The organism is Clostridium sp. AM25-23AC, from assembly GCF_003435125.1.
Lineage (GTDB): Bacteria > Bacillota > Clostridia > Lachnospirales > Lachnospiraceae > Pilosibacter > Pilosibacter fragilis.
In genome coordinates this window covers 1-57,671 of sequence record NZ_QWGI01000011.1, presented here as the reverse complement: position 1 = coordinate 57,671, position 57,671 = coordinate 1, and the positions used below count along the sequence as shown (strand labels likewise).

At 49.2% G+C, this 57,671-nt stretch carries 51 protein-coding genes (1 of these 51 running past the window's edge); 12 read left to right on the top strand and 39 right to left on the bottom strand.

The genetic code is table 11. The annotated features are described in order from the left end of the window. The 6 genes from DW677_RS08445 to DW677_RS08420 form a co-directional block, all read right to left on the bottom strand. Positions 1–50 carry the start of a TRAP transporter permease gene (locus tag DW677_RS08445; RefSeq protein ID WP_117566898.1) on the bottom strand. The gene continues 1,924 nt to the left of window position 1, outside the view, so the window shows 50 of its 1,974 coding nt (coding positions 1–50); its start codon is at positions 48–50; the stop codon falls past the left edge of the window. A 92-nt stretch (positions 51–142) separates the two neighbouring features. Then, a complete protein-coding gene (locus tag DW677_RS08440) occupies positions 143–604 on the bottom strand; it encodes a DUF1850 domain-containing protein (protein WP_158553043.1) in 462 nt (153 codons plus the stop codon). A gap of 35 nt (positions 605–639) precedes the next feature. Beyond that, positions 640–1,683, bottom strand: coding sequence for a TAXI family TRAP transporter solute-binding subunit (locus DW677_RS08435; protein ID WP_117470541.1), 1,044 nt, complete (start codon positions 1,681–1,683; stop codon positions 640–642). A gap of 219 nt (positions 1,684–1,902) precedes the next feature. After that, on the bottom strand, positions 1,903–3,000 hold the full coding sequence (locus tag DW677_RS08430; protein WP_347473095.1) for an NAD(P)H-dependent oxidoreductase: 1,098 nt from the start codon (positions 2,998–3,000) through the stop codon (positions 1,903–1,905). A gap of 193 nt (positions 3,001–3,193) precedes the next feature. Next, a complete protein-coding gene (locus DW677_RS08425; RefSeq protein ID WP_117566895.1) occupies positions 3,194–4,456 on the bottom strand; it encodes a lactate dehydrogenase in 1,263 nt (420 codons plus the stop codon). Positions 4,457–4,608: 152 nt separating this feature from the next. Then, a complete protein-coding gene (locus tag DW677_RS08420) occupies positions 4,609–9,462 on the bottom strand; it encodes a cytidyltransferase-related domain protein (protein ID WP_117566893.1) in 4,854 nt (1,617 codons plus the stop codon). Positions 9,463–9,847: 385 nt separating this feature from the next. Here DW677_RS08420 and DW677_RS08415 point away from each other — a divergent pair, with 385 nt between their 5' ends. Together DW677_RS08415 and DW677_RS08410 are read left to right on the top strand one after the other, a co-directional pair. Continuing rightward, a complete protein-coding gene (locus DW677_RS08415) occupies positions 9,848–10,240 on the top strand; it encodes a transcriptional repressor (protein WP_117515722.1) in 393 nt (130 codons plus the stop codon). A 111-nt stretch (positions 10,241–10,351) separates the two neighbouring features. Beyond that, positions 10,352–10,894, top strand: coding sequence for an NADH peroxidase (locus DW677_RS08410; protein ID WP_021904452.1), 543 nt, complete (start codon positions 10,352–10,354; stop codon positions 10,892–10,894). Between the two features lie 369 nt (positions 10,895–11,263). Here DW677_RS08410 and DW677_RS08405 read toward each other — a convergent pair whose 3' ends face one another. After that, positions 11,264–12,151 carry a LysR family transcriptional regulator gene (locus tag DW677_RS08405; RefSeq protein ID WP_158553042.1) on the bottom strand — a complete coding sequence of 296 codons (888 nt, stop codon included), beginning with the start codon at positions 12,149–12,151 and terminating at the stop codon, positions 11,264–11,266. Between the two features lie 149 nt (positions 12,152–12,300). Here DW677_RS08405 and DW677_RS08400 point away from each other — a divergent pair, with 149 nt between their 5' ends. From DW677_RS08400 to DW677_RS08390, 3 genes are read left to right on the top strand one after another with little or no spacing between them, the layout of a single operon-like run. Next, positions 12,301–13,029, top strand: a complete 729-nt coding sequence (locus tag DW677_RS08400; protein WP_015552267.1) for a creatininase family protein — start codon at positions 12,301–12,303, stop codon at positions 13,027–13,029. Between the two features lie 45 nt (positions 13,030–13,074). Then, a complete protein-coding gene (locus DW677_RS08395) occupies positions 13,075–14,421 on the top strand; it encodes a sodium/glutamate symporter (RefSeq protein ID WP_117483812.1) in 1,347 nt (448 codons plus the stop codon). Positions 14,422–14,424: 3 nt separating this feature from the next. Continuing rightward, entirely contained in the window at positions 14,425–15,600 is a 1,176-nt protein-coding gene (locus DW677_RS08390) for a M20 family metallopeptidase (protein WP_117483811.1), read from the top strand. A gap of 137 nt (positions 15,601–15,737) precedes the next feature. On the opposite strand, the gene larC is transcribed toward DW677_RS08390, so the two are convergent. From larC to DW677_RS08375, 3 genes are all read right to left on the bottom strand, one after another. After that, positions 15,738–17,156 (bottom strand): nickel pincer cofactor biosynthesis protein LarC, encoded by a 1,419-nt coding sequence (gene larC, locus DW677_RS08385; RefSeq protein ID WP_117566891.1) that lies wholly within the window; start codon positions 17,154–17,156, stop codon positions 15,738–15,740. 106 nt (positions 17,157–17,262) lie between these two features. Beyond that, a complete protein-coding gene (gene larB, locus DW677_RS08380) occupies positions 17,263–18,048 on the bottom strand; it encodes a nickel pincer cofactor biosynthesis protein LarB (protein ID WP_117566889.1) in 786 nt (261 codons plus the stop codon). A 265-nt stretch (positions 18,049–18,313) separates the two neighbouring features. Further along, positions 18,314–19,207 (bottom strand): fumarylacetoacetate hydrolase family protein, encoded by an 894-nt coding sequence (locus DW677_RS08375; RefSeq protein ID WP_117483808.1) that lies wholly within the window; start codon positions 19,205–19,207, stop codon positions 18,314–18,316. A 288-nt stretch (positions 19,208–19,495) separates the two neighbouring features. Here DW677_RS08375 and DW677_RS08370 point away from each other — a divergent pair, with 288 nt between their 5' ends. Then, positions 19,496–19,975, top strand: coding sequence for an S-ribosylhomocysteine lyase (locus DW677_RS08370; RefSeq protein ID WP_015552261.1), 480 nt, complete (start codon positions 19,496–19,498; stop codon positions 19,973–19,975). 156 nt (positions 19,976–20,131) lie between these two features. On the opposite strand, the gene DW677_RS08365 is transcribed toward DW677_RS08370, so the two are convergent. The 16 genes from DW677_RS08365 to DW677_RS08290 all read right to left on the bottom strand — a co-directional run bounded on the left by DW677_RS08365 (position 20,132) and on the right by DW677_RS08290 (position 39,627). After that, positions 20,132–22,024: an alpha-amylase family glycosyl hydrolase gene (locus tag DW677_RS08365; RefSeq protein WP_117566887.1), complete on the bottom strand. Its 1,893-nt coding sequence runs from the start codon at positions 22,022–22,024 to the stop codon at positions 20,132–20,134. A gap of 191 nt (positions 22,025–22,215) precedes the next feature. Further along, positions 22,216–24,069, bottom strand: a complete 1,854-nt coding sequence (locus DW677_RS08360) for an ABC-F family ATP-binding cassette domain-containing protein (RefSeq protein WP_117566886.1) — start codon at positions 24,067–24,069, stop codon at positions 22,216–22,218. Between the two features lie 177 nt (positions 24,070–24,246). Then, on the bottom strand, positions 24,247–25,002 hold the full coding sequence (locus tag DW677_RS08355) for an exodeoxyribonuclease III (protein ID WP_117566972.1): 756 nt from the start codon (positions 25,000–25,002) through the stop codon (positions 24,247–24,249). A gap of 218 nt (positions 25,003–25,220) precedes the next feature. Beyond that, the gene (locus DW677_RS08350) at positions 25,221–26,000 is read right to left on the bottom strand and encodes an ABC transporter permease (protein WP_117470513.1); all 780 of its coding nucleotides are present in this window, start codon (positions 25,998–26,000) and stop codon (positions 25,221–25,223) included. Between the two features lie 43 nt (positions 26,001–26,043). Next, the gene (locus DW677_RS08345) at positions 26,044–27,141 is read right to left on the bottom strand and encodes an ABC transporter substrate-binding protein (protein ID WP_117470512.1); all 1,098 of its coding nucleotides are present in this window, start codon (positions 27,139–27,141) and stop codon (positions 26,044–26,046) included. Between the two features lie 157 nt (positions 27,142–27,298). Beyond that, positions 27,299–28,090, bottom strand: a complete 792-nt coding sequence (locus DW677_RS08340; RefSeq protein WP_242992135.1) for a nucleoside phosphorylase — start codon at positions 28,088–28,090, stop codon at positions 27,299–27,301. A gap of 70 nt (positions 28,091–28,160) precedes the next feature. Then, complete coding sequence (locus DW677_RS08335) at positions 28,161–28,943, bottom strand: ABC transporter permease (protein ID WP_015552254.1); 783 nt, start codon at positions 28,941–28,943, stop codon at positions 28,161–28,163. Beyond that, entirely contained in the window at positions 28,940–29,686 is a 747-nt protein-coding gene (locus tag DW677_RS08330; RefSeq protein WP_015552253.1) for an ABC transporter ATP-binding protein, read from the bottom strand. Before DW677_RS08330 ends, DW677_RS08335 begins: the two co-directional genes overlap by 4 nt. 17 nt (positions 29,687–29,703) lie before the next feature. Then, a complete protein-coding gene (locus DW677_RS08325) occupies positions 29,704–30,441 on the bottom strand; it encodes an IclR family transcriptional regulator (RefSeq protein ID WP_117566882.1) in 738 nt (245 codons plus the stop codon). 377 nt (positions 30,442–30,818) lie between these two features. Continuing rightward, positions 30,819–31,769, bottom strand: coding sequence for an adenosine deaminase (gene add / locus DW677_RS08320; RefSeq protein WP_117503707.1), 951 nt, complete (start codon positions 31,767–31,769; stop codon positions 30,819–30,821). Between the two features lie 226 nt (positions 31,770–31,995). Continuing rightward, a complete protein-coding gene (locus DW677_RS08315; protein ID WP_117566881.1) occupies positions 31,996–32,946 on the bottom strand; it encodes an ABC transporter permease in 951 nt (316 codons plus the stop codon). Positions 32,947–32,949: 3 nt separating this feature from the next. After that, positions 32,950–33,996 (bottom strand): ABC transporter permease, encoded by a 1,047-nt coding sequence (locus tag DW677_RS08310; protein WP_117503706.1) that lies wholly within the window; start codon positions 33,994–33,996, stop codon positions 32,950–32,952. Then, positions 33,989–35,545, bottom strand: coding sequence for an ABC transporter ATP-binding protein (locus tag DW677_RS08305; protein WP_117566970.1), 1,557 nt, complete (start codon positions 35,543–35,545; stop codon positions 33,989–33,991). Before DW677_RS08305 ends, DW677_RS08310 begins: the two co-directional genes overlap by 8 nt. 396 nt (positions 35,546–35,941) lie before the next feature. After that, the gene (locus DW677_RS08300) at positions 35,942–37,117 is read right to left on the bottom strand and encodes a BMP family ABC transporter substrate-binding protein (RefSeq protein WP_021904439.1); all 1,176 of its coding nucleotides are present in this window, start codon (positions 37,115–37,117) and stop codon (positions 35,942–35,944) included. A gap of 2 nt (positions 37,118–37,119) precedes the next feature. After that, positions 37,120–38,436, bottom strand: coding sequence for an amidohydrolase (locus DW677_RS08295; protein ID WP_117470504.1), 1,317 nt, complete (start codon positions 38,434–38,436; stop codon positions 37,120–37,122). A gap of 636 nt (positions 38,437–39,072) precedes the next feature. After that, positions 39,073–39,627, bottom strand: a complete 555-nt coding sequence (locus DW677_RS08290; RefSeq protein WP_021905875.1) for a biotin transporter BioY — start codon at positions 39,625–39,627, stop codon at positions 39,073–39,075. 374 nt (positions 39,628–40,001) lie between these two features. On the opposite strand from DW677_RS08290, the gene DW677_RS08285 reads away from it, so the two are divergent. Next, positions 40,002–40,559 carry a DUF1003 domain-containing protein gene (locus DW677_RS08285; protein ID WP_117485622.1) on the top strand — a complete coding sequence of 186 codons (558 nt, stop codon included), beginning with the start codon at positions 40,002–40,004 and terminating at the stop codon, positions 40,557–40,559. A 129-nt stretch (positions 40,560–40,688) separates the two neighbouring features. Next, positions 40,689–42,047, top strand: coding sequence for an MATE family efflux transporter (locus tag DW677_RS08280; RefSeq protein ID WP_117566879.1), 1,359 nt, complete (start codon positions 40,689–40,691; stop codon positions 42,045–42,047). A 155-nt stretch (positions 42,048–42,202) separates the two neighbouring features. Here DW677_RS08280 and DW677_RS08275 read toward each other — a convergent pair whose 3' ends face one another. The 11 genes from DW677_RS08275 to DW677_RS08225 form a co-directional block, all read right to left on the bottom strand. Then, positions 42,203–43,840: an ATP-binding cassette domain-containing protein gene (locus tag DW677_RS08275; protein ID WP_117470501.1), complete on the bottom strand. Its 1,638-nt coding sequence runs from the start codon at positions 43,838–43,840 to the stop codon at positions 42,203–42,205. 309 nt (positions 43,841–44,149) lie between these two features. Then, positions 44,150–44,362, bottom strand: a complete 213-nt coding sequence (locus DW677_RS08270) for a cold-shock protein (protein ID WP_015552243.1) — start codon at positions 44,360–44,362, stop codon at positions 44,150–44,152. Positions 44,363–44,720: 358 nt separating this feature from the next. Next, the gene (malQ, locus tag DW677_RS08265; RefSeq protein ID WP_117485618.1) at positions 44,721–46,220 is read right to left on the bottom strand and encodes a 4-alpha-glucanotransferase; all 1,500 of its coding nucleotides are present in this window, start codon (positions 46,218–46,220) and stop codon (positions 44,721–44,723) included. A gap of 191 nt (positions 46,221–46,411) precedes the next feature. After that, positions 46,412–47,236: a hypothetical protein gene (locus DW677_RS08260; protein ID WP_117470500.1), complete on the bottom strand. Its 825-nt coding sequence runs from the start codon at positions 47,234–47,236 to the stop codon at positions 46,412–46,414. Positions 47,237–47,525: 289 nt separating this feature from the next. Further along, positions 47,526–48,212, bottom strand: coding sequence for a YjjG family noncanonical pyrimidine nucleotidase (locus DW677_RS08255; RefSeq protein WP_117485614.1), 687 nt, complete (start codon positions 48,210–48,212; stop codon positions 47,526–47,528). Positions 48,213–48,360: 148 nt separating this feature from the next. Further along, on the bottom strand, positions 48,361–49,635 hold the full coding sequence (locus tag DW677_RS08250) for a dihydroorotase (RefSeq protein WP_181968326.1): 1,275 nt from the start codon (positions 49,633–49,635) through the stop codon (positions 48,361–48,363). 133 nt (positions 49,636–49,768) lie between these two features. Beyond that, complete coding sequence (locus DW677_RS08245) at positions 49,769–50,143, bottom strand: VOC family protein (protein WP_117470498.1); 375 nt, start codon at positions 50,141–50,143, stop codon at positions 49,769–49,771. Between the two features lie 33 nt (positions 50,144–50,176). Then, positions 50,177–51,400 (bottom strand): hypothetical protein, encoded by a 1,224-nt coding sequence (locus tag DW677_RS08240; protein WP_117470497.1) that lies wholly within the window; start codon positions 51,398–51,400, stop codon positions 50,177–50,179. Between the two features lie 13 nt (positions 51,401–51,413). Next, positions 51,414–52,109 (bottom strand): MBL fold metallo-hydrolase, encoded by a 696-nt coding sequence (locus tag DW677_RS08235; RefSeq protein WP_117470496.1) that lies wholly within the window; start codon positions 52,107–52,109, stop codon positions 51,414–51,416. Positions 52,110–52,112: 3 nt separating this feature from the next. After that, the gene (locus DW677_RS08230) at positions 52,113–52,502 is read right to left on the bottom strand and encodes a zinc ribbon domain-containing protein (protein WP_117485612.1); all 390 of its coding nucleotides are present in this window, start codon (positions 52,500–52,502) and stop codon (positions 52,113–52,115) included. A 23-nt stretch (positions 52,503–52,525) separates the two neighbouring features. Beyond that, the gene (locus DW677_RS08225; protein ID WP_117470494.1) at positions 52,526–53,155 is read right to left on the bottom strand and encodes a lactate utilization protein; all 630 of its coding nucleotides are present in this window, start codon (positions 53,153–53,155) and stop codon (positions 52,526–52,528) included. A 305-nt stretch (positions 53,156–53,460) separates the two neighbouring features. Here DW677_RS08225 and DW677_RS08220 point away from each other — a divergent pair, with 305 nt between their 5' ends. The 4 genes from DW677_RS08220 (at position 53,461) to DW677_RS08205 (ending at position 55,884) form a co-directional block, all read left to right on the top strand. After that, positions 53,461–53,700, top strand: a complete 240-nt coding sequence (locus DW677_RS08220) for a hypothetical protein (RefSeq protein WP_242992134.1) — start codon at positions 53,461–53,463, stop codon at positions 53,698–53,700. A gap of 314 nt (positions 53,701–54,014) precedes the next feature. Next, complete coding sequence (locus DW677_RS08215) at positions 54,015–54,407, top strand: thioesterase family protein (RefSeq protein WP_117470492.1); 393 nt, start codon at positions 54,015–54,017, stop codon at positions 54,405–54,407. Between the two features lie 277 nt (positions 54,408–54,684). Next, positions 54,685–54,969, top strand: a complete 285-nt coding sequence (locus tag DW677_RS08210) for a helix-turn-helix transcriptional regulator (protein WP_015552232.1) — start codon at positions 54,685–54,687, stop codon at positions 54,967–54,969. 18 nt (positions 54,970–54,987) lie between these two features. Continuing rightward, positions 54,988–55,884: a DNA glycosylase gene (locus tag DW677_RS08205; RefSeq protein WP_117566877.1), complete on the top strand. Its 897-nt coding sequence runs from the start codon at positions 54,988–54,990 to the stop codon at positions 55,882–55,884. Between the two features lie 148 nt (positions 55,885–56,032). Here the strand turns inward: DW677_RS08205 and DW677_RS08200 are convergent, their stop codons facing one another. Beyond that, positions 56,033–57,064 (bottom strand): 3-deoxy-7-phosphoheptulonate synthase, encoded by a 1,032-nt coding sequence (locus DW677_RS08200; protein WP_015552230.1) that lies wholly within the window; start codon positions 57,062–57,064, stop codon positions 56,033–56,035. Positions 57,065–57,343: 279 nt separating this feature from the next. After that, positions 57,344–57,671, bottom strand: a 328-nt coding sequence (locus DW677_RS18525) for a hypothetical protein (RefSeq protein WP_207658982.1), incomplete at its 5' end; no start/stop codon positions are given.

Genomic DNA, 57,671 nt, shown 5'->3' with positions numbered 1-57,671 from the left:
ACATCAGCCACCGGAGATGTGTTGACTTTCATGTTGTCTTTCTCTGCCATACCAATCCCTCCTTTATATTTCGTTTCCGGCGCTGCCCCTGTATACCCCCTATACAAACAGGCGCCGGATATGTCCGAAACTCTTTTAACGCTTAGAATCCTTTATGTTCACAGGAGAACTCTACTTTGCTGTTTCGTCCGCAGAGATCCCTCAAACTGATTTCTTTTCCGTGAAGTGTGAGTGTGTGGTCGGAGACCGTACCCACAATATATGAGAGATACGGCATTTCCTTGTCAAACCCGGAAACAACCATCTCCCCGTTTTCATCATACGTAAGCGTCTGCCCATCCTCGATCTCTGTCTGCACGCCCGCGCCGAAATTATTGTAGATCGTGCGGATCACGTAGATCTTGTGGTCGCGGATCTCGTAAACGTCCGTCAACGGATACTTATTTACCGAGTGGATGAACGTTACAGAAAACTCATCCCCCTCTTTTACCCGGAAGCGGGCATATTCTGCGTTTGTGTCTCCGTTCCTCAGGACCAGATAGTCTCCGCTTCGTAAGGTATAGGCAAGAGTGGCAGCAATAATTGCCGTGATTATTGCTGCCACTGTAAAGAATCTTACTTTCCTGTTTTTCAAGGTAATTACTTGATTGCTCCTACTTCCTTGAAGTACTTCTCAGCACCCGGATGGAACGGAACAGAAATACCGGAAACCGCATATTCGAGATCAAGCTCTTCGCCCTTTGCATGTGTGGAAGCGATCTCATCTTTGTTATCGAAAATAGCCTTTGTGAGGTTATAAACTGTTTCTTCGGAAAGCTTCGGGGATGCGATCAGAGTAGCTTTGATAGCAACTGTCTGAACATCATCGTCAACGCCCTTATAGGAGCCGCCCGGGATTGCGTATGTTGTGTAGAACGGATGTGCATCCGCAAGCTTCTTCGCATGCTCGTCATCGATCTCAAGAAGGTTGATCGCGTTTGTTGTAGCGAGCTCTACGATCGCTGTTGTCGGTGCGCCTGCTGTACAGAAGAAAGCATCGATCTTGCCGTCTTTTAACGCATCTGCGGAATCACCGAATCCGAGGTTGTTGACCTGGATATCATCGAAGGAGATGTCATAAGCCTCGAGGATCTGACGTGCGTTGAACTCAACACCGGAGCCTGCGTCACCAACGGATACTCTCTTGCCCTTTAAGTCAGCGACAGATTTGATATCGCCGGAGGATACGATCTGGCAAACCTCAGCGTAGAGGGCTGCAACTGTTGTGAAATCTTTTGCTGCGCCTTCTTCTGCGAAGAGGTCAGTTCCGTTGTAAGCATAGTCCATAACGTCGTTCTGTACGATCGCGAGGTCTGCTTCACCGTCGTTTACAAGGTAGATATTTGCTTTGGAAGCACCGGTAGACTGAACGTTAATGTTCACTCCGATGTCTTTGCTGTTTAATACATTCGCGATTACACCACCGAATGCGTAATATGTACCGGTGGTTCCGCCAGTACCCATTGTTAACTTCTGGGCATCACCACTCGGGGCTGCTGCGGCTGCTGTTGTTTCAGCTGCTGCTGCAGTAGTGTCAGCTGCGGCTGCTGTTGTCTCTGCCGGTTTGCTGCCGCCGGAACAAGCGGTCAGTACCATTGCACAGGATAATGCGAGTGCCATTGCTGCGGAAAATCTCTTTCTCATATCTTTCTACCTCCTTTTTCTGTTCCTTTGCACAATGTTTCAGCAAAGGAAGCTTACGAACATATTATACATCTCTATTGTTACTTTTGCAACAAATATTAGTAATTTTTGTAAACGTCTGAAATCTTTCAGCTATTCGTTGCTTTTCTCATAATTGCAGTTGTTCACTTCCGTGATGTAAAGTTTTGACGCACAATTGCTTGAAATTCAAAAATTGTATCAGCTATTTTGTGTCTCTTTTATCAGTATATGCGTCATTTTTTCGCTAAATTCCTTGATCCTGTCTTCGATACCCGGAAGCTTCATGGCAGCACCGGCGTTGTTGGCTGTCTCCATCATGCAGAAATTGCCCGGGAGGTAGAAGGTCTTGTTCATATTGAGGGCTGTTACGAGCTGCCCAGCGAGAAGGTCACTGCCGGAATAGCCGGATACGATAATTCCGAACAGGGCTTTGTCGTAGAACCGTGTGGTCCGGAACAGGGCTGTCAGGCGGTTGATAAACGCCGTCATATTCGCGGACAGGGCATCGTTGTAGTTTGGACAGAGGAGCAGGATCGCGTCAGCCCACTTGACCGCCGGGTAGATATTTTCCACCATGGCTCCGCCGTAGAAGCATTTTCCCTGCTCACCAAAGTGCAGGCACATCTGGTATGGACATCCCGAACAGTCCACGAGAGTGCCGTTTCGCAGGTTGATCTCCTGGATCCTGATCCGTTCATCCAGGCACTCCTTTACTTTCTGCCAGATCGCCAGGGTATTGGAGGTCCTGTGGTTTGAGGCGTGAAGGACCAGAAGGTGCGATTCTTCTTTCGGCTGCCATGTTTCTTCCAGAATTTGATGCGCCAGGATCGCAGCGCTCTTTTTATAAGCGCCGAACCGATCGGTGTTCATATTGGCAGCCTGGATCAGGTAGTTATCGAGGGAGGCGGTTCCTTCCACCAGCGGGCGGCCGACAAAGGCACATCCGGCGCGGTTTGCCGCCACCGCAAGCTCTCTTGCCGTCGCTTTCGTGTAGAATTCGCTCTCCGCGTCGATGATCATCCCAGCAGTCGCCCCCGCGAGGACCTGGTCACCGCCCCGCAGCCAGGCGAGAACTTCGTAGTAACCGCGGTTGATGCCATTTCTCCCAAGTGGAACTGCAAACAGGAGTCTGCGTCCACGATATTTGAAGGGATCCTGCTCCAAAATTTCCATATCTTCCACGATCTCGGCATCGATCCCGTCAAGCGCCGCCCTCAAAACCTCGTCCATACGCGACCGTTCTTTCTCCGGGCCTCGTTTTTGCGGATATAGAACTAACAATCTGTCACTCTCCATGATGTATCACTCTCCCTGATAAATCTGCTTCACTCAATATACATGATCACTGATATTTTTATAACAACGGCTTTCCATCCTCAACACGGCACATATAAAAATCCCGGCAGTTCTCCCCGACATACGGGAAACCTGCCGGGACAAATCAGATCAGCATTTTTCTATATTCTAGCCTTCGCCGCAGAAACAACCTCTACACGATCTTCGCAAGATTTTCAGCCGCGAACACGATCCTCTCATACAAAGCGTCCGGCAGCGCCAGTGCCTCCGTCTCGAGGCCATGTTCTGTATAGCGGTTCTTCACGCCCATGTAAACGCCGCCGAGAAACACGGAACCGCAGTGCCACTGCTTTCTGAGCGTCATCAGGATCGAGATCGCGCCGGATGAGAACGCCGGGGCAACGAACGGTTTGTAGCCGATGGCGCGCATGTGGAGGTTTGCGGTGACGGTGAGGTTTGTCAGTTCTTTTGAGAGCTCATCGTTGTAGTTTTCGATGGAATCCGCGATAACGAGATCCTGTCCGTGCGGTCCGAAGGAACGGCCTTCCGTCAAAAACTGCTTAAACCTCGGATCACGTTTTGCATAATATGCAGCTCTCGCATTCATAACACCGAGGCCGAATCCCTGTATCTGCTCCGGGAGAAGTCCCATCCAGTCGTACTCTCCTGCCTCATTCTTGTTGCTCTCAAGGAACGCGGTCTTCGCAAGCGGGTCCACCGGATCGGAGACGGCGCAGAATAAGCCCTTAAAGTTCTTTTCTCTCGCCATCTTCGCGTAATGTCCGATGATCTTTGAGTTGTTCTCGAACTGGTACATGCGGACATCCTTGACACCGGAACCGACCGGCGGGATTCCCTTTGAGGCCACGAATACGAACACATCACAGTCAAAGAGGTGATCCTGGTCCACAACGTCCACCTCCGGCATCGCGTCATAGTCCCACGGATAGGCGATCTGGTTCTCCTCAAACTCCCAGCGGGCAGTCACCTTGTCGGAGATATCACAGATTCCGATGGAGGAGATCACATCTCCGCCGAGAAGATGGAGACCTGTTAAGAGCATGCTGCCCACATCGCCGATCGCCAGAACATGGACACGCTTTTTGCCCTCTTTCGGCTTATATGCCAGGATCTCCTCAAATTTCGGGTGGGACGCGTTTACCGCGCGGAGTGTTCCGGCATCGAGCTGCGCGAGGAGATCCGCCGGGAGTTCCCTGGTCTGTCCGTCGTATGCGGACGCATTTAATCTGTTTGTGTTTAACCAGCTGACATCCTCACACTCTGCGAAGAGCTCTGCCGGATGGTTTACGAGAAATGATGCGCGGCGGCTGCCCGGTTCTCCGGTAAAGAGCCAGGTGAGCGTTGTCCCTGCTGCCGGTTTCTCCGTTTTTTCATATGGCAGATCGCCGTGCGCGGACGCGCAAAACATGTCTCCGATTTTATAATAGGTTACCATAATTTCATTCCCCCTGATTTCCATATTTTACTGCCATGCACCAAAGCCATTCAGGTCTGCCGACCTTACGGCTTTGATACACAGCCCACGATTATCGCAGATCTTCCTTTTAAGCCCTCAGCCTCTCGAAATTCCAGACGGCGTTCAGCATTTTATCCCTTGATCAGAAACTCTTTCATCCTCCACAGCGTCTCCAGATCATTCTCCAGATATACTGACGCCGCCAGGTTCTCATCATACTCCATACAGCTTCCCTTATCCGGGCAGAGCGGCAGGATGACGGCCTCGGAGAGGCGTGAAAGGGTAAGGTTTTTCGCGTACATTTTCCGGTATTCCGCTTCAAGGACCTGGAAAAGATCCCTGGAATTCTCGATACAGCAGGCCGAGAACTCCACAAGCGCCTCCCGGCTGCAGCCGGAAAGTCTCGGCGTCGCGTAGGGCAGAATCATGTTGATGGACGGCTGAAGTCCCGCAACCTTCATCTCCTCACGGCGCACGGTATCGCCACCGATAAACGGATACAGTGTAGACTCCACGAACCACTGGCGCAGGTTCGGCATCGAGTAGATGCTCTCCACCGGCACCTTCAGGCACTGCATCAGGTCGCGGCCGTAGCCGGACAGGACGCCCACGACGACCTTCTTGATCGGGATCCCGTCTTCCCTGAGCTGCGGAACGAGCACCTGGAGCCGGTTCGCCGTGTGGACGAGGTCATCCACCAGGATCACCGGCCGATCGAAGGACTTGATGGTCTCGATCTGGCTTTTTAACGGTGAGTAGTACGGGAACGGCTCGATCGTAAAGCTGTTCAGATCCGGCTCATAGACCTTATCGGTATGCAGCGTCTTCGTCACCGTATTCGGCACAACCTTTCCACGCAGGATCTTACCGAACGGAACGCACATGTTCTTTCCGAGTCTTCTCGGCACCAGCGGCTCTCTCGGAACATCGTTGAGCGCCGTGATCCGGTCCACAAGACGATGATACATGATGCCGGATGACAAGGACAGTACAAGATTTCCCGGATACAGCTTCGTCATAGCGATCTGAAGCTTTTTGTGGTTTTTCTCCACAGCATCCAGAACCGCCGGATTGCTGGCAAACGGCTCCTTGATCGTAGTATCCAGGTTATGCAGGAACATTAACGGCTCATGCATGTCGACCATGTAGATCGTCCGCTTGTCGTTCTCGTCCGCCATATGCGGACGGATAAAGCCCTGTCTCTCCAGCACGTACACGACCTCTTTCGTCGCTGTGCCGCGCTCCGCGACAAACAATGCGAAACTGTAGTTTTTCTCCAACTCTTTCGCCAGCACTTCAACGAGAAGCTGCTGCGGGGCATCGCGGATCACCCCGCTGTCCCCGGTGCCATCCTCTCTCGCATAGATGCCTGTGATCAGAAGGATCTCCCGGCTGCTCTTTCCGCGGACCAGGTTTGCCAGCTCCATGTCCTTTAAGACGCCGAACAGATCCTCGTTTCCGATCTCCCGGTAGCTCACAAAGCCCGCCGGGCGCTCACCTTCCACGGTATTTCTTAAGATCAGCAGGCGGTCATTCTCCACCTGGATCTTTGTCAGGATCGCCTGGGCGTCCGGATGTCCGTAGAGAACAGTGTTTCCAAGCTCGTCCAGTACCTCACGGTCCCTGCCCGCCGCGTTCTCGAAGGCGATAGCTTTCGCCCGTAAGATCGGCTTGAATTCCGGCTCGCGCAGGTACATGCCCTTGTGGTAAATGTATTCCTGGACTACCGGGTCGATGAGGCTGGAAATATCGCGGTGGTTATCAATATTTTCACGGATCTTCGTGGAGCTGATATCCTCCAGCTCCTGCGGGAGCTCCAGCTGCACGACTTTTCCGGTGATCTGCTCGTAAACCTCCGTCGGGTGTGCCTCACCAGGGCGCCGGAAGACGATGTGGTTGAAGGAATGGATGGAATTCTCCTCCGGATCCTTCTTGTAGGAGCTCGCGTTGTGGATCACGTCGGATCCCACAACGATATAGAGTTCTTCCGTCGGGAACATCTCCTTCAGCCTCCGCAGGTCCGCCGGATTCGCGATATTTACCGGCGTGTTGTCCGGGAATAAATGGACATAAAACTCGTCCGCGATGGACATGTTTACGATCTGTCGGCGCACCAGATGCGGCTGGGTCTTCTTCGACCAGGAAAACTCATCAATGGCAAGAAATACGGTAAATCCGAGCTCCTGGATCTTCTTTGCGATCTCCTTGTGGGATAAGGTAAACGGGTCGAAGGTTCCCGGGAAAAATGCGATCTTCTCCCGCGTCCTGGTCTCCACCAGACCGCCGAACAACTGGTAGTGGGCGATAAAACGGTCGATATGGGACAGGGTCGCAGCACGGTAGTAGAGACTCAGCTCGCCGCCCTTATTCTCATTTAACAGGAACAGGAGTTTCTTTGCGCAAAGGGAGAACATCCTGCTCTTGTCCCGCTCCGCAAGGATCTGTGAACCGAAAATATGCTGTCCGATGACAAGCAGTGCCTCCTGGCGGACCTGCTCCCGGTAGTTTGCAAGACAGCTTAAAATCAGGCCGAGAAGCTTCATGCGGCGTTCTTCCGATACTTCCTCGGACTCATGGAAACGGACGGTATACCGCGAATAGCACTCCAAAAGGACTCCTAACGTATCGAGGGCAACGGACACGATCCTTTCGTTTCCGTTCGCCAGCAGGATGTGCAGTCGCTCGATCATGTCATCAAGCTGTTCCGGCGGCAGCCATAAGGCGAACTCGCCGAGGTATTCCGGAATGTATTTGGAGAACTCGTACTCTCCCACTTCCAGTCCCTTTAAGAGTTCCACCGCGATCTCGTTTCTCTGGTCTGTTGCCAGCAAATGGGCAAGACGCAGGAGCGCGCGGCCCGCGTCATGGCGGACACCAACCTGCTCGCTGACTTTGATCAGGTTGGAAAAATGGGCACAGATATGGAGAAGGTGATCCCGCTTTCCGTGATCTACCTGATCTGCCAGAAGCTTGATGTTTACGGATTTCAAGATCCACGGAGTAGCGGATTTTAAATTTTCAAGGAAGATATCGCTGACCACATCATGTCCGTATAAGACTTCCCGCTGGGCGGTGGTGTCCAGACGCAGGTTCGTATAGATCCGGTACTGTAAGAATAACAGCGTGATCGTCCTCGGATTGATCCGGTGTGCCGCGTCGCAGGCGATCTCGTAGCAGGCGCTTTCCGGCGGTACTGCCTGAGTCAGGATCTTTAAGACACGGACGGCTGCGATCTGTACCTTCTCATCCGGGTCATCCATATGGCTGATGGCAAAGCGGATCAGCCGTTCCAGACGGCTGCCCTTGCTGCAAAGATCCAGGGGCAGGGAGAAGATACAGTCTAATAAGTAGAATACCGGATCGCCCACAAGGCGGTGATGTCCGTCAAACCACTTCATGAAGACCTCGAACAGCTCTTCCCGGACCTTCTCCGAGCTCCGGTCCATGGCGGATACCATGACAAATTTCAGAGAATTCTGAATTCGGTTCTTCTGCTGCAGGGTCAGGCGGTAATCCGGGCATACGAGCTGTCCAAGACACTCCTCCCAGAGCGTCAGTGCCGTCTTAGCGTCCGGATCCGGCATATTTTTCGGCAGCTCTTTCCGGTATCCGGCGTTGAAATCTGCGAACATTTTTCCGATGAGCGCCGCCGCCTGTCTCCGGATATCGCCCTCACGGTTTAAGAGGAGCTCGTACAGGAAGCTGATGGTCTGCTCTTTCTGGCGGTGGTTCAGGTGGATCGAATATTCGTTGAACATGTTTAAGTAGGCGCGGACATTCTTCCAGTCTTTTTCGCTCCGGGCCGCCTCCAGGATGTTTCCGAACTGGCGCTCGGTGCCGAGACGATGCATCACGTCGATGTTATGCTCGATTCCCCAGAATACGAAGGAGCGGACCACCTGTTTTCCGGTCTGTACGACAATATCTACCGGCTGCTCCGCCGGATCCGGGTTTCCTGTCAGATCCACATCCACGCCTTTGGAACGCATGTAACGCTCGAATTCGTAGAGGCGGGAGTAGACGACGCGGTAGCGGTTCCGTTTTGCCTCATCCACATTGTCAAGCTTTGACAGGATCACATCAAAGGAATCTTTTAACGTGTAGATCTTCGTGATCTCGCGGCCATCCTCGCCGCGCATCTGTTTTACGCGGAAATCGGCGTAAATCAGAACCAGGGACTCCACAGAGATATTGTCGAGCTCCAGATCCCAGGTGGAATGGTTCGCGGCGATGTGGCCGATTCCTTCCATATTGTAGGCGGTAAACCACTGGTTCGTATAAAAATAGTGAAGGTACGGAACCCGCTCATCCGGCTTACAGCCAAATTTTCCGAGGTCATGTCCCGCTGCTGCGCCCGACGCCAACGCCAGGTCAATTGGCACCCCCGCCTCATAAAGCCCCCGGGCTGCCACCATCGCAACATAGTGGACACCCGCGATATGTCCCAGCGTCTCGAACGGGGTCGCCTCACGGTTTAACCGCATCATCTCGTATATGTACTGATCACGGAACTCACGGATAAAGTGGGCATACTCACCGGCACGCTCAAAACCGGCATATTCTTCTTCTGTCAGAAAGCGGAAATCATCATATGGATCGAACGGCAGAACCTTCCGTTCTTCATCAAAGAAGTACTGGAGAACATTCAGGAAATAGAGCGCAGACGGCGCATAAGGAGCTGCGGACACAGCGAAATCCGCATCCGGGTACAGAATGTGGGTCGAATATTTATAAGCGAAGGAAAGCCATCCCTCCTCCGGTTCATTGCTGAGTTTTTCCATATCTACGCGGCAGAATTCCAGAATCTCCGCGCAGGAAAAACGTCTTGTTACCGGGAATGCCTTCTCGAAGATCACTTCCCAGCGGTCTTTATCAAAGAGCTGCTGCATGCTGCGGCGGCTGAGACCGATCTTTTTTAAAAATTCTTTGTCTGACAGACGGTTTCCAAGCTCTGTCACAAGGTGGCGGATGTGTCTGTTATACATGGATATACCTCCGTTTCGTGGGGTTTTGAGGACGGATCGTACAGAAATTCTGGTCCTGCTGCCGTAGGGACTCCCGTGCCAAGCAGGGAATATGAGCAGCTTTGAAGAACAGTTTTCCGGCTGCCTTCAATTATAAGAACAGTATAAACACTTCTTAAGGTGTTTTCAAGGAATTTTCCTACAGATTGTACGCAGTTAAATACATGTGTTTTGGCGCTGAGATCAGCTGTTTTCAAGGAATTTGATTTCATGTATGATCTGAGCAGTTTTAAAAAAATTTTATCACTTCATACTTGACAGTGGATATCTCTGATGGTATTATGTTGATAACAATTATCATTATTATTGTTGTTTGGTCTTTACAAATCCAGAAAGGAGGTTCACCATGAAAGCATTAAAATTCAGCCGCCAGCGCGAATCTATCCGGGAGTGCCTGAAAAACCGCAAGGATCATCCGACCGCAGACGCCGTCTATGTAACGATCAGCAAAGAATACCCGAAGATCAGCCTGGGAACTGTATACCGCAATTTAAAGCTTCTGGCGGATATGGGCGAGATCCAGCGTTTTTCCAGCGGAGACGGATCGGAGCATTTTGATTACAACACAGATCCGCATTATCACTTTGTGTGCAAGACTTGCGGAGCGATCATCGATATGCCTCTGGAGCTGGTTCGTGACACTTCGGATCTTCTCTCCGCTCCGTTTCCGGGACGGGTCGATTCCCACACTGTTTTCTTTTACGGCGAATGTGAGGACTGCCGGAAAAAGGAATACTAAAAAAATAAAAATTCTATTGACATTCAGAGTCAATTAGAATATAATATCAGTAACAGTTACTATTATTGATTTCAAAACACAATATTTTATAAATGAAAAGGAGAAAACGCTATGAAGAAATTTGTCTGTTCCGTATGTGGTTATGTATATGAGGGTGAGGCTGCTCCGGAGAAATGTCCGGTATGTAACGCACCGGCTTCCAAGTTCATTGAGCAGAGCGATGAAATGAGCTGGGCTTCTGAGCACGTAGTTGGTGTTGCTCAGGGCGTAAGCGAAGATATCCTTGAGGACTTAAGAGCAAACTTCAACGGTGAGTGCTCTGAGGTTGGTATGTACCTCGCTATGGCAAGAGTTGCCCACAGAGAAGGTTATCCGGAGATCGGTCTTTACTATGAGAAAGCAGCTTACGAAGAGGCTGAGCACGCTGCTAAGTTCGCAGAGCTCCTCGGTGAAGTTATCACAGACAGCACAAAGAAGAACCTCGAGATGAGAGTTGAGGCTGAGAACGGCGCTACTGCTGGTAAGACAGATCTCGCTAAGAGAGCAAAGGCCGCTGGTCTTGATGCGATCCATGATACAGTTCACGAGATGGCAAGAGACGAGGCTAGACATGGCAAGGCATTTGCTGGTCTCTTAAAGAGATATTTTGGCTAATTTCTGAATAAAATAGTTAAAATTAAACTGGAGCGGCTTGAAAAAACAAGCCGCTCCAGTTATAATGAAGACAGAAAGGTACTCGGATATACGTCCGATGCCCTCAGTATGTTATAGTATAAAAAGAACTAGCAAGTTACTGTGGTAGGTAGGATGCTAGTTCTTTTTGTCTCTATGGTTATCGATGTATGACAATGCTGAAAATATAACTAGTAATAATGTTAGGACTTCCATTGTATTCATACGGCTTCACCCCCTTTACAATCAGAGGGCACCAGACATCAGAAACGCATCCTCGCTTTCCGCTCCATTACAGGATAATTTTACCATATAAGTCGACGGATGTCGATTGAACTATTTGGTCACTTTCTAATCGCGTTCTTCTTGCGCATATTTCACATAATCTTCAAAGAATTCCCTCACATGTCCATTTTGGTTCTCTTTATGGCATAAGGCATAAAAACATCTGGAGATATACGGCGGAGCAAATTCTTTCATCTTAATTTTCTCATATCGCACCAGACGCACAAATGCCGGTACAAGTCCAAATCCGAGATTTGCGTTGACCATCATAAGCTTTGTATTATAAGAATTCACATGAATGATATCCCTGAATTTAAACGCTGTTCGGAAATGATCCGCAATCTGTGAAACACTTCCCTCGTACATGGTGATCATAATCTCATTCTTCAGATCTTCCGATGTTACAGCAGTTCGTTCTGCCAACGGATGTTCACGATTCAAAATAATCTTCCATGGCTTATCATAAATCAACTCCATGTCAACATTTTCCACCGGATATCCCGACAGGAACTGATCACTTGTCACAATAATATCGAGCAGTCCCTGCTCAAACCGTTTCAGCAATTCCCGATAACTATACTGCAGACAGGTAATCCGCACATCCGGATGTGCCATAACATACTGGCCAAGAAATGTATCTAAAAGCTCATCTTCATAGATTCCAACACCAATTTTCAATGATCTCGCATATCCCTGCTCCACATTCTGCACCAAACGCACCGTCGATTCATAAACATCCAGAAGTTTCTGTGCCTGAACATAGAACTCACTTCCCGCATCTGTAAGAATTACCTGATGATTGTCGCGATAAAAGAGCCGTACCCCGAGTTCTTCCTCAAGTCCACTAATCTTCCGGCTCATGGATGTCTGCGTCATGTGCTCTTTTTCAGCAGCTTTCGTAAAATTCAAACATTCCGCCAGACTGAGAAAGCATTTTACATTGTCTAAATTCAAACCATCACCTCCGTTAGACAAACTTTTTTTGCATAACACGACACTTTTCTTTCATTTCCATTTTGTACACTCTGATGCTACAATAATTTCATCGAAACCCGGCCGGTTTGCAAGTGAAAACATATGTATTTGTAAAGGAGACTGAATTTATGACAAATTATATCAGAAAAATGAGTGGAAAGCAATATATGAAGCGCCTTGCCGAGAACCCAACCGTCATCATCCCGACTGGCGCGTGTGAGATCTATGGACCGCAGCTCCCAATGGGAAGTGACCTGATCGCAGCTAAAAGAATTGCTGAACTTGTGGCTGAAAAGACCGGTGCGCTGATTGCTCCGACGATTGAAGCCGGCGAATCCTCCGCACTCGCTTCTTTCCCATGCACATTCGCAATGCCAAGAAAGATCCTGGAAGACTGGCTTGACTGGCTTGTCGGAAAACTGATCAAAGACGGGGCCAAGAATTTCGTTTTCATCACAGGTCATGCAGGAAATGTTGATACTGTAAACTACATCGGTAAGAAATATATGAATGAGCATGATATCAAGCTCGTCCAGATCGACTGGTGGAGATTTACAAATGCAAACGGAAGTGATATCTTCCAGTACAGCGGCCAGATGGCTCACGGACACGCAAGTGAGTGCGGCACATCCGTATTTATGTACCTTTTCCCGGAATTAGTAGACATGGACGAACTCTCCAGAGTAGAACCGCTTCCGGCGAGCGAATTCCCGGATTTCATTGGTTTCCAGAGATTCACTGAGAAAACACCGAACGGAACCATCGGCGATGCTACCGTCGCTACAAAAGAAAAAGGTGAAAAGATTGTCACCCGCTGTGTAGACCGAATCGTTTCCTATATGGAGAAAAAATTCTAAGCTTACCCAAAATCACACGCCTTACCTTACAAGGGGGATACTACTATGGCAGAAACCATGACTCTAACAACTGTTTTAATCGATATTTCGACTATCAGTACGCTGCTTTTTGTGGGCTTTCTGATCCGTCAGAAAATACCATTCTTTTACAAATACTATATTCCAACTTCTTTAATCGCAGGTATTTTAGGACTGCTCCTCGGTCCTCAGGTCCTCGGACAGTTCTCCCCGATCCACCTACACTTCAGCCAGTGGATTTCACAGTGGACAAATTTCCTGTTCGCATTTATCTTTACGACATCGTTCCTTGGAACTTCCACCGGAAAATTCGGACGTGATGTACTTTCTACCACCTGTGTAACTGGCGCTGTATTTATGGCACAGGTTCTCGCAGGACTTGGAATCGCTTTTCTCCTCTCCAAGTTCATGAGCAATGTTCCTTACGCAATGGGATTCCTTCCGGTATCCGGTTTCTATGGCGGACACGGTTCTGCCGGTATCATGGGCGGCTGCTTCGCTACTGAAGGCTGGGAGGACGCTACCGGTATCGCTCTGACATACGCAACCATCGGTATGTTCATGGCGGTGATCGGCGGTATGTGGATTATCAACTGGGGCGCTAAAAAAGGTTATACAAGAAAGCAAATGAGTTCCGTCAACCTCGACCAGAAAGATATCACCGGTATCGTACCGAAGGAAGAGCGCAAATCCATGGCAACTGCAATTTCCAGTTCCTCCGTTATCGATCCTCTGGCATTCCAGATGATGATTGTCGGAACAATTATTGCAATTTCCCATATTCTCCGCGAGGCGATCATTAAAGTATTCCCGTTCTGGAGCAAAATCCCGCTCTACACCATGTGCCTGATCATGGGTGCGATTATTGGTATTGCTTTAAGCAAGACAAAATATAGCCAGTATATTGACCGTGGAAGCATGAAACGTATTTCCGGTGTCGCTCTTGAATACGTAATCGCTATGAATGTTGCGACCATCAAATTAAGTGTTCTGGCTTCCTTCCTGGTTCCAATCCTCGTTACTTCTATCGCAATCACCATTCTCACAGCGGTCATCTGTATCATTCTTGCCAAGAAGTGGTATGGAAAGGACTGGTTTGAAATGGCAATGGGCGCTTACGGACAGTGTACAGGAAGTCTGGCTACCGGTCTTCTCTTAATCAAGGTTCTTGACCCGAACGGTGATACACTTGCCGCAGAGAGTGTTTCCGGTTCCAGTACTCTCGGTTCCTTCTGGCAGCAGCCGTATAACACGATCGGCCCTATGCTGATCCTCTCCAGCCCGCTGCTCACGACTCTCGGAACCGCTGGATTCCTCGTCGCATTTCTGATCGTCGGCACCGTATTATTTGGACGCACTGTAAAGAAGGCATAAGTTATGAGTAAAGTAAACGAACTGATCCAACAATATACAAGTGATGCCCTCGAGATCCGGCGTCATATCCACCGCCATCCGGAGCTGTCTATGGAGGAAAAAAACACAACGGAATTCATAAGTCAGCAGCTTCTCAAATATGGCATTGAAATTTCCGATATCCCGTTTAAATCTGGTGTTCTCGGTATTTTAAAAGGCGGGGAGAATGGACATACCATTCTTCTCCGTGCCGACATTGATGCACTTCCGATGGTCGAAAAATCAGGACTTCCCTTTACTTCAGAAAATACCGGAGTCTGCCACAGTTGCGGACATGACATCCATACGACCGCCCTACTGTTGGCTGCACGGGTTTTAACTTCCCTTCGCGATGAACTTAAAGGAACGGTTCTGTTCCTGTTCCAGCCTGCCGAAGAACGCTTAAGCGGATCTCAGATGGTTATTGATTCCGGCGTTTTTGAAAATTATCACCCGGATTTCGCTGTCGGTCTTCATTGCTGGCCGGACATTCCGGCGGGAACCATCGGCATCCGCCGCGGCTCCTTTATGGCTTCCTCTGACACAGTAAAGCTCACGATCCGCGGAAAAGGCGGACACGGCGCACACCCCCACAAGAGCATCGATCCGGTCATGACATCCGCATACATTCTAACGGAGTTACAGACCATTATTTCGAGAACAATCGCACCTCTCGATTCAGCAGTCCTCACCATCGGAAAGATCACCGGCGGTACTGCAGCCAACATTATTCCTGACGAAGTCGTTATGGAAGGAACTGTGCGCACTGTCAGCAACGAGACCCGTGCCCTGATGGAAGAAAAGATCCGGCAGATCGTTTCCCACGGCGCTGCAGCCATGGGGGGAGAATGCGACATTGTTTACCAGAAAGGCGTCCCTGCCGTTGTCTGCGACAACCATGTTGTGGATCTCATTGAGCAGGCGGCTACTGAAGAACTCGGCGCTGACCATGTAGTCACTCTCGCCACTCCATCCATGGGATCTGAGGATTTCTCCAGATACCTTGAAAAAGTTCCGGGCGCTATGTTCCGGATTGGAACAAGAAATGATGATCCGGCATCTTCCCGCCCACTGCACAATGCCGGAATCGTATTTGATGAACAGGCAATTACCTCCGGTGCATCCGTTTTCGCAGGACTTGCGCTGAGATACCTGCATTGACATACCATCTCATACCCCTCCTTCCTCCGGGGCACGGGTGTACGCCAGAAGTTCAGAATTATCCGGACTTTACCTGATACCCCTATAGACGAAGAAGAGCGATCCGCCAGGGTTGCTCTTCTTCGTCTTATTATATTCTATTTACCAATCAGTTTTTTCGCATCCTCTAACGACATCCCCTGCTCTCTCGCGATCTTTGCAAGGTCTTCGTACTCCAGTTTTCCGCGGCATACGCCGTAGCCTTCAGAAACCTTCTCATGGACCACGCCATACGGGGTCTCGTGTTCTTTCATGGTTCTTGTCAGGGTATAGCGTTTGCTGATACTCTCACGAATGCCAAGCGTTGTTGTGTGCTTAAAGAGCAGAGATACCATCTTTTCTTTGTCATTGCAGCGGCACATGCAGGTTAAAAGGATTCCCGGGCGGCTCTTCTTCATGCCGATCGGGATCGTGTAGACCTCAAGGGCACCTGCGGCAAAGAGGATCTCCTGAACGAAGCCGAGGGCTTCCGGAGTCATATCATCGAGATTACAGGAGAGCTCTGCCACTTCACTTCCTGTCTCCTCCGTTTCACCAAGGAGAACACGGACACAGTTGGCACGTTCAAAGTCTTTCTTTCCCATACCGTAACCGATCGCTGAAGTCCGCATGACCGGCATTTCCTTAAATTCTGTCACAAAGTGCTTTAACAGTGCCGCTCCGGTCGGGGTGCAGAGTTCTCCTTTGATGACTCCGCTGTAAATCGGAAGTCCCTGTAAAATAAAGGCTGTCGCAGGTGCCGGAACCGGAAGGATTCCGTGGGCACAATGGACATTTCCGCTTCCGACATGGATCGGGGATGCGATAACCTTTTTCGGAGCGATCATGTGCATTAAGAGGCAGACTCCGGCGATGTCCGCGATCGCGTCGGCGGTGCCGACCTCGTGAAAGTGGATCTCCTCGACAGTCTTTCCATGGACGTGGGATTCCGCCTCGGCGATCAACTGATAAACGGCTACAACATCCGCTTTAACCTCTTCCGGAAGGTTTAAGTGCTCGATAATGTGAGAGATGCCCGCCATGCTGGCGTGATGGTGGTGGGTGTGACCATGATCGTGGGTATGGTCATGTCCGCAATCATGATCGTGGTCATGGGTGTGGGTGTGCTCGTGAATGGTCTGCTCTGCTGCTAATTCTGCCAGTTCATGGGAATGGTGATGTGCTTCATGGCTATGGTCATGATGGTCACCTTCATGGTCGTGGTGATGATCATGGGTATGATGACTGTCTTCATGGTCATGAGTATGATGGTGATCTTCATCATGATCGTGGTGATGCTCATGCCCCTGCAGGTCGACGTCTACACTCTCCTCTTCTTCCCCATGGATCGTCACTTTCATATGCGTCCCGGTGATCCCACACTTTACTGACGGTTCTGCTTCGACGGAAAGCCCCGGAATCCCCATCCCATTCATCATCTTTAAAAACTTCTCTTTATCCGGGCAGATTTCGTAGAGAGATGCCATCAGCATATCTCCGGCAGCGCCCATTCCGCAGTCAAAATATAATGTTTTCATATCAGTTCCACCTCATTTAAAAATTACGCAAATTATTTTCTTGCATTTCGCCCGCTGCTGGCATCTTCCTCCAGCTGCACAGCAGCGCGGACTGATTTTCAAGCTTTTATCCACGCATATGGTTCATCATGCTCGCCAGATACCCGGCTCCAAAGCCGTTATCGATATTCACCACACTGACACCGCTGGCGCAGGAATTCAGCATGGAGAGCAGCGCTGATACACCGCCGAAGGACGCGCCGTATCCGATGCTGGTCGGCACCGCGATCACCGGGCAGTCGGCGAGACCACCGATGACGCTGGCAAGAGCGCCTTCCATACCCGCGATGGCGATGATCACTCGGGCGTTCATGATGGAGTCCATGTGGGAGATCAGGCGGTGAAGTCCCGCGACACCCACGTCATAAAGACGTTCCACCTGATTCCCCAGAGCCTCCGCCGTGAGTGCCGCCTCCTCCGCAACCGGAATATCACTGGTTCCGCCGGTCGCCACCACGATCGTCCCAACGCCGTCTTTTTCCGGGAAGCTTCCGCAGATCGCAACCTTCGCTTCCTTAAAATATTGATATCCGCTGCCGGTCGGATACAGTTCTGCCAACAGCTGCTCCGTCTCCCGGCTCTTTTCCTCGTCAACACGCGTGATCAGGATCGTCTCCTGCTTCCGCTTTTTCATTGCCTCCACGATTCCGGCGATCTGTCCCGGAGTTTTTCCCGCGCCGTAGATCACTTCCGCCGCACCCTGACGCAGCTTCCGGTGGGTATCCAGCTTCGCGAATCCCAGATCATCGTATCCTGCTGCTGTAAACGGCTCTTTCTTCAGCTCCAGAACAGCGTTATCCACAGACAGCTCTCCCGCCGCTACCTTTTTCAACATTTCGCGTATATCTTCCATGTATAATAAAATTCTCCTTTTTCTAAAAAGTGCCGCTGCTCATGTCCGCACCGGCGCAGCCGTCTGCCTCCATCTGAATTTTCAGCCGCTGAAAGCTTCCTTGAATTCCAGGTGCGCGGTACACGGCAACAAAAAGCCATGAAAAGAGCAGCCCGTCCTTCTGACCGGCTTTCTGCTCCCTTCATGGCAACTATTCTGATCTTATCTTATTTTTGCGGCACAGCTCCTCCATGTCTATATCCTGTATCGCATACCGCCCGATCATTTATTCTCCGACCGTATTTCTAAGTGTACCGATTCCTTCAATAATACACTCCACAACGTCCCCGGTCTCAAGGAATTTCGGCGGAACGAATCCCATGCCGACTCCTGCCGGTGTTCCTGTTGCGATGATCGTTCCTGCTTTTAATGTCATGCCCTGTGTAAGTTCACAGATCACTTCCTTGATTCCATGGATAAAGAGCCCTGTATTGGAATTCTGGCGGAGTTCTCCGTTTACCTTTGACTGGATCTTTAACACCGGTGGAAACGCAGTGGTATCCGCAGTCATAATACACGGGCCGAGCGGTGTAAATCCGTCCAGACTCTTTCCGAAATACCACTGCTTATGTTCCGTCTGCACCTCTCTGGCGCTGACATCATTCATGATCGTATAGCCGAAAATATAGTCCTTTACTTCGCCAGGTTTTACGTCTTTTGCGTCTTTTTTGATAATAACGGCAAGCTCTGCCTCATAATCCAGCTGATTTGTCAGATTCTTATGTGCCGGAATGATTCCATCGGGATCATTCGTGCGGTTCACGCGTTTTGAGAAATAGATCGCTTTCTCCGGTTTCTCAAATGCACGTTTTTCAAATCTCGCAGATTCCTCCGCGTGATCCATATAGTTGATTCCCAGGCAGATAATATCCTGATCCGGCTCCGCGATCGGAGATACGACCCGGATCTCGTCCACCGGGGCCGCTCCCATAACATCACCCGGGGCTTTCTTTGAAATATAATCCAGCATTTCCATCTCAGACGGTCCCGCTTCACGGATCAGGTCCTTCATGGACCGATATTCCATTCCCGCAGCAGAAACCGGATAAACCCAGGTTTCATCCTCATTTAATACACCTAAAAAAGATCTTTTGTCTACTTCATATGCCAATAATTTCATAACCGCTCCTTATGGGATATATTTCAGTTCAAAAATCCCGTTACACGTTATTATAGTACAAATCAAAAAGTGAGACAAGAATAAATTGACAATTGAAGGGGCAGAACTGCTGAACAGGTACTGACAATTTACAAATTTCATCTTGTAACCACACGGTATCCCCTTTATAATAAAAGTTGATACAGTCAGACGGCATCTGCCTCTGTATTGTACAGAATTTTCAGTTCGGAAAATTCCAACCTGTGTCCAACAACAAACAGCAAAACTCACGAAAGGGTGTATCTGATTATGGAAAAGATCACAAGCTTCACTGTCAATCATCTGAAACTGATTCCCGGTGTTTATGTTTCCCGAAGGGACATTGCCGGAGACAGCCATGTTACGACCTTCGATATCCGTATGACCCGTCCGAACTTTGAGCCGGTTATGAACACTGCCGAGGTCCATACGATCGAACATCTCGGCGCAACCTTCTTAAGAAATCATCGTCTTTACAAAGATAAAGTTCTCTACTTCGGTCCGATGGGATGTCGCACCGGATTCTACCTGCTTCTCTCCGGCGATTATGAGTCTGCGGACATCATCCCGCTGCTTCAGGAGATGTTCCTCTTTATCCGCGATTACGAAGGTGAAGTTCCGGGTGCCGCTGCCCGCGACTGCGGAAACTACCTTGACATGAACCTCCCGATGGCAAAATATCTTGCCGGAAAGTTCTATGATGAGGTACTTGAGGATATCCGCGAGGAACAGCTTGTTTATCCGGAATAATCAACACCGGGCGCAGATTCCGACAAGCGCAGATTCTGGCAGACACTGATCCCGACAGGAACAAAACAAATATGTGTAATTTTCTTATATCATGCAAAATCCCCATCCTTCAGGCCGATGTCTCTATCTTCTGACCTGTGATGGGGATTTTTTCAGCTATTTTTCCGAAAAGCTCTCAAGAATCACGATCCCGCGCGGCGGTACCGCCAGCATCATCTGGTTTTTCGGAACTTTACCGGTTCCATCCGTTGGAAGGTCGGCCGCATCCGGGGCGCCCGTATTGCAGATCACACGCCACTTTGCTCCCTTCGGGAGATGCGGAAGTCCAAACATATGCGGCTCCCAGTGCATGTTATAGGCTACATAGAAGTTCGCGTCATCACTCCCGTCCGGGCGTTTCGCGTAGGCACCCCAGTAGAGGATCCCGAACTGGCGGCGGAAATTTTCAAACTCCGGCTTCCAGGCGTTTTCCCCGTGATAGGACACATCCGGTCGTCCACAGGACTTATAATCCATGATCCGCGGTTCCCGGTCCATATGGAACATCTTGTGGGCTTTCCGGAAGGCAATGAGGCGTTTCACAAAGTCTACCTGATCCTTGTGGGTCTCCAGAAGCTTCCAGTTTAACCAGGAGACCGCATTGTCCTGACAGTAGGCGTTGTTGTTTCCGTCCTGACTGTTCCCGAACTCGTCGCCCGCCATGAGAAGCGGAACACCCTGACTTAAAAACAGGAGCAGATACGCATTCTTTAAGAGCTGTTTCCTCAGCTCCACGATTTTTTTCTTTCTCGTCGGACCTTCCGCGCCGCAGTTCCAGGAATAGTTGTAGTCGCTTCCGTCCCGGTTCTCCTCGCCGTTTTTTTCGTTGTGCTTCCGGTCATAGGAGACGGTATCCATCAGCGTAAAGCCGTTGGTGTTCGCCATGTAGTCGATCACAGCATACTCCGCCGGGTTTCTGCGGTTCCGGAACTCAAAGGCCGACAACATTCCCTCATCGCCCTTCAGGAACCGGCGCATGTCCTCCATGAACTGCATATTGTATTCCGCGAGATTCTTTTCCTCCACCGATACCGCGCCATCTCCCGGAGTCACATAGCCCTGTTTCGGCCGGCGGTTCATGACCTCATTCCAGTTTTCCGCAAAAAGCTTCGTCCGCTTTAAAAACGGATCCTCCGCTGCCAGAGAAAGATCCGGGAATCCGGTCAGATGGAAACCATCCACATGATACTCTTCCACCCAGTACCGGAGCACGGAAAGGATCTCCCCCGGAAGCTCTTTTCCTGTAAAGTACATCTCCGGGATACACTCGATCCCGGCCTTATGCAATTCTTTGACTAATGTTTTAAACTCACCTTCCGCCGACATTGTCTCACGGGAGGCATACGCCGTCTTCACCGCGTAGAGATAGGACGGACCATATCCCCAGTAATTTAAGTATCCTGTCGGCTCCTGTTTCGCATTATGGAAGCTGCTTCCGGAGGATGACATCATGATCTCATCGAACTCTGTCACCGGCATCAGCTCCACCGCCGTGATCCCGAGCTCTTTTAAATATGGGATTTTCTCCATGACACCGGCATACGTTCCTCGGGCAGATACCCCGGAGGACGCATGCGCCGTAAATCCCCTGACATGGAGTTTGTAGAGGATCGTTTCTGCATAAGGGGTTTCCGGGTTTACATCATCCTCCCAGTCAAACTCCTCCGACAGTATCCTGCCACGCACCGGTTTTCCGGCACGTTTCCGGTCTGCCCATTTCTCCCGGCCTGTGATGACGCGCGCATTAGGATCTGTCACAATTTTTCCATCTATCATGAAATTATATTCAAATGATGCAAAATCTGTCCGATCCAGCGCCAGCTCCCACACATCTCCCATCCGGTATTTCGGATCAAACGAGATCTCCTCGCACGGCGTTTTTTTTCCCGGTCTGTATAAGAGCAGACAAACCTCCTTCGCACGCCCCTGCACCAGGATCCGAACTCCATCTGCCTCCTGCGTGACACCAAGTGGATACAGGATTCTGTTTCTGTTTCGATATTCTGCCATTCTAAAATCCCCCGTTTTCCCCGACATGTTCTATTTACTGATTTCAGCAACGGTTACCTGCGGTCCTGAGTTTCCGATAATCAACATCAGTAAAAATATATTTTTGAACAACTGCCGCTCTGGCCTTTTCCTGCTGCTAGGTCTCGCATAACTGGCACAACAAATACACAAGTCCGCTGACAGTTATCATATTACCTGTTCTTCTGCGCCTCGATCTGCTCCGCCAGATCGTTTAAGTAGACCCAACGATCCATCTTTTCTTCGAGTTGCGCTTCCTTCTCTTCTTTTTCTTTCATAAGCTCATTGAGCTTTGTAAAGTTCGTCGCAGAGGCCTCGATCTCCTTCTCAAGGTTATCTACTGCCTCTTCCAGAGCGGCGATGTCATCTTCGATGGTATCCCACTCTCTCTGCTCTTTGTAGCTGAATTTCAGTTTTTTCTCCCTTGGCTTCGCGTTCCCGCGGGATGCGCTGTCTGTCTCAGCCGCGTCATTTCCCTTATCCGCAGACTTCTTCGCTGCCGCCGGATTCTCCGCCGCGCTCTCCGCAAGCTTCGCTTCCCGCTCCGCCTTCGCCGCCTGATAGTCCGTAAATCCGCCCTCGTACTGCTGAAGCTTTCCATCTCCCTCGAAGGCAAAAATCCTGCCGACCACGCGGTCAAGGAAATACCGGTCATGGGATACCGTGATGACGATCCCCTGAAAGCTGTCAAGATAGTCTTCCAGGATCATCAGCGTCTGGATATCAAGGTCATTCGTCGGCTCGTCCAGAATCAGGACATTCGGTGCACTCATGAGGATCTTTAAAAGATAAAGACGTCTTCTCTCGCCGCCGGACAGCTTCTCGATCACGGTGTACTGGACAGACGGCGGGAATAAAAACCGCTCCAGCATCTGGGACGCGCTGATGCTGCCGTCCTTTGTCTTTACATACTCCGCAACATTCTTAATATAGTCGATGACCTTGAGGCTCGTGTCCATGTCCTCATTCTCCTGGGAGAAATAGCCGAGCTTTACAGTCTGTCCGATCTCAATTGTTCCGGAATCCGGTTTGACCCAGCCGGCGATCATCTTCATCAACGTCGATTTTCCGCTTCCGTTGGGACCAATATAGCCGATGCGGTCATCCTTTAAGAAAAAGTAGGTGTAATCCTTTACAAGGACCTTGTCCCCGTAAGATTTGCAGAGATCCGAGATCTCGATGGTGGTACGGCCGAGGCGGCTGGAGATGGACTCCATCTCGACTTTTCCGTCCTCCACCGGTCCCTTTTTATCCCGCAGTGTCTCAAACCGCTGAATTCTGCCTTTCTGCTTTGTAGAGCGGGCACGGGCGCCTCTCTGCATCCATGCGAGTTCTGTCCGCAGGATCGACTGACGTTTGCGCTCAGAGGCCTTTTCCATATCCATGCGCTCTGCCTTCAGCTCCAGAAAACCTTCATAGTTTGCCTGATAGCTGTAAAGCTTTCCGTTGTCCAGCTCCACGATCCGGTTCGTCACGCTGTCAAGGAAATACCGGTCATGGGTGATCATAAGGAGTGCACCCTTGAATTTCTTTAAATAATCTTCCAGCCAGTCCGCCATCTCACTGTCCAGATGGTTTGTCGGCTCGTCTAAGATCAGAAGCTCCGCCGTCGATAGAAGTACAGACGCCAGCGCCGCGCGCTTCTTCTGTCCGCCGGATAAATGCTCCACCTTCTCGTTGAAATCCGGGATTCCGAGACGGTTTAACATGGATTTCGCCTGACTTTCGATATCCCAGACGTGTTCATGTCCCTCATTTTCCCTTAAAACGCTCTCCAGCACCGTCTCGCCCGGATGGAATACCGGGTTCTGAGGGAGATATCGGATATCCAGATTCCGTCCACGGACGATCCGGCCGGAGTCCGGCTCCTCAAGTCCCACCACAAGCTTCAACAGGGTCGATTTCCCTGTTCCGTTGATTCCGATGAGACCGATTTTGTCACCTTCGTTGATGGAAAAGTCGGTGTCATCAAAGAGCAGCCGCTCCGTATATGATTTTGTCAGATGTTCTGCCGTCACTAAATTCATGTTATGTCAACCCACTATCACTTTCTCAATCAAAACTTTTTACCTTCATTTACGTTTTTCAATATCTGCACAAAATTCTTTAATCTGTAAATTGCGTATTCTTTCGCAGATACTTGTACACAGCTTTTATCGCTACATACCGCTATACCTTGAGTCAGGTACTGTACCAAATCTATTCTATTGAATATCCAGCTCCACCGGACAATGATCGCTTCCCATCACTTCCGTATGGATCTTCGCGTCCACAAGCCTGTCCTTCAGACTTTCTGAGACACAGAAGTAGTCGATCCGCCACCCCGCGTTCTTCGCTCTTGCCGAGAACCGGTAAGACCACCAGGAGTAGATCCCTTCCTGATCCGGGTAAAAATATCGGAACGTATCAACAAATCCTGCCTCTAAAAGCTCCGTAAATTTCGCTCTTTCCTCATCAGAGAAACCTGCATTCTTCCGGTTCGTCCTCGGATTCTTCAAGTCGATCTCCTGATGTGCCACGTTCAGATCACCGCAGAAAATTACCGGTTTCTTCGTCTCCAGTTCCTTTAAGTACGCCCGGAATGCGTCCTCCCACTTCATCCGGTAATCGAGGCGCTTTAAGCCGTCCTGGGAATTTGGGGTATAGCAGGTGACCACATAGTATTCCGGAAATTCTGCCGTGATCACCCGGCCCTCATGATCATGTTCCTCGATCCCAAGACCGTAGGTCACTGAAACAGGTTCTTCCTTCGTAAACATCGCCGTTCCGGAATATCCCTTTTTCTCCGCGTAATTCCAGTACTGGTGATACCCCGGAAGCTCCAGATCCACCTGTCCTTCCTGCAACTTGCTCTCCTGGATGCAGAAAATATCCGCTTCCGTCTCCTTCAAATATTCTAAAAATCCCTTCCCCAGGCAGGCACGAAGCCCGTTTACATTCCAGGAAATCATTTTTTTCATAGACAACTTCTCCGTTTCTATCGCACTTTTTCGGCCACCGGACTGCTCCGGATTTTCTTCGATAAATGCCGGAACATTCAGAAAATGTGTGGCCCGCATATAGGTTCAGTATAACATTATTCCTAATGTTTTACCATCGAAAAAATAATCCCACATTCCTGTTACATAAAAAAACAGGTCCCCACACAGCATACCGCCATATGAGGACCTGTCTATTTTCAGCCTACCACACTCTTATCGATCACTTTCCAGTAAAGCGCCTTCTTCTCGATCAGCTCCGAGATCAGGTAAAGCGCCAGACCGATCACACTTAAAAGAATGACCGCATTCAGGATCATCTTGATATCGTATGTCTCACTGCCCAGCGTAAGCAGATATCCAAGACCTGCTTTCGCTCCGATCATCTCACCGATGACCGCGCCTGTCATCGCCTGCGTTAAGGCAAGCTTAATTCCGGATAACATCATCTCGATCGAATACGGAACTTCGATCTTACAGAAGGTCTGCCATTTGCTGGCCTTTAACACCTTCATCAGATTGTATACATTATCCTCTATGGAGCGGATCGCCGATACCTCATTGATCATGATCGGGAACGATACGACCAGAATAACTAACGCCGCCTTGGATTCGATTCCGAGTCCCATCCAGAGGATGAAAAGCGGTGCCAGAGAGATCTTCGGGGCTGTCTGGATAATGATGACGAACGGCATGATCAGACGCTCAATAAAGCGGATCTTCGCCATAATATAGCCGAGGACCAGTCCGATCACGATACCGATCACCGTTCCCACCAGGATCTCTTCCATTGTGACGCGGATATGTTTCATCACATCACCGCTCACAAACAGCTTTACCATCGAGTTCGCCAGCTCTGCCGGACCGGGAAGCAGGTAGTTCGGTACATGAAAGATCCGGATATACAGTTCCCACACGATCAGAAACAGCGGCAGAAACAGTGCCGGAAGAATGGTTTTTCTATATTTTCTGTAAAACATCTCTCACCTCATAGCTCTTCCCGTCCGAAGCGGGGAAAATTCTTTATTTTGCCGGTGTGTAAAGGAGTTCAGATGCATCGAAGGTCTCGTCGATATTGCCGATCTCCTTGGACTCATCGATCAGTGCCTGCCACTTCTCCGGGTTTGACGCGCCGATTCCGTTTTCCTTCGTGTAATCGCTCTGCCATAAGGTCTTTACGAATACATCGTTTAAGATCTGGACAACAACATCTCTCTTCTCAGCGAAGGTCGGTGCATATTTCTCGATGGACATATCAACAGCTTCCTCAACGTGACCGTCGATGATGTACTCGATCGCTTTGTTTAACGCGCGGCAGAATCCGTCAACAGTCTCCGGATCCTCTGCTACTAACTTGTCGCCTGCAACTAATACGTTGCCGAAGGACGGAAGGAACTGGTCGCATGTGATCTCGCTTGCCGCGTAACCGGAGTTGTTTAACTCGATGGTTCTGAGTTTGGAGAACACGATCGCGTCAACCTGACCCTCTGTGAGTGCTGTCAGAATTGCGCCTGTACCAACGATCTCAACCTGTACATCGTCGATTGTAAGGCCTGCAGACTCCATAGCTGCCTGGAGCTGGAAGTAGTTTGCGCTTCCAAGGCTTGTAACTGCTACTTTTTTACCCTTTAAGTCAGCCGGTGTGCTGATTCCGGAATCGCTTCCGAAGATGATCGCGCCGAGGCCTTCCTGATAGGTTGTATGAACAACTTTAACCGGGATACCCTGTGCCTTTGCCGCTACAACTGCATCTGCGTTCGGGAAACCGAACTCAACATTTCCTGCTGCAACGTTCTTTACGATATCGGCTGCTGCTGCATAATAGAATTCAACATTCAGTCCCTCTTCCGCAAAATATCCGTTCTCCTGCGCAAGGTATAACGGTGCGTAATACGGAACTGCGGAACCATCGATCTGAATGGAAACCGTCTTTAAATCGCCTGTGTCCTTTGCTTCTGCCGCCGTTGTCTCCTCAGCCTTTGTCTCCTCTGCGGCTGTCGTTGCCTCTGCGGTCGTTGCTGCTGCTTCGCTTGCTTTGCTTGCGCTCTCAGAGCTGCATCCTGCGAGCATGGACACTGCCATTGCCGCTGTCAGTACGGTTGCAAGAATTTTTTTCTTCATGATACTCTCCTTCTCCTTTTTATAAATACATTGGTTCTTTGTCTTACCGGAACTGCATTTCCGGCATCTATAATTTCCCTCGCCATTTTGGGCCGGGTCATTATCTATATTTTATTTGATCGCGGTCAGCGGGCGGGCCCGCAGGCCTTACAATCCGTTACTTTCTGTGCAGATATTCCTTATAAAGCTTTTCTCCCGCGGCAAGAGCCGTTCTGCACATCTCCTTCTGGGCCGGTTCAAAATCCACCAGCCACTGGTCCGTGATCCGGTTGCAGTGTACTGCACAGATACTTCCGGAAAGAACATTGTTTAACGATGCCAGCGTAAAGATCGTCTCCGCCTCCATCTCCATGTTCAGAATGTTCCATTTTTCATACTGTTCCAGAACAGCATTTTCATCATATCCTGTCTCAAACGGCATCTGACGTCCCTGTCCGTGATAGAAGGAACCGACCGACATACAGATTCCCATGGAATATTCGTTCTTTCTCTCCTCACACGCGCGCTTTAAGCAATCCAGCACTTCAAATGAGGCTAATGCCGGATACTCAGACGGAGCGTAGAAGCAGGAAGCACCGCCTTTCCGGACAGCACCCGTGTTCAAGACCATCGCCCCGCACGGTACATCTTCTTTCAGCACGCCGGTCCCGCCGATGCGGATCAGTGCTTTCGCGCCGAGAGCAATCAGCTGGAGCACAGCGATCTCTGTTGACGGACCGCCGATTCCGGTCGAGCACACTGTAACTTTGATTCCGTTGTAATATCCGGTTCCAACCACATATTCCCGGTAGTTGCTGACGATCTTATAATCCTCTAAAAGATCCTCGAACATGGCAACGCGCCCCGGATCACCCGGAAGCAGTACGATCTCTCCGATCTCCTCAGCCGTACACTGGATATGCGGCATTTTTCCATTCATCGTCGGTGATGAAGCCGATGTAAAATTCACACTCAATTCCTCCCAAAATCTTTCTCTCATTCAGCACACCGCGTTTTTATCAGAAGCGGCGGGCTGAGCACTAATTTTTCGATTCGTGCCAGTACAGGAACTTATCCTCCAGCACACTGATCACCTGATACGTCGCGATTCCCAGAATGATCGTGACGATGATGCCCGCGAGCAGCATCGGGGTGTCATAGGTCGATGACGCGTAAGTCAGGATATATCCGAGACCCTGTTTTCCGGACATCCATTCGGCAACGATCGCACCGATGACTGCCTGAACGATACCGACCTTCAGACTTGCAAACAGCGCCGGTAATGAATACTGCATTTCAACCTGTGAAAACACCTGCCATTTTGACGCTTTTAAGATCTTCATCAGGTTTCTGACATCCGGCGGGATCGATTCCAGACCCAGCATCATTCCCGACAATACCGGGAACAGGACCATGGATATGATCAAAACAACCTTTGATACGAGTCCGATTCCGAACCATACGACGAATAACGGGACAAGTGCGATCTTCGGTGCCGTCTGAAGGAAGATCAGGTACGGCATCAGCATCGTTTTTAAGGCATCGATCTTGATAAACACATACCCCAGAACAATTCCTAAAAAGGCGCCGATCACAAATCCGAGAATGACCTCATAAGTCGTCGTCCAGAGATGTGCGTATACAGTTCCTTTTACAAACATTTTGACAAGGCTGCTCCAGACCTTCGGCGGAGACGGCAGGATGTACGCCGGGACATGCTTTACCGCAACGTAGATCCACCAGAGCGCGATAAACACGCCGACGGAAAGCGCGTATTCCCCGATGGTTCTCAGGAGTCCCTGAAGTTTTCCGTTCTTTTTCATCCGATGATCCCCCTCAGATACTTATTGTATTCCGTGAACTTCGGATCATTTCTCGTTGCCTCTCCCCTTGGACGCGGCAGATCGATCTCCACCATCTCCTTGACTCTTCCCGGTCTCGCAGACATGACGAGAACGCGGTCCGACAGGAAGGTGGCTTCCTCGATGCTGTGGGTAACGAAAATAACCGTCTTTTTCGTCTTCTGCCAGATCTTTAAAAGCTCCTCATTTAAGTGGTCACGGGTCAGGGCATCCAAAGCTCCGAAGGGCTCATCCATCAGAAGTAACGGAGCGTCATAGGAAAGCGCCCGGACGATGGACACACGCTGTTTCATACCGCCGGAAAGCTCTCTCGGAAGCGCAGTCTTAAACTCCGAAAGCCCTGCAAGTTCCAGGAGCTCGTCAAGTTTCTCTTCATTCTCTTTCGTCTGCTTTTTCTGGATCACTAACGGAAATTCTGCATTCTGTCTCACATTTTTCCACGGGAGAAGAACGGAATCCTGAAATACAAATCCCATCTGCTGGTCTGCCCCGTCGCGATACTCGATCGTACCGGAGGTCGGTTTATCAAGGTTTCCAATGATCCGCAAAAGTGTCGATTTTCCACAGCCGGACGGGCCGATGATAGAAATAAACTCCCCCGGACGGATCTGGAGGTTGATATCCTTCAGTGCGATCGTATCCTCTTTTAGAAGGTTACTGTACACCTTATTTAAGCCCTTTAACTCTACACTATACTCGCTCATAACAAATCTCCTTTTTTCTATCGGATTGCCTCGGAAATTTCTTTCGCACATTCCTTAAGCTGACAGATCCTCTGGAACATTTTTTCCGTATCCCCATCCTTCATGGACGTAAACGCGATCGCAGCCGCCAGCTCTCCGTTTCTGTCAAATACCGGGCACGCTGCGCCGATGATCCCCATCTGTAATTCCTCGTCAATGACCGCATACCCCTGATTATGAATACGGTCCAGCTCTTCATTCAGCTCCTTCAGATCCGTTTTCGTATTCGGCGTCGTTTTCGTGCGTTTCTCACGATCAAGAATATCCAATGCCTCGCTCCGGTTCATGTAAGCCATAAAAACACGGCCAGCCGACGTGGAATAGAACGGGATCTCATGTCCGATCTTAACCATATACATATTGGAATCGCCGCGTTCGCTGCATGCCACATTCATCACTGCTCCATGCTCCATGATGCAGAGGACCACATTCCGGTCGATCTTTTCCGCCAGTCTCCGCATAGGCATCTGTGCCGCCTGCGTCAGCGCACTTCCCTTTACGACCCCGGTAGCGATTGCGCAGATCTTATATCCAAGACGATATTTTTTCGTATGTTCGTCCTGAACGACAAAATGATTTCCCTTTAAGCTTGAAAGGATCCTGTGAGTGGAGCTTGCCGGGATCCCAAGCTGCTCCGCTAGATCCGTCACCGACATTCCATTCATATTTTGGCTCAGTATTTCCAGGGCATTCAATGCCCGGTCGATCAATTGCATAGTCTCCTCCAATTTCTGTAATGTGCGCAGCCACAGGATCCGTGGCTGGCTTATGTCAATGAGTTATCGTTTCTATGCTATTCCGCGTAGCGGAATACTGTTCCGTTTATCGAAATATTACAATTTCATTTTAGCATTATCCAATCTTCAATGCAAAGCTTTTGCTACATCGAGCCGGAGTTTTGGCATATGCTACAATTCCCCTATTTTTTTTCGTATAATTTCACGGAAACATGTTCCGGTCAGCGGAAAATCAGGTTTTTGTCATTCCGTGGCATGGAAAAAGGAGGCAATACTCTGCCCCCTTACATTCACACGTTTCCTTCTTATGATTCTTTGATGCCGGATTGTTATATGCTTTTCGCTCCGATATCCTGTTATTTTAAAAAACGTGCTTCCCACGCATATTCCTGCATCTTCTCGATCTCCTCGTCGGTGAAACCAAGTTCCTCCTTCAGCACTTCCTTCTCTTTCTGAAGTGTGGTTCTCGAACAGGTGCGGTTGTCGGAATTTACGGTCACATGGACACCTGCCTCAAGAAGCTTGTGGATCGGGTGCATCCTGATCGCCGGAACTACCTTTGTGTGGTAATTGCTGGTAACGCAGACCTCAAGAGTCACATTCTCGTCAATAAGTCTCTTTATCAGCTCCGGATCATTGATGGCCGCAACGCCATGTCCGATCCTCTTTGTTCCGAAGGACAGCGCCGTCTTCATACTGTCCGGACCAGCCGCCTCCCCGGCATGGAGCGTCATCGGAACACCGTACTCACGGGCCTTCGCGAATACCGGGGCGAAATTCTCAGTCGGGAACAGGCCTTCCGCGCCTGCGATGTCCACCGCGCAGACCACATCCCCAAGATATTTCTTCGCAGTTTCTACTGTCTGCATGTTCAGCTCCTCATTGTCCGCTCCACGCATACAGCAGAGAATCAGACCCACACGAATCTGTGGATACATCTTCATGCCGCGTTCTGCTCCGCGGATGGCTGCCTCGACAACCTCATCCTGAGTCAGTCCGTCTTTGATGGAAAACTGCGGCGCAAATCGAAGCTCCGCATACTCCACGCCCTCCTTCGCAAGATCCTCCACCAGTTCAAAGGTCACACGCTCGATGGCATCCGCCTTCTGTAAGACGAGTAACGGAAGATCGAAGCGCTCTAAGTATTCTTCCAGAGTCTTACAGTCCTCCGGTACTTCCATCATATATTTTACTTCCTCCGCACTCTTTGCCGGAAGCTCCACGCCCTGCTCTTTTGCAAGCTCCCAGACGGTCTCCGGGCGGAGCGATCCGTCCAGATGTAAGTGAAGTTCTACGATATGGCTCATATCTGACAATATTCTCCCTTCTAACTATTCAGTGTCTCTATATTGTGTCTTCTATGTTGTGTCTTCGTACAGTCAGCACAATCACTGCACAAATCCTCTAAATTACTACACAGCAGCCCCTATGTCAGGAGCTGCTTGCATCAATTCTTTCCGGCCGCACTCTGCTGCCGTTTTTTATCTCAGTCGAGAAGACTCCCACCTCTTTAGGTGGTGAGTAATAGCAAATTTATTTCCCGGCCGCCGCCTTCATCTGTTTTTTCTTCTTATTGTGCTCCACCATCGCGCAGTAAACCGTATACGCAATAATAATGATCAGATACGGCATCATCTGGATAAACTGCAGCGGGATCGAAGAGTTCTGGAGATAGTTCGCAAGACTCTGGCAGAATCCGAATAACAGAGATGCCAGCATGCCGATCACGGCATTTCCCGCCGCGATGGCCTGGGTTGCCAGAGCGATGTAACCACGCCCCGCTGTCATACCGGAGGAGAAGAGTCCCACATATCCCATGGACAGGAACGCGCCTGCCATGCCTGTCATCATTCCGCTTAAGCAGAGGGCGATGTACTTGATCCTTTTTACCGGAATTCCGACGGATTCCGCCGCATCCGGGGACTCACCAACGGCACGGATATGCATGCCGAGTCTTGTATACTTAAACATGTACCACACAACTGCCACCAGGATCAGCGCCGCGTAGGTCAGGACATGATGTCCGGAGAGCACCGCACCGATCACCGGAATATCCTTGACTACCGGGATCGTCACACTCGGGAGCTTTAAGGACGGCAGGGATGTGGACGCACCCTTTTCGCCTGTGATCAGGTACAGGACAAAGATCGTTCCGCCGGAGGCGAAGGTGTTTAACGCGATACCTGAGATGACCGCGTTGGAGTTTAATTTCAGGATAAAGTAGGCGAGGATGTTGCTGACGATAAAGCCTGCAAGCACCGCGCCCAAAAATCCAACCCATGCGCTCTGGGAAAATGCACTGACGACAACGCCAACAAAGGCGGAGATCAGCATCGTTCCCTCAAGGGCGATGTTGCTGGTTCCGGACCTCGAGGAGATCATAGCCCCCAGTGTCGTTAAAAGCACCGGTGTCGCGCTTCGAAACATTGCGAAATAGAACTCCGGGAGACTCAATGTTTTTAAAATTTCCTGTAAGATTCCCATCTGTTACGCCTCCCCTTTCAGTGCTTTTTTCGCTTCCTCGCGCTGTTTCCAGCCTGCCATGAACCGCTCGGCCGTCACAAACAGGATCAGAACTGCCTGGATAATGGAAACCAGCTCGTTCTGGACGTCAGAACGTCTCGACATTAAGTCGGCACCGACGCGGATATATGCGAGGAAAAATGCCGCGAACGGCACCATCTTCGGATTATTGCCGGACAGGATCGCAATGATAACACCGTCCCACGCATAGGACGGGGAATCCTGCCAGTTGAAACGCTGGTACATTCCCATCTGCTCGACTGCGCCGCCAAGACCCGCAACGGCACCCGCAATGACCTGGGTCATGATGATGACGCGGCTGGTACGGATTCCGGAATACTTCGCGAACTCCGGGTTGCTTCCTGAGATGCGCACCTCATAACCAAACTTCGTCTTGTATACAAGAATATATAACAGGATCACCGCTGCAATGGCGATGAGATATCCCACATGGAAGTTCGTTCCGGAGATCAGCTTTCCGAGAGATGCTGTTGCCTGATATTTCTTCGATGCAAAGGTTCCCGCCTCACGGTCAGCAAGGAACTTTGTCACGTTGTAGATTCCAAGGTAAAAGAACACGTAGTTGAACATTAAGGAAGTTACCAGCTCATTCGTGTGGAAATACACCTTTAAGAGCGCCGGGATACTTCCGATCAGCCCACCCACAGCCGCAGCCGCGATCATGATCACGATCGGGTGTACTGCGAACGGCAGGGATGTCTTGATGGCGAGAGCCGCTGTCACAACAGCGCCCGTGTAGAGACATGCGTCCGCAATCATGGAGAAGTTGCCGGACTTGAATACAAGTCCCAGGGCAAGTCCCGTAAAGATCAACGGTACGCTGCTGGCAAACACTTCAAAAAAGTGACGTTTGGACTGCAGCGGTCCTAAAAACAGGTTATAGATCGCGGTCACCGGCTCCTCACTGACTGCGAAGATCACCGCTACCGACAAGGCGATGGCAATGGCAAACGCGCAGAGAAGTCTTACGATCGTAAATTTTTTATTCACAGTAAGCACCTCCGATCTGCTCCTTGGAATCTTCTTTTACACCCAGCATATAAAGACCGAGCTCATTCTCTGACGTATTTTTCACATCGGAGATATGACCGACGATGCGGCCCTCATGCATGACAAGGATCGTATCACTTAAGGAAAGGATCTCGCTCAGATCCGCAGATACAAGCAGGATCGCTTTCTTTCTGCTTCTCATGTCCACGATCTTCTTACGGATAAACTCGATGGCTCCGACATCGATACCTCTGGTCGGCTGGTTCATGATCAGAAGATCCGGCTCATAATCGAACTCACGTCCCACAACGACCTTCTGGACGTTACCGCCGGAGAGCTCCGCGATGGACTGCTTGGAGTTATCGAATTTTACAAGGAACTCTTTTAAGATCCGGTTCGTAAACTCGCTGATCTTTTTACTGTCCAGGAGTCCGTGGGTCTTTAATTTATCGGTATAGTAGACCTTGGAGATCGCGTTGTCCTCCAGGGAAAGCTTCGGAGCCGTGCCGAATTTCATACGGTCCTCGGAAACATGGGAGATTCCCGCTTCCTGGCGTGCGAGCACCGGGGCGTTGGAGATATCCTTTCCATTCATTGTAATCGTTCCCTGCTGCTGTTTTAAGGTTCCGACAATGGCTTCCACGAGCTCTGACTGACCGTTTCCGTCGATTCCTGCGATTCCTAAGATCTGGCCTTCTTTGATAGAGAAGGAAACATGGTCCAGTCTCGTCTTTCCGAACTGGTCCACGTAGACCATATCTTTCACGGAGAATACGGTCTTTCCCGGCTCCATCTCTTCCTTTTCAATATCCAGGCTGACATCGCGGCCAACCATCAGGCGGGAGATCTCCTGTTCATCAAGATCGGAGATCTCGTATGTTCCCATGGTCTTTCCGTCCCGGAGGATCGTCATACGGTTGCAGAGTGCCTTGACTTCGTTTAATTTGTGGGAGATAAAGATGATCGTGTGGCCGTTTTCTCTTAAAAGCTTTAACTGTTCAAATAATTCTTCTGTTTCCTGTGGTGTCAGCACGGCTGTCGGCTCGTCCAGGATCAGAATATGGGCACCCCGGTAGAGTGCCTTTAAGATCTCAAGCTTCTGACGCATGGCAAGAGAAATGTCCTCGACCTTTTCCTTTGCCTCTACCTTCAGATTATATTTGTCGGAAAGCTCCGCGGTGATTCGCACCGCCTCTTTCCGGTCTACTTTAAATGCAGTTCCTGTCTCCGCGCCGAGAATCAGGTTCTCCGCAACGGTCATGGACGGAACCTGCATGAAATGCTGGTGTACCATGCCGAGTCCGGCCGCGATCGCATCGCTGGATGATGAGAAGTGTACCTCTTTTCCATCCACGAAGATCTGGCCCTCCGTCGGTGCCAGCATGCCAAACAGCATCTTCATTAAGGTGGATTTTCCCGCGCCGTTTTCACCGACGAGGGCATGGATCTCCCCCTTTTTGATCTGCAGATTGACATTATGGTTTGCCACAACGCCGCCCGGATAGACTTTTGTGATGTTCCGGGCCTCTAAAATGATCTCCTGCTCCATTGTTTCCTCCAAGTAAGGCATCTTTGTCTGCCTGTGAAAGTGGTTCCTGTTCGTAACTGCCTGAATCGCAAATATATTGCAAATGCGGACATTGGACTGCGCCCGCATAAATGTAAAAATCTCCTGCGATTCGCGGGTAGATATGGGGCGATGGACGGCCCGTTCCCCAGAGTTTCCGGGGACCAGACGATTCCAACGTATCCTATATCTCTCCGCATGAATACAGGAGACATATACTCGCTGCTCCGACATGCCTCTTCTTGTTTTCATTGGCATGAAAACAAGAAGCTATGGGCGTTGCCCATATACCAGATCGAACGTAAAAAGGCTTATGCAAGCAAGCTTGCAACACCTTTCTACGATCGATCCGGTGCATGTCTCAACTGGAGATGGGGTTTACTGAGCTCCGTTGATGATTCCCTTCAGAGTTGCCTCATCCATACCATAAGCGGAATCAACGGTAACCTCGCCTGCGAGCAGCTTCTCTTTTGCATCCTCAACGGCTTTCTTTGCATCCTCAGATACTGCAGACTGATAAATATCGTTGTCAGCAAGGCCTACAACGCCGTCCTCGATACCAAGGATCTGGTACTCACCATACGGAAGTGTTCCATCAACTGCCTTCTCAACTGCATTGTAGATGCTGTCGCCAACGCCCTTGATCGCGGAAGAGATGATGAAGTTTGCCTCATCCTTGCCCTCGTAAGCAAGCGCCTGGTCGGAGTCAACGCCGATGCAGTACTTCTTGCTTTCTGCTGCTGCCTCGATAACACCTACGGATGCCGGACCTGCTGCTACGAATACAACGTCAGCGCCGTTGGAGTACTGAGTGATCGCAAGCTCTTTTGCTGTTGCGGAGTCAACATAGGAACCAACGTAGGAAACAAGTACCTTCACATCCGGATCTACGAACTGAGCGCCCTCGATAAAGCCTACTGCAGAGTCGTTGATAACGGCTGCTGTATCCTTTGCGCCTACGAAACCGATCACGTTGTCTTCGTTTGCGTATTCCATATCGGACTTTGTCGCACTTGCTGCAAGAACGCCTGCAAGGAATGCGCCCTCGTTCTGCTTGTAGCTCATGGAGTATACGTTGCTTAAGTCACCAAGTGTGTAGTCAACATCTGTATCGAAGATGATGAACTTCTTCTCCGGGAACTCCTGAGCAACCTTCTCTGTGATTTCCTTCATGTCCCAGAGACCTGTGATGATAAGGTCTGCATCGGACTCACAAGCGTCTAACATGGAACCTTCGAACTTTGTCTTGTCGCTGCCCATCTCGACCATGTTTACTTCAACCTTATCGCCAAGCTCAGCCTCAAGCTTTTCCATACCAGCCTGTGCGGAGTCGTTGAATGCCTTATCGCCGAAGGAGCCGGTAACAAGAAGTGTTACTTTTAACTTCTCACCGTTTGTCTCAGCCTTTGCTGCCTCTGCAGTTGTCTCAGCAGCTGCTGCGGTTGTCTCGCCTGCTGCTGCGGTTGTCTCGGTCTTGCTCTCGCTTGCGCATCCAAACAGCATGGAAGCTGCCATCGCCATTGCAAGTGTGCTGCATAAGAATTTCTTTTTCATAATTAGTTGTTCTCCTTTTCGTAAAAAGTTGATTTATTCAAACTATCCAGAGTTTCCAGATAATTTTTCTTGTTCATCACCGGCTTGAACGCCTCTTTGATCTTCCACGCGGACGCACCGCCGTCGGATAAGAGATCTGCCACGGTATCTGCAAAATAATGAGCCGGGACACAGTATGCCTGCTCCGGATCCGCCGTCTTAAAATCTTTTCCGTGGATGCTGCCCTCAAATCCGGCAACACCGATCTCAACGATCGGCCACATAAGGGATAAGTCTCCCATATCTCCGGAAGCGAAGCCGTGGGTTCCCTGGGCGATCATGCTCTCGTCGATATAATCTAAAATGTGTTTCTTCACAAGCTCTGTCAGGTTCTCGTCCTGATGGAGCGGGAAATATCCCGGTGTATCCTGGATCTCAAGATCACAGTTGATCGCAAGTGCTCCGGCGCGGATCGCGCGGGTCACTTTCGCGTTTGTCTCAAAGATCGCCGGAACTGTCTTCGCCCGGACATACATCTCAAGCTGTGTTCTTCCCGGAACCGTATTGACGGATTGACCACCTTCCGGCACATAGAAATGGACGCGGATCGCGTCATCTGCTCGGAAAGTCTCTCTCAGGAAGTTGATCCCTGTCATGGCAAGGTTTACCGCGTTGAGCGCGTTTACGCCGCCTTCCGGGTTCGCTCCTGCGTGGGACGCCTTTCCTGTAAAGATTGCCCGCTTCATGATAAAGCCGTTTAAGCTGGAACCGATCTCCGCATGATACTTTGTCATATCGATCCCCATAGCGTGGCAGGATAACATGATGTCCACATCATCAAAAATGCCTGTGGCGATCATCTCCTGCTTGCCTGACGGGTGGGAGATCTTTCCTTCCTTAATAAGCCCCTTCCGGTAATCCATATCGCAGAACTCCTCCGCCGGCGTCACGAGAAGTGTGACCTTTCCGCAGAGATCCTTTAACATACCGGATTCCCTGATGGCTAAAAATAAGCTCATCATAACGCCCAGCTGACCGTAGTGGCCGCAGGTATGAGCCGCGCAGCTGTCCTCACTGGCGTACGGATGTCCGAAGGTCGGAACCGCGTCGAATTCCGTGATCAGGCCGATATTCGGCCCCGGCTTTCCGGAATCTAAGACTGCCCGGATTCCCGTGTATGCGACATCTTCATGCGGAATCCCCGCCTTGTCGAGTGCCTCGATCGCCTTTTTTCTTGTTCTGAACTCCTTAAATCCGAGCTCCGGATGACAGTAAATATCTTCGCTCATTGCGATGATCTCCGGCAGGATCTGATCTAATGCTTCATGAACTGATTTCATGGTGTTTCCTCCTTCACTATACCTGTGCAGGCCGGATGCAGAGCCCTTCACGACAGTCTGCCTGAAATTCCTTAGAAGTCCCCATTACACAAAAAAGGTCTGCAAATGCAGACTTTTTTACGGGTTACTCAGGCAACTAATGAGTCAGTATAGTGCAGAAAATATCATAACGAGTTTTATGGGCAGATGTCAAGATTTTTCTTTGTTTTTTTGACAGTTTTAGGCTTTTGTTCCGTAGTACAAAATATATATTTGTACTGCTTATAAATAATTTGTTCATATGCTAATAAATGTCAACATACTATGCTTTATCAACATCGGGATTCCATGTAAACACTTATTTGGGTCATTCACCGCATCAGCTATAAGAAGCCAGCATCGTACGTTTTTCAACATAAATAAAAATTCACAGCAAATCATTTTCTATGATCTTCGCTGTGAATCTTTATTTAGGATGTATGATTTTTTATGAAATACCTGATTAATATTTTCCAGCGTAACTGTTCAGTACCTCACAGTTACGCGCAAAAATCCATTCCAAATCGGCTGTGCCGATAGGATTTTTGCCTTCTATTCTAAGTTTTCTTACGGTCAGCGCAGTAAATGCGCAGACCTATTGAACACTTACTTTCCAGCCTACATAAATCTGGAAACCGCCTTGCGGATCTGCGGACCCGCGATGATCGCAATGATGATCTTCGCTGTGTCGCCCGGAAGATACGGGATAACGCCGACGCCGAGAGCTGCCACGAAGCTCATTCCGAGCTGTCCCGCAAGCCATGCGGTTCCGAAGATATAGCAGATCGCCATTCCGATGATCATTCCGACTACATGCATGTAGATCTTTGCCGGAAACTTCTCAACGAAGAAGCCTGCGATCGCTGCCAGAAAGATAAATCCGATCAGGTAGCCGCCGGTCGGTCCGAGAAGCTTACCGACACCGCCACTAAATCCGGAGAATACCGGAAGTCCTACTGTTCCTAAGAGCAGGTATAATACATAGCTCGCTACGGAAAGCTTCATTCCGAGAATATACGCCATAAAGAAGATGACAAGGTTTGTCAGGCTGATCGGTACCGGGCTGATCGGAATCGGAAGTGCCATCGGTGCCAGGATACAGGTAATCGCTGTCATAAGTGCTGTCACCGTCATCTGCGCGGTGGACATGTGTTTTGCTGTTGTCTTTTCCATCTTTGTTTTCCTCCCAACATCCATCATTTCTGCCGCCGGATCTTAAATTCTATCGTTCTTAAATTCTACATTCCGGTACGCATATCACAAAATGGAATTGTTCTGATCGATTCTTTTCCTATCATACGCAGATTCCGTGCATTTGTCAACCCGTTTTTATTATTTGGTTTACATTTTTCCCCTTTTCTTTTTTGCCTATAATCTTCCTGTGTGCCATTTACCCGCCCAGGAAAACGTGCTATACTCTATGTACTTGTCCTCCCACCGCCAACTGGGAGAATTTAGCAGTTACCAGTTATCAGTACAGAGCAGTGTCCGCATGCATCACCGATGCGCTGCACGCGTTTTATATGCCGGACATAAGGAGATTCACTATGAAAATGAAAAGCGGAAACGAACGAAAAAAAATCATCCGGGAACTCCTGAACAGGACTGATCAGGAATTTACAGATGAAGAGCTGATCCATCAGCTGATCATGACAAACATCACAGAAAATTCCAATGAGACAGAAAAGCTGTCCTTCGGCCAGAGAGCATCCGACGCAGTAGCGAAATTTGCCGGAAGCTGGGCATTTATCTTCAGCTTTATCGCTGTCATGGTCGGATGGATGGCTGTCAACGTTATCCTTGGAACGAAGGCCTTTGATGCCTACCCGTTTATCCTTTTAAATCTGGTACTTTCCTGCATTGCTGCCATTCAGGCTCCCCTTATCATGATGAGCCAGAACCGACAGGAGGCAAAGGACAGACAACGCGCGGAAAACGACTTTAAGGTCAATTTAAAGAGTGAACTCATTATCGATGACCTGCACAAAAAAATGGATCTGATCATCGAAAACCAGAAAAAGATCAACCATCGTCTGGATATGCTGGAACAGATCGGCAAGGCTATAGACACGCCAAAAGCCGAATCCTCTATCCACAATGCTTAATACAAAATAAGAATGTGCCTTGGCACATTCGCGCGGTCACTTGCGACAATCTACATCTTCACGCAAGTACACAAATATTCCGCAGTACAGTTTTTCTGTACTGCGGATTTTATACAGGAGAGTTTTATTATGGCTGCAGAAAATGATCTCGGCCGTGACGACATAAAAAAACTCGTCGTCCGGATCGCAATTCCCAGTATGCTGGCACAGTTTGTCAGCGTCCTTTACAGTATCGTAGACCGCATGTATATCGGAAATATCCCCGGCTCCGGCGACATGGCACTGGCGGGGGCCGGTGTCTGCGGTCCGGTAGTCACTATGGTCGGCTCCGTCGCGTTTCTCGTGGGAATCGGCGGTGCCCCGCTTATGAGCATGAAGATGGGACAGGGCGATAAAAAGGCCGCCGAGCGGATCCTCGCCAACTGTTTCCTCATGCTGGCAGTATGTTCCATCCTCATGGTGGCCTGCGTCTACCCGATCCGCATTCCGATGCTGCGGTATTTCGGTGCCAGCGATATCACACTGCCCTACGCAAACGCATATTTTACGATATATCTGACCGGAACTGTATTCGCGCTGATGTCCACAGGTATGAACCAGTTTATCATCTGTCAGGGCTTTGCAAAGACCGGCATGTACTCCGTCATCCTCGGCGCGGTGCTGAACATCATTCTGGATCCAATCTTCATCTTCGGCCTCCACATGGGCGTCTCCGGTGCCGCCGTCGCAACCGTCATCTCCCAGATGGCGAGCTGCGCTTTCGTCCTGAGGACACTGTTCGGGAAAAATATGCCGGTGCGCATCACCTTCGGCGGTTACAGCTGGCGGCTGATCCGCAGAGTGCTCACCATCGGCTTTACCCCATTTATCATCATCGCCATGGATAACGTCATGATCATCACCATGAACGCGATCCTGCAAAAATACGGCGGTGCGGAGCGCGGAGACCTTCTGATCACCTGCGCAACCATTGCCCAGAGTTTCATGCTCGTAGTCACCATGCCTCTCGGCGGTATCACCAGCGGAACTCAGGCTGTTCTTGCCTACAATTTCGGAGCCGGAAAGACCGACCGAGTAATGAGTGCGCAGAAGTACATCTTTATCCTTGCTGCGGCATACACCACTCTGCTCTTCGTCCTTGCGCGTACCATCGGCGTCCTGTTTGTCCGTCTCTTTACAGCAGACCCGGTCGTTGCCGCAGAAGCGCTCCGGGCGATCCGGATCTTCACTCTGGCGATCATCCCGCTGGCATTCCAGTACGAGATCGTCGACGGTTTCACCGGTCTTGGTCAGGTACAGGTTGCCCTGCCGCTTTCCTTCTTTCGAAAAGGCGCATACTTCGTATCCCTGTTCCTGCTTCCCGCGATGTTCGGAGCTGAAGCGGCGTTTTACGCAGAACCGGTATCTGATATCCTTGGACCGATTGCTTCGGCGATCGTGTATCTCACTTCGATGAAGAAGGTTCTGGCGAAAGCCGGGGCTAATTAACCGGTTCCGCCAAAACTAAGTGTAAATACGCAAAAACAGAGCATATATCTTCGCATGCCAATGTTTTACATAGGGTATGGTTGAATATATGCTCTGTTTTTTATGTCTGCAGACAGTTTACACTGCCATTTTCTAGCTCAATTCAGGCGGCAGAATCAGTCATCATTCTCTTCACTCTCAGTGATCGTATAGGTGAATCTCTTTCTCGCCATCTCATCGCTCTCAAGGTACTCGTCGTAGGTCGTGATCTTATCGATCAGCTGGCCGTTGATGATCTCCATGATACGGTTTGCAGTCGTCTCTACGACCTGATGGTCACGGGAGGAGAAGATGATCACGCCCGGGAACTTCTTCATTCCGTTGTTCAGGGCTGTGATGGACTCCATGTCCAGATGGTCAGTCGGCTCATCAAACATCAGTACGTTCGCGCCGGAGATCATCATCTTGGAGAGCATGCAGCGCACCTTCTCACCACCGGAGAGAACTTTTACCTTTTTTACGCCGTCTTCACCGGCAAACAGCATTCTTCCGAGGAATCCGCGGACATATGTGACATCTTTTTCCGGGGAGTACTGGGTCAGCCAGTCTACGATCGTATCATCATTGTTGAACTCTGCGCTGTTATCCTTCGGGAAGTACGCCTGAGTCGTTGTGAGGCCCCATTTGTAGCTTCCGGAATCCGGCTCCATCTCACCGGAGAGGATCTTGAAGAGTGTGGTCTTCGCAAGCTCGTTCGGTCCTACAAGGGCAACCTTGTCCTCTCTTCCCAGGGTAAAGGAAATATTGTCGAGAACCTTTACGCCGTCGATGGTCTTTGTAAGTCCCTCAACGGAGAGAACCTCGTTTCCGATCTCACGGGCCGGACGGAAGTCGATATACGGGTATTTTCTGCTGGACGGGCGGATCTCGTCAAGCTCGATCTTCTCTAACGCACGTTTTCTGGAAGTCGCCTGCTTGGACTTGGAAGCGTTGGCGGAGAATCTCTGGATGAACTCCTGTAACTCTTTGATCTTCTCCTCTTTCTTTCTGTTTGCTTCCTTCATCTGCTTGATCATCAACTGGCTGGACTCGAACCAGAAATCGTAGTTTCCGGCATAGAGCTGGATCTTGCCGTAGTCGATGTCGGCGATCTGTGTGCAGACCTTGTTTAAGAAGTAACGGTCATGGGATACCACGATAACGGTATTCTCGAAGTTGATCAGGAACTCCTCAAGCCATGCGATCGCGTCGAGATCCAGATGGTTCGTCGGCTCATCGAGGAGCAGGATATCCGGGTTTCCGAATAATGCCTGGGCGAGGAGAACTTTAACCTTCTGCGGTCCGAGAAGGTCTTTCATCGTTTTATAGTGGAGGTCTGTCTCGATACCAAGACCGTTTAACAGGTTCTCAGCGTCGGACTCCGCTTCCCATCCGTTCATGGTAGCGAACTCTCCCTCAAGCTCTGCAGCCTTGATTCCATCCTCGTCTGTGAACTCTTCCTTCATGTAGATTGCGTCTTTTTCCTTCATGATGTCATAAAGGCGCTTGTTTCCCATGATAACAGTGTCGAGAACTGTGTACTCGTCGTATTTAAAGTGATCCTGCTGTAAGAAGGAAAGACGCTGACCCGGAGTGATCGCAACTTCACCGTTTGTCGGCTCGAGCTGACCGGATAAGATCTTTAAAAATGTGGACTTTCCGGCACCGTTGGCACCGATCAGACCATAACAGTTTCCTTCTGTGAATTTAATGTTTACGTCTTCAAATAAAGCTTTTTTTCCGACACGGAGTGTCACATTATTTGCACTAATCATTTTCTAAATCTCCTTTTAACTGACAAGGGGTATCTGTGAAATGCGCCTTAGCGCATCCCCCGCGCCGGGCACAAACAGCCTGCCTCGGATCTAAACCCTGGCAGAACTTAAAACGATAACCTTCCGCAAATGTCTCCAGCCTGCCGGTCAGTTATCAAAGTCCTTCTTATTCTATTAAAGAACACAAGTTTTTGCAAGGCTTTTCGCGAAAAAAGCCTGTTTTTCAAGGAAAAATCCTATCCAACAAAAGAACTGCCGCTCCAAGTACAACTCGGAACGGCAGTTCTCTTAGTTTCTCTTCTATTCGAATTAGAGTTTAACTACGTTAACAGCGCGAAGCTTCTTGCTGTTCTTCGGATCCTGCTCTGTGTCGAAAGTAACCTTCTGGCCCTCTTCAAGAGTCTTGAAGCCGTCGCCTACGATTGCGGAAAAGTGTACGAATACGTCGTCGCCGCCATTATCGTTGGAGATGAATCCGTAGCCTTTCTCAGAATTGAACCACTTAACTGTACCGTTGTTCATTTTGGTACCTCCATAAAAAATTGAATTTTTCCGTACTAAGACTATTGGAAATCCCCACACATCGCTGTTGGTCTTTATTTCAAAAAACTCACATGCTTTTGTAATTCATCGTATCGCGCAAATGACTTACAAAAACATGTGAGTTCAATAGTGCATCGGAATTAACTTAACAATATCACACTTCTGGTCTTGTGTCAATCGAATTTCCAAGAAACGGGCGGTCTGTTTTATCCTTACGAACCGCCCGTTTTTCCTTATTTCTCGGCACTGTGCCGCGTACCGCAAACATCTGTTTTTCTCGACAAAAATTGACTTTTCCCTTCGGTAATTCTACCGTGATTTTTGCATTTTTTTCGATCTAAAACCGTCCGAATGTATCGACCAGCCATGACAGATGGTTGATATGATCCTGCGTCAGCTCGCCCGGTTTCATTCTCCATCTCCAGTTGTTTCCCACCGTACCCGGCGTGTTCATTCTCGCCCAGCTATCGAGCTTTAAGACATCCTGCGCCTGGAAGATCACAACGCTGGCTACAGACGCGTAGGCGGTCTTTAAGACCTTGTCTACGACCTCATGCTGATGGGAGACACCCATGTAGTCTGCGATATACTGCAACTCCCACCACTGGCGCGCCTCCGGCTTAAAGTAGCCCACCAGGGTCTCGTTGTCATGGGTTCCGCCGTAAACGACGGAATTCGGGGAGTACATATGCGGCAGGTGCTCGTTGAAGCGGTCGCCGCTGAAGGCGAACTCGATGATCTTCATTCCCGGATATCCTGTCTCCTCAAGAAGCTCCTTGACCTCCGGAACAAAGATTCCAAGATCCTCCGCGATGATCTTCGTGTCACCGATGACCATGTTGATGGCATCTGTAAGCTTCTTTCCCGGTCCCTTTAACCACTCACCGGTCTTTCCGTCCTCAGAACCCGCCGGGATCGCGTAATACTGGGTCACACCGATAAAGTGGTCGATGCGGACCACGTCATACAGGCGGGCAGACGCTTTCATGCGCTCTTTCCACCATGCGAAATCAGTCTTCTCCTGAACATCCCATCGGTAAAGTGGATTGCCCCAGAGCTGTCCCGTCTCACTGAAGGCGTCCGGCGGAACTCCGGCAACCTTGAGTGGGGTCAGGTTCTCCTCATCCAAAAGGAATAACTCCGGATGGGTCCAGACGTCCGCACTGTCAAGCGCCACGTAGATCGGAATATCTCCGATGATGGAGATTCCCTGCTCGTTCGCATACGCGCGGAGCTTTCCCCACTGCTGGTAGAATTTATACTGTAAAAACTTCCAGAAGTCGATCTCGTCCTTCAATTCCTCTCGGTAGGACTCCACCGCTTCTTTCTTCCGGAACCGGATATCTTCCGGCCATGCCAGCCATTCTTTATTATCAAAATGGAACTTTAACGCCATGTAAAATGCGTAATCATTCAGCCAGAACCAGCTGTCCATACAGAACTTCTCGTAGCCCTGTTCCTCGCGGTACTCACTTCTCGCGTACGCCTTTTTCAACAGGGGAAACCGGTACCAGAACACCGCGTCGTACGCCACCTGGGTCGGATTATCCCCCCAGTAACAGGCGTTGATCTCGTCCTGTGTGAGAAGTCCCTCCTTCACCAGGGTATCCAGATCGATAAAGTACGGATTTCCCGCAAAAGCGGAAAATGACTGGTACGGGCTATCCCCGTAGCTTGTCGGTCCCACCGGCAGAACCTGCCAGTATTTCTGTCTTGCTTTCTTTAAGAAGTCCACGAAATCATAGGCCGCACTGCCAAATGTACCGATTCCGTATGGTGACGGCAGACTTGACACCGGCATCAGAATTCCGGCTCCGCGCTCCAGCATTGTCTTCATATTTGTATCCCCTTCTGTCCGGCAGATCCCCGCCTGTTTATCTTTTACCATTCAGCATTTTACCGTCCATAACGGCTCACAGCCCGGCACATATTATGCGCAGGGCTGTTGCTGATTTCTTCTGTATCGTCCACCTTCTACACTCCGCTGTTCATGCCATTGGCAGACAGCAACAGAAACTTTCTGGTGAATTAACGATTCTTCTTGATTCTCTCGTCGTTTTCAAGGACTTTCTTCGCGATCATGATAAAGTGGAGCTTGAAGTTATCCTCTGTATCGTTTACGTCAAGTCCGGTATTGATGCGGACCATATTTAAGCTTGTCTTTACATCATCCTCAGACATTCCGAGCTGTCTTGCAGTCTCAGCGATGTCCTCTTTGCATTTGTAGTATTTCGCGAGAACCCGCTTCTCAGTCTCACCGAGCTGTTTTAAAACGGTTCTGGTAAGGCGGTCACCGAAGTTTACAACCATCTGGTTGATGCTGCTGTAAATCTCCATACCCATGTATTCAAGGATCACACGGTCTTTCTTGAAGATCTCGCCGGCCTTTACCGCATCCTGGGCATTGATGTATGTATGCTTGATTCCCTTGATTCCGCTCTCGATCGTACCGATGCCGACGCGGATCTTTCTGTCAGAATTGATCTTTTCTACCTGCTCAAGGGCTGTCTCCTTGATCTGCGGGATCAGGTCACGCATTGCGGATTTGTCGTTCATGATCAGGATCACGCATACGCCGCTGTCACAGGTGATGATCTGCTTTCCGCCGATCTTCTTGTTGATATCGGAAAGCGCGATGATCGCGTTTGCAGCGTCTGTGAGTTTCTCGCGGTCTTCCGGTTTTACATTCATATCAGACGGATACTGGAAAGAGACCGCCATAAAGGTGTCCATATCCACGTCGAAACCAAGCTGTCTTCCAAACTGTTTTACAAGATCCTCGTCCTCGTAGTATCCGATTACGATGTCATTAAAATAAGCCGATAATGTGATATCTGTCGTGTTCTTGTTCATGAAATACACCCCTCATTTCTATATATTCGCCGCCGCTCTTTCTGTCCCTTCACCGGATCCATATGCGGCGGACAATGCTCTCCGGGAAAGCTTAATTATAAGAAAAATCTTCTTATTTGTCAAGATGTCTGACAATATTTCTCAGTATTGCTATGACTTTTTGCAATTTTGAAAGGTACCAGCAGTAAAACCAGCCTTCAAAATGATTTTCCATGGATTTTATCTCATTCCGGGTACTTTTAGTTTACATAACTTTTCAGAAAAATTGCCTGCTGCTGTCTTTCCGAAATTAACTCAGCATCTCACCTATCTTTTCCAACGTATCCGCCTCGTAATCCACATGCACCCCGGCTGTATTCTCCTGATGGTGCGGGTTGTACCACAGAGTATCGATCCCCACGTTGTTTCCGCCACGGATATCAGAAGTCAGGGAGTCGCCGATGATCAGCATGTTCTCCACGTCGTTTCTGCCCATCTTTTCAAAGCAGTAATCGAAGTACTCCTGCTGCGGTTTCTGGTATCCGGATTCCTCAGAAACGTAGATTCCCTTAAACAGCTTGTCCAGACCTGCTACCGCGAGGCGTTTATACTGGGTCTCAGCGACGCCGTTTGTAACGATATGAAGCTCATAGCGATTCTTTAAGCCATTAAGGAGGTCCATGACTCCGTCTAAAAGAAACGCACTCTCATTTAATGTCTGGCGGTACAATCCATCGACCTCAGCGCCATTTACCTTGATTCCGAAGTCACTGAAGAAATCCTCAAATCGCAGGCTTAACACCTGCTCTCTCGTAAGTTCCCCGCGCTCCAACTTCTGCCAGTAGCTTTTGTTCAGATGGTGGTACTTCTGCATGTTCTCCTCTGTAGCCGGTACGCCAAAGTGGGTGAGTACCCGCTCGATGCCGATCTTCTCCGCCTTGTCGAAATCCAGAAGTGTTCCATCCACATCAAAAAGAAGCACCTGGTATTTTTTCATAACTTGTTTGCTCCTGTTCTTTATTTCTCACAATTCTCAGCTTTGCCTCCTCCTGCATTGCTGAAAACCGCTGCACTCCCCGGATCCAGCTCCAACCGGACTCTCTGAGTCTTATCAGCCCGATGCCAGGGAGCTCTGCTGTATGTTCTTAATCCTTGTATACAATCTTTCCACCGCAGATCGTATACTTCACACGACCGAAAAGCTTTGTTCCGATAAACGGCGTGTTGTGGGACTTGGACGCGATCTCATCATCTGTAACGGTCCATTCCTCGTTCTCATTGAAGATCACGATATCCGCATCTTTGCCCTCCGCGAGATATCCCTTATCAAAATGGTATAATTTCGCCGGATTCACGCACATCTTCTCCACAAGCTGCATGGTAGTCAAGTGGCCTTTCTTCACAAGCTCTGTCACCGCAAGGCCGAGAGCAGTCTCAAGACCAATGATTCCACTCGGTGCTTTCCATACCGGAAGAACTGCCTTTTCCTCCGCGCTGTGCGGAGCGTGGTCGGTGGCGATCATATCGATGGAGCCTTCCTTGATTCCTTCAATAATTCTCTCGCGGTCCTTCGCGGTTCTAAGGGGCGGGTTCATCTTCGCCATTGCGCCATGTTCTAAAACAGCGGTCTCATCTAATGTGAAATGGTGAGGTGTGACCTCCGCTGTCACGTTTGCGCCAAGCTCTTTCGCAAACTTCACAGCCTTTACAGATGTGGCGGAGCTGATATGCTGGATATTGACTGACGCACCTGTGTGCAGTGCGATCATGCAGTCACGGGCCACGAGAGAATCCTCAGCAAGTGCCGGGGAACCTGTGATTCCAAGCTCTTTTGCGACTGCACCTGCGTTGATTCCGTTCTCGGAGATGAATGCCGGGTCTTCCTCATGGAAGCTCAGCGGTACATTTAACTCTTTCGCCTTCTTCATGGCCTCGTAGACGAGTTTCTCGTTCATCAGCGGGATTCCATCGTCCGTAAATCCAACAGCTCCTGCTGCCTTTAAGGCGTCCATATCCGTGAGCTCCTGCCCCTTCATTCCAACAGAAACGCATGCGGCCGGAAGAACATTGATGCCTGTCTTCTCTCCTTCTGCGATGATATATTTTACGGTCTCCACATTGTCTACCGGCGGTTTTGTATTTGCCATGGTGACAACCGTTGTGTATCCGCCCTTTTTCGCTGCGGCGGAGCCTGTCTGGATATCCTCTTTGTATGTAAGTCCCGGATCGCGGAAGTGAACATGGACGTCAATGAGGCCCGGCGCTACGACACAGCCGTCTGCGTCGATCACCTGCTCATAGCTTCCATCATCTTCCACTTTTCCGATGGTCTTTATCTTTCCGCCATCAATGACAACGTCCAGGATCCCGTCGGTATTGCTCTTTGCGTCTACTACTCGTCCGTTTTTAATCAGAATCATCTTAGCTCCTCCTGTTTTATCTGTTTCTATGTTTCCTATCTCTGACCGGCTGCTATTTTTCCAGTGAGAACAGTTTCCGTCATTTCTGCCTGATGTGTGAATTTTTCATATGTCTGGCTGTCGGACCTTTTCATTATTTTCTCGTCGGAACGATCTCCAGCCAGTAATTATCCGGATCTGTGATAAAATAGATCCCCATCTTCTCATTTTCAAAGCAGATGCATCCCATCTCTTTGTGCTTTGCGTGAGCCGCCTCGAAATCATCTACCCGGAATGCAAGATGGAACTCGTTGTCTCCAAGATCATAGTGATCTTTCTCCCAGTCCCTGAGCCATGTGAGCTCTAACTGGTGCGGTGTCACGCCGTCTCCGAGGTATACCAGGATAAAGCTCCCGTCCGCCGCTTCTTTTCTTCTTACTTCCTTTAATCCAAGAGCTTCCTCATAGAATTTTAAGGACTTGTCAAGATCTATGACATTAAAATTATTATGCGCAAATGTGAATTTCATGGTGTTCTCCTCTCAAATTATACTTGTTTCACATTACGGTATCGTAGACAAAAGAATCCCTGTATAATTATGTAAAATATCATCCGGCTGGATTGCGTCCGATACCATAGAAATTTCAAGCTTATACTCTGTTCCCTCTTCGCCAATCGAGCCATGTACCGGTACATACCGGTCAAAGCAGACATTTTGTTTTTTCTTTGTTGTGACGATTAACGAAACGTACTCTTCCGTTGTCAGAAGCTTGTAGTAAACATCTTCTTCCGGAAATGTATTTCTCGCCCGGTCGATCATATCTGCATAGTTGTAATCTTCTGATCCATCATCCGGACCGGACCTTTTTCCGTTGATCGCAGCCTGCAGTTTTTCTAAAACAGCTGCCGTCCTTGCCTCATTTTTCCTTTGTTCGATTTCTGACGCAATACTCACCTGCAGTGAAATGATCAGTACGATTCCTGTCATGCCAGCTATAGTCGTCAACCATACAGCGATTATCTTTGATTTCTTTTTCTTCTCGTCCTCTCTTGTAAGCCGGGTACAAGAAAATTCTTTTACAAAGGATGGCTGATTTTTATTTCCGTAAGCAATAATGGCATCTATCGTGTCATATCCCTCTTCAACACTGTACTTTCTCCAGACAGCATGCTCTGAATAAAACTTTTCCAGCCTATCGTAGAAACGCGGGAACCATCCCGTGTACCGCTTCCTTCGAATGAAAAATACGCTGATTCCGCCAATAAGAATCGTAAAATATCCGACTCCTATCACCCCGTAATAAAGGCCTTCTATTTTCGATACCTGTTTTTCCGGCAGTATGGCAAGGAAATGATACTCACCATCCGTTTCCTTCTCCCAGTATGTCTGAAGCCTGTTTCCGTAAGAATACTGTACCGGATCCATTCCAAGTTCGGCAAGTGTATACTGTACATGCTCACCTTTATTTGGATCTTTCAGACGCAATGACTGTCCATCTTCCTGTACAACTGCGATGACATTCTTTTTTCCTGTGAGTTTATAGCCCGTTATGCTCTGAAAAGGATCATACAGCCCAGCACCGAAAAACCATGTCAATGATAAGATCATATAAATAACGAATAGTGTTATGAGTTCTTTCCACACGTTATATTTCAATGACTTCTCTATCATTTCTTTTTCGTACTCAGGAATTCCAGGTAATGTAATGTACCAGGAAGCAAACCGTTCTCTTTTCGCTTCTTCATCCATCACTTTTCCGATATTCATTGAGGTCGCAAGCTGCATTTTATTCCCCCTCTCAGATTTCCCAGCCTTCTCCCTCTTCATGGATCTCAACGATCCTGTCACGGTATCCCGCCGAACACGGCATTTTTTTCAGCCGCTCCGCCACATCGTATTCCCCCCAGAAGTGCATCGGGAAAATATGTTTCACGTCGACTTCCTTCACGAAATCATCGATTCCCAAGTAAAAATATTCACCGAGTCTCGGATCCAGCGGTAAAAACGCAATATCCGCCTTCCTGCCATGCATCTTTGCGATCTCCTCCCGGTAAGCCTTCGTCATATTCTTATTCCACTGCGGATCTTCCCCATCCCAGTACCAGTGGTTTAAATCTCCGGCATGGTAGATCTCCAGGCCATCCACACTGCACCAGAACGCGACGCCCTCATCCGTGGACTTAAATCCCTCGACCTTCAGCGTTCCGTCATCCAGTATCTGCCCCGGATTTAAAAATTCTGTCTTTCCTTTACAAGATTCCGGAACCCGCTTACTCCAGATATCAAATGCCAGAATATAATGGATCTTCGGATGTTTCTCCTCCAGTTCAAAGATCACCTTTGAAAAATGATCCGGATGTCTGTGACTGGCGAACACATAGAGCGGTTTTTCCTCCGAAAACTCCGGCAGCTTCCCCTGGAAATAGTCAAACAGCAGGTACGCCGACTCCGTCTCCACGAGAAACGCGCTGTGATGAATGTATGTGATCTTCATGTCTTAAAACCTCTTTCCGCACTTCGGGCAGTATTCAAAGTTTTCCTTCGTCTCATAACCGCAGTTCGAACACCGCTTCAACGGCACGTCCCAGGCCGGATCGTCATGTCCCTCTGAGACGAGCGTCAGATCTTCCTCACGGATCGAAACATCCTCTCCTGCGGCGATCCGCTTTCCGACTTCCTCGTCCAGCTGGTAAATGGTCCCGCAGCAGCTTGTCTTCACATAATATTTCCGTCCCCATTTAAAGATCGGAATAAAGAAAAAGGACAGGCACATATAGGTCATAAACACCTGATACCGTCCATATCTCCCGCAGCGGCCACAGATCATCGCCGCCGCGTTATAAACCAGCTCTTTTGTCCCCTGAGTAATTCCGCCAATAAAAAACATTGGGTTCCTCCAGTAATCTTATTTTAATAGCCTAAATTTTCCCCAACGATTACAACCTTGATCCGTCCGTCATATCGGGATCTCCGTGTAACAACGATCGAACAGCACATACAGTCGGGGGACTGACAGTCCATGCAGACTCCCTTTACACCACATGGCGTTTTCCGGCCGGTAGCATCTGCAATGATCGGACAAGCCTGCGTCTGGATCCGGTCGATTCCATCCTCAATACTCCGCACCAGCTTATTCATTCCGACAACAATGATCACCTGTCTGGGTCCATGGATCAGACAGGCCACACGGTTTCCCGCACCGTCAATATTGACCAGTTCGCCTTTTACAGTGATCGCATTCGTTCCCATAAGGAAACAGTCCGCACTGCAGGAGCCGAGATATGAAGGATTTCCCATCGTCTCTTTATCTTTCATCGGATAATCCCGCATCTCATGTCCGGATTTCTCCAATTCAGCCAGAATCCCCAGCTCCCGGATCGATGCCGAGCCGCCCCAGCCGATGGAAGCACCGGGTTCGATCAGCGAGAGTACCGTTTCCACTGCCTCTTTCTTATCCCGGCAATAGATTCCCTCCATATTTCTTTTTTTCAAATTACAAATGACATTTTCTGCCATCCGTTTTTTTGCGTCCTCCAACATCGTATCTCTCCTTTACAACTGCCTGACCATCGTTTTCCCGATGCTTCGCATTCCAAATCGGTAAAATCCACCACTGTATTGTACGGAATTTTCAGTTCAGATAATTCCTATTCGTATACAGTAACCACTTTCTCAGTGCTAATTGTAGCATACTATTCCCATATCTTGCAATTCCTGCTCAAATATTTTATACTGGAATCCATCAGCATGTTACTGTTCGTGCCTTGCGCAAACAGTGGCATCGGCGTCCATCCGACCCGCTGCGTGACTACCTGAAACACAATTTTAGGAAAGAGGAAGATATTTTGAGTATAAATCCAATGATGTTTCTGCAGTTCAAAAACTCCTGGCAGACCTTTATCAGAAACCACCCGAAATTCCCGGCTTTCTGGCGTGCGGTCTACAAACATGGCATACAGGAAAACATGATCATCGAATTTAAGGTTATCGAACCGGATGGCAAAGAACTCGCCTCCAACATCCGTGTGACCAAATCCGATCTGGAGCTTTTTGAGAATCTGAAAAAAATGATCACAGACCAGTAAGTCTTTTTCTTGCAATTCGTGTACGAGTATTCTATACTTTATATGTCAGTGTCAGGCGGGAAAACGCCGCGCTGATCACACTTCCCCGGTTTAAATCCCGGATCTTTGCTGTCACTGTCAGGATCTCCGGTATTGTAAACTGTGGTATTCAGTAACTATTCAGTAGGTCTGCGCATTTACTTCGCTGACCGTAAGAAAACTTAGACTAGAAGGCAAAAATCCTATCGACACAGCCGATTTAGAATGGATTTTTGCGCGTAACTGTGAGGGTACTGAACAGTTACGGTATTCATTTAATCATGGAGGACAAACTTATGCTGGAAACTGGAATAAAAGGAAGACAGGAGGTTGTTGTCTCTGACGCAAACTCCGCAAAAACAATGGGAAGCGGCACACTCGACGTGTTCGCGACACCGGCTATGACCGCTTTAATGGAAAAGACCGCCTGGATGAGCGTTGCTGATCAGCTCGACGAGGGCTGCGGTACTGTGGGTACACTCTTAAACGTAACACACGACGCACCGACACCGCTTGGAATGACCGTATGGTGCGAGACTGAACTTGTCGAGGTAGACGGACGTCGTCTCGTATTCGATGTTGCCGCTTACGACGCCAAAGGAAAGATCGGCGGAGGCCGCCACGAGCGCTTTATTATCCAGAACGAAAAGTTCCAGGCGAAAGCGAACAAGAAGGCACTTGCTGAATAATTTTTTGTCTCCCGCCATCTCTAAATTTGGCGGGAGACAACTTTCTTTTTTATTTCATAAATATTCTTCTGATGTTCAATTCGTTTTAATCTGGTTCTTTTAATCTTTATCAAATCTTTTGATTCATGATTTATTAACCTTTTTTATTTCTAAATTACAATTCCATTGACTTATTGAGATATATCTCATATCATATAAGGAGACACACAAAACACCAAAGAAAGAATTATTGACCGCACTTTTGAGAAAAAGAAACTATATTCAGAGGAGGACATGCATGACACTTCAGGAATATAAAAAACAGAAAATGCAAAATCCAGATTTTTCCGCCGCATATGACGAGATTCAACCGGAAATGGATATCATCCGGGCAATTATCGATGCCAGAATCAGTCAGAACATGACGCAAAAAGAACTTTCCGAAAGAACAGGAATCAACCAGACTGAGATCAGCCGTCTGGAAAATGGAAGTCGAAATCCATCCATCAAACTGCTTCAGCGCCTTGCCGAAGGAATGGGAATGACTTTAAAAATTTCTTTTGTTCCTAGGCAGACCCGCTGACCAGCCAGGAGGTACTCTATGATTTCAAAAAACTTAAAGAACTTCAACCTCCGCCAGATCGCCGACTCCGGTCAGTGTTTCCGTATGATTCCCTGTGCCCCGAATGATCCGCAGACAGCTTACCGGGTCATCAGCAGCGGACATTTTCTTATTGTGGAGCAGAATAGGGATGAGGTGATTTTTCACTGTCCCGATGACGAGTCTGCATTCTGGAATCATTATTTTGATCTTGGGACGGATTATGGTGCTTATATCCGCACTGTTGACCCTGCGGATGAATATCTTTCAAAAGCGGCGGCTTTCGGCAGTGGAATACGGATCCTGAACCAGGATCTCTGGGAGATGATCATCACCTTTATTATCTCACAACAAAAGACAATTCCGGCGATCCGAGCGCTAGTGGAGGCGCTGAGTGAGAAATATGGAACGCGGCATGAGTTGTCTTCCGGATATTATTATGCGTTTCCAACTCCTGAAGAGTTAAACCACGCCTCCCTGGATGATCTCCTCGCCTTAAAGCTCGGTTACCGTGCCAAGTATATCAAGCGAACCTGCGAAGACGTCTGCTCCGGAAAGATGGATCTTGACCGTCTGCGGGGACTGAATTATTCCGACTCCATGGAAGCTCTTCTCTCCTGCTACGGCATAGGCGTCAAAGTTGCCAACTGCATCTGCCTCTTCGGTCTGCACCATATCGGTGCCTTCCCGGTGGACACCTGGATCAAAAAGATCCTGCTGCGGGAGTATGCCCCGAAAAGCCGCTGCACCAGTCATATTCCCGAATCACGGCTCTGCGAGGCGCTGATCGAAGAAAATTTCTCGAAATATCCGGGGTTCGCCGGTGTGCTGCAGCAGTATATCTTCTTTTATGAGAGAGAGTTCTCATCAAAAGCAGCCCAGACTGCTAACGTCTAGGACCTGCTGCCGGCAGCTTCTTCCAGATGCACGACTATAAAAAGCCACCGGAATGATAATTTTCACTTTCATCCCGATGGCTTAATATTTACTCTATTTCCCGTTCCCAGCACACATTTCATGTGCCGGCACCGACAATTTCTATCTCTTATTTGATCTCATCCGCAATATCATAGATCAGCTTCTCCGTATCATCCCATCCAAGACACGGATCCGTGATGGATTTTCCGTAAATATGCTCGCCAATCTTCTGGCTGCCCGGCTCTAAGTAGCTCTCGACCATAACGCCCTTGATGAAATTATGGATCTCCTCAGAGTGGCGGCGGCTGTGAAGAACTTCCTTCACGATACGGATCTGCTCCATGTAGCGCTTGTTGGAGTTAGAGTGGTTTGCGTCAACGATGCAGGCCGGATTCAACAGCTCTCTCTCCTGGTACAGGCTGTAGAGAAGCTCCAGATCCTCATAGTGGTAGTTCGGCAGACACTGACCATGCTTGCTGACTGCGCCTCTTAAGATCGTGTGCGCCAGCGGATTACCCTTTGTCTCAACTTCCCATGTACGGTAGATAAAATCATGACCATGCTGTGCAGCGTAAACGGCATTTAACATAACACCGAGGTCGCCGCTGGTCGGGTTCTTCATTCCAACCGGAACGTCCATACCGCTGGATACAAGGCGGTGCTGCTGGTTCTCAACAGAACGCGCACCGATCGCGACATAGGAAAGTACATCGGAAAGGTAGCTGTAATTTTCCGGATACAGCATCTCATCGGCTGTCGTGAATCCATAATCCTCGATCACGCGCATATGAAGCTTACGAATCGCTACAAGTCCTTCGTACATATTCGGCTTCTTCTCTGGATCCGGCTGATGAAGCATTCCCTTGTATCCGCCGCCTGTGGTACGCGGCTTATTTGTGTATACACGCGGTACGATAACCAGCTTATCCTTAACCTGCTCATTTACCTTGGCGAGACGGCTCATGTACTCACATACAGCGTCCTCGCGGTCCGCGGAGCACGGTCCAATGATCACGAGGAACTTTTTGCTCTTTCCCGTGATAACATCCGCAACCTCTTTATCTCTTGCCGCTTTTAACTCTACGCACTCCGGTGTCAGCGGAAATTCCGCCTTGATCTGCGCCGGTGTCGGAAGTAAACTTTTGTAATTGAATGACATAATTTTCTCCCCCAAAATATTATTTTCATGTAGATTCAGCCCTGCCTTTCTATATCGAATATGAACCGCGAACCAACTGTTCCAGACTGCATCATTCAATATCCAAATGCTGGCAAAACCAAATTATCACCTTTTAAGCACGTATTTTATTTTTAAGCACTTTATCGCTTTTAACTGCTGATGTGTCCATTTCTAAAAATGTCCCGCGCTGCACATATGTCAGTGCGGGACATTTATTATTATAGTACACTTTTTTTAGGACTTCAAGTACTTATGTCTCTATATTTCTTTTTTTCGATGCTCCTTCCTCAATCTGTTTGCGTCCCGCTTGCCCGCATATATTTTGCATACTTTTTCTGGTAAAACAAAAACCTCAGAGTCCTTATAAACAAAGGATTCTGAGGCTCTCATAAGAGAGGCGACAACCAGATTTGAACCTCCTGTCATCTCTCGAAACCCAGATAAAGAAAGGAGTTTACATGCCGATTGATGCTTGTGTTTGCGGGCGCAAACAGTGCGCAAACACATAAATCTCACCTTTTCTGGCTCTAAGTTCATTTTTTCTGATTTAACCTGTTGTGCTAGATAAAATAATATAAAGAAACTT

What these genes read in the sequence shown, in the direction of transcription:
- DW677_RS08435 (WP_117470541.1), bottom strand. Translation starts at nt 1,683, where the DNA reads ATGAGAAAGAGATTTTCCGCAGCAATGGCACTCGCATTATCCTGTGCA.
- DW677_RS08430 (WP_347473095.1), bottom strand. Translation starts at nt 3,000, where the DNA reads ATGGAGAGTGACAGATTGTTAGTTCTATATCCGCAAAAACGAGGCCCG.
- DW677_RS08425 (WP_117566895.1), bottom strand. Translation starts at nt 4,456, where the DNA reads ATGGTAACCTATTATAAAATCGGAGACATGTTTTGCGCGTCCGCGCAC.
- DW677_RS08420 (WP_117566893.1), bottom strand. Translation starts at nt 9,462, where the DNA reads ATGTATAACAGACACATCCGCCACCTTGTGACAGAGCTTGGAAACCGT.
- DW677_RS08415 (WP_117515722.1), top strand. Translation starts at nt 9,848, where the DNA reads ATGAAAGCATTAAAATTCAGCCGCCAGCGCGAATCTATCCGGGAGTGC.
- DW677_RS08410 (WP_021904452.1), top strand. Translation starts at nt 10,352, where the DNA reads ATGAAGAAATTTGTCTGTTCCGTATGTGGTTATGTATATGAGGGTGAG.
- DW677_RS08400 (WP_015552267.1), top strand. Translation starts at nt 12,301, where the DNA reads ATGACAAATTATATCAGAAAAATGAGTGGAAAGCAATATATGAAGCGC.
- DW677_RS08395 (WP_117483812.1), top strand. Translation starts at nt 13,075, where the DNA reads ATGGCAGAAACCATGACTCTAACAACTGTTTTAATCGATATTTCGACT.
- DW677_RS08390 (WP_117483811.1), top strand. Translation starts at nt 14,425, where the DNA reads ATGAGTAAAGTAAACGAACTGATCCAACAATATACAAGTGATGCCCTC.
- larC (WP_117566891.1), bottom strand. Translation starts at nt 17,156, where the DNA reads ATGAAAACATTATATTTTGACTGCGGAATGGGCGCTGCCGGAGATATG.
- larB (WP_117566889.1), bottom strand. Translation starts at nt 18,048, where the DNA reads ATGGAAGATATACGCGAAATGTTGAAAAAGGTAGCGGCGGGAGAGCTG.
- DW677_RS08375 (WP_117483808.1), bottom strand. Translation starts at nt 19,207, where the DNA reads ATGAAATTATTGGCATATGAAGTAGACAAAAGATCTTTTTTAGGTGTA.
- DW677_RS08370 (WP_015552261.1), top strand. Translation starts at nt 19,496, where the DNA reads ATGGAAAAGATCACAAGCTTCACTGTCAATCATCTGAAACTGATTCCC.
- DW677_RS08365 (WP_117566887.1), bottom strand. Translation starts at nt 22,024, where the DNA reads ATGGCAGAATATCGAAACAGAAACAGAATCCTGTATCCACTTGGTGTC.
- DW677_RS08360 (WP_117566886.1), bottom strand. Translation starts at nt 24,069, where the DNA reads ATGAATTTAGTGACGGCAGAACATCTGACAAAATCATATACGGAGCGG.
- DW677_RS08355 (WP_117566972.1), bottom strand. Translation starts at nt 25,002, where the DNA reads ATGAAAAAAATGATTTCCTGGAATGTAAACGGGCTTCGTGCCTGCCTG.
- DW677_RS08350 (WP_117470513.1), bottom strand. Translation starts at nt 26,000, where the DNA reads ATGTTTTACAGAAAATATAGAAAAACCATTCTTCCGGCACTGTTTCTG.
- DW677_RS08345 (WP_117470512.1), bottom strand. Translation starts at nt 27,141, where the DNA reads ATGAAGAAAAAAATTCTTGCAACCGTACTGACAGCGGCAATGGCAGTG.
- DW677_RS08335 (WP_015552254.1), bottom strand. Translation starts at nt 28,943, where the DNA reads ATGAAAAAGAACGGAAAACTTCAGGGACTCCTGAGAACCATCGGGGAA.
- DW677_RS08330 (WP_015552253.1), bottom strand. Translation starts at nt 29,686, where the DNA reads ATGAGCGAGTATAGTGTAGAGTTAAAGGGCTTAAATAAGGTGTACAGT.
- DW677_RS08325 (WP_117566882.1), bottom strand. Translation starts at nt 30,441, where the DNA reads ATGCAATTGATCGACCGGGCATTGAATGCCCTGGAAATACTGAGCCAA.
- add (WP_117503707.1), bottom strand. Translation starts at nt 31,769, where the DNA reads ATGAGCCATATCGTAGAACTTCACTTACATCTGGACGGATCGCTCCGC.
- DW677_RS08315 (WP_117566881.1), bottom strand. Translation starts at nt 32,946, where the DNA reads ATGGGAATCTTACAGGAAATTTTAAAAACATTGAGTCTCCCGGAGTTC.
- DW677_RS08305 (WP_117566970.1), bottom strand. Translation starts at nt 35,545, where the DNA reads ATGGAGCAGGAGATCATTTTAGAGGCCCGGAACATCACAAAAGTCTAT.
- DW677_RS08300 (WP_021904439.1), bottom strand. Translation starts at nt 37,117, where the DNA reads ATGAAAAAGAAATTCTTATGCAGCACACTTGCAATGGCGATGGCAGCT.
- DW677_RS08295 (WP_117470504.1), bottom strand. Translation starts at nt 38,436, where the DNA reads ATGAAATCAGTTCATGAAGCATTAGATCAGATCCTGCCGGAGATCATC.
- DW677_RS08290 (WP_021905875.1), bottom strand. Translation starts at nt 39,627, where the DNA reads ATGGAAAAGACAACAGCAAAACACATGTCCACCGCGCAGATGACGGTG.
- DW677_RS08285 (WP_117485622.1), top strand. Translation starts at nt 40,002, where the DNA reads ATGAAAATGAAAAGCGGAAACGAACGAAAAAAAATCATCCGGGAACTC.
- DW677_RS08280 (WP_117566879.1), top strand. Translation starts at nt 40,689, where the DNA reads ATGGCTGCAGAAAATGATCTCGGCCGTGACGACATAAAAAAACTCGTC.
- DW677_RS08275 (WP_117470501.1), bottom strand. Translation starts at nt 43,840, where the DNA reads ATGATTAGTGCAAATAATGTGACACTCCGTGTCGGAAAAAAAGCTTTA.
- DW677_RS08270 (WP_015552243.1), bottom strand. Translation starts at nt 44,362, where the DNA reads ATGAACAACGGTACAGTTAAGTGGTTCAATTCTGAGAAAGGCTACGGA.
- malQ (WP_117485618.1), bottom strand. Translation starts at nt 46,220, where the DNA reads ATGAAGACAATGCTGGAGCGCGGAGCCGGAATTCTGATGCCGGTGTCA.
- DW677_RS08260 (WP_117470500.1), bottom strand. Translation starts at nt 47,236, where the DNA reads ATGAACAAGAACACGACAGATATCACATTATCGGCTTATTTTAATGAC.
- DW677_RS08255 (WP_117485614.1), bottom strand. Translation starts at nt 48,212, where the DNA reads ATGAAAAAATACCAGGTGCTTCTTTTTGATGTGGATGGAACACTTCTG.
- DW677_RS08250 (WP_181968326.1), bottom strand. Translation starts at nt 49,635, where the DNA reads ATGATTCTGATTAAAAACGGACGAGTAGTAGACGCAAAGAGCAATACC.
- DW677_RS08245 (WP_117470498.1), bottom strand. Translation starts at nt 50,143, where the DNA reads ATGAAATTCACATTTGCGCATAATAATTTTAATGTCATAGATCTTGAC.
- DW677_RS08240 (WP_117470497.1), bottom strand. Translation starts at nt 51,400, where the DNA reads ATGCAGCTTGCGACCTCAATGAATATCGGAAAAGTGATGGATGAAGAA.
- DW677_RS08235 (WP_117470496.1), bottom strand. Translation starts at nt 52,109, where the DNA reads ATGAAGATCACATACATTCATCACAGCGCGTTTCTCGTGGAGACGGAG.
- DW677_RS08230 (WP_117485612.1), bottom strand. Translation starts at nt 52,502, where the DNA reads ATGTTTTTTATTGGCGGAATTACTCAGGGGACAAAAGAGCTGGTTTAT.
- DW677_RS08225 (WP_117470494.1), bottom strand. Translation starts at nt 53,155, where the DNA reads ATGTTGGAGGACGCAAAAAAACGGATGGCAGAAAATGTCATTTGTAAT.
- DW677_RS08215 (WP_117470492.1), top strand. Translation starts at nt 54,015, where the DNA reads ATGCTGGAAACTGGAATAAAAGGAAGACAGGAGGTTGTTGTCTCTGAC.
- DW677_RS08210 (WP_015552232.1), top strand. Translation starts at nt 54,685, where the DNA reads ATGACACTTCAGGAATATAAAAAACAGAAAATGCAAAATCCAGATTTT.
- DW677_RS08205 (WP_117566877.1), top strand. Translation starts at nt 54,988, where the DNA reads ATGATTTCAAAAAACTTAAAGAACTTCAACCTCCGCCAGATCGCCGAC.
- DW677_RS08200 (WP_015552230.1), bottom strand. Translation starts at nt 57,064, where the DNA reads ATGTCATTCAATTACAAAAGTTTACTTCCGACACCGGCGCAGATCAAG.